At 66.9% G+C, this 54833-nt stretch carries 57 protein-coding genes (2 of these 57 running past the window's edge); 25 read left to right on the top strand and 32 right to left on the bottom strand.

Translation table 11 applies throughout. From position 1 onward, the window contains the following. The 5 genes from DJ018_RS00500 to purC all read right to left on the bottom strand — a co-directional run. Nucleotides 1-1909, bottom strand: the 5' portion of a protein-coding gene (locus DJ018_RS00500) for a CocE/NonD family hydrolase (protein WP_111512850.1). Its footprint begins 20 nt before the window's first position; 1909 of the gene's 1929 nt are visible here — the first part of the coding sequence; its start codon is at nt 1907-1909; the stop codon falls past the left edge of the window. 62 nt (nt 1910-1971) lie between these two features. Beyond that, a complete protein-coding gene (gene purQ, locus DJ018_RS00495; RefSeq protein ID WP_111512849.1) occupies nt 1972-2634 on the bottom strand; it encodes a phosphoribosylformylglycinamidine synthase subunit PurQ in 663 nt (220 codons plus the stop codon). 70 nt (nt 2635-2704) lie between these two features. Continuing rightward, a complete protein-coding gene (locus DJ018_RS00490) occupies nt 2705-3070 on the bottom strand; it encodes a hypothetical protein (RefSeq protein ID WP_111512848.1) in 366 nt (121 codons plus the stop codon). Beyond that, nucleotides 3067-3306: a phosphoribosylformylglycinamidine synthase subunit PurS gene (gene purS / locus DJ018_RS00485; protein WP_111512847.1), complete on the bottom strand. Its 240-nt coding sequence runs from the start codon at nt 3304-3306 to the stop codon at nt 3067-3069. The genes DJ018_RS00490 and purS overlap by 4 nt, the downstream gene beginning before the upstream one ends. After that, on the bottom strand, nt 3306-4061 hold the full coding sequence (gene purC / locus DJ018_RS00480) for a phosphoribosylaminoimidazolesuccinocarboxamide synthase (RefSeq protein ID WP_111512846.1): 756 nt from the start codon (nt 4059-4061) through the stop codon (nt 3306-3308). The genes purS and purC overlap by 1 nt, the downstream gene beginning before the upstream one ends. A gap of 229 nt (nt 4062-4290) precedes the next feature. Between purC and DJ018_RS00475 the strand changes: the two genes are divergently transcribed. Next, nucleotides 4291-4614 carry a DUF1476 domain-containing protein gene (locus DJ018_RS00475; RefSeq protein ID WP_111512845.1) on the top strand — a complete coding sequence of 108 codons (324 nt, stop codon included), beginning with the start codon at nt 4291-4293 and terminating at the stop codon, nt 4612-4614. 221 nt (nt 4615-4835) lie between these two features. After that, nucleotides 4836-5240, top strand: a complete 405-nt coding sequence (locus DJ018_RS00470; RefSeq protein WP_165842758.1) for a helix-turn-helix domain-containing protein — start codon at nt 4836-4838, stop codon at nt 5238-5240. On the opposite strand, the gene purB is transcribed toward DJ018_RS00470, so the two are convergent. The 3 genes from purB to DJ018_RS00455 form a co-directional block, all read right to left on the bottom strand. Next, the gene (gene purB / locus DJ018_RS00465; protein WP_111512843.1) at nt 5237-6541 is read right to left on the bottom strand and encodes an adenylosuccinate lyase; all 1305 of its coding nucleotides are present in this window, start codon (nt 6539-6541) and stop codon (nt 5237-5239) included. The genes DJ018_RS00470 and purB overlap by 4 nt on opposite strands. Before the next feature lie 122 nt (nt 6542-6663). Continuing rightward, a complete protein-coding gene (locus DJ018_RS00460) occupies nt 6664-7338 on the bottom strand; it encodes a DUF899 domain-containing protein (RefSeq protein WP_240609420.1) in 675 nt (224 codons plus the stop codon). Nucleotides 7339-7541: 203 nt separating this feature from the next. After that, nucleotides 7542-9065 carry a spinster family MFS transporter gene (locus DJ018_RS00455; RefSeq protein WP_111512842.1) on the bottom strand — a complete coding sequence of 508 codons (1524 nt, stop codon included), beginning with the start codon at nt 9063-9065 and terminating at the stop codon, nt 7542-7544. A gap of 208 nt (nt 9066-9273) precedes the next feature. On the opposite strand from DJ018_RS00455, the gene DJ018_RS00450 reads away from it, so the two are divergent. Continuing rightward, nucleotides 9274-10590: a hemolysin family protein gene (locus tag DJ018_RS00450; RefSeq protein ID WP_205853687.1), complete on the top strand. Its 1317-nt coding sequence runs from the start codon at nt 9274-9276 to the stop codon at nt 10588-10590. 46 nt (nt 10591-10636) lie between these two features. On the opposite strand, the gene DJ018_RS00445 is transcribed toward DJ018_RS00450, so the two are convergent. Further along, a complete protein-coding gene (locus DJ018_RS00445) occupies nt 10637-11110 on the bottom strand; it encodes an SRPBCC family protein (RefSeq protein WP_111512841.1) in 474 nt (157 codons plus the stop codon). 34 nt (nt 11111-11144) lie between these two features. Further along, entirely contained in the window at nt 11145-12023 is an 879-nt protein-coding gene (locus DJ018_RS00440) for an SDR family oxidoreductase (RefSeq protein WP_111512840.1), read from the bottom strand. 104 nt (nt 12024-12127) lie between these two features. Between DJ018_RS00440 and DJ018_RS00435 the strand changes: the two genes are divergently transcribed. Continuing rightward, nucleotides 12128-13021 (top strand): LysR family transcriptional regulator, encoded by an 894-nt coding sequence (locus tag DJ018_RS00435; protein WP_111512839.1) that lies wholly within the window; start codon nt 12128-12130, stop codon nt 13019-13021. 27 nt (nt 13022-13048) lie between these two features. On the opposite strand, the gene DJ018_RS00430 is transcribed toward DJ018_RS00435, so the two are convergent. Then, complete coding sequence (locus tag DJ018_RS00430; protein WP_205853686.1) at nt 13049-13543, bottom strand: GNAT family N-acetyltransferase; 495 nt, start codon at nt 13541-13543, stop codon at nt 13049-13051. A gap of 140 nt (nt 13544-13683) precedes the next feature. Continuing rightward, nucleotides 13684-13920, bottom strand: a complete 237-nt coding sequence (locus DJ018_RS00425) for a hypothetical protein (protein WP_133254187.1) — start codon at nt 13918-13920, stop codon at nt 13684-13686. A 567-nt stretch (nt 13921-14487) separates the two neighbouring features. Here DJ018_RS00425 and DJ018_RS00420 point away from each other — a divergent pair. Continuing rightward, nucleotides 14488-16881 (top strand): hybrid sensor histidine kinase/response regulator, encoded by a 2394-nt coding sequence (locus DJ018_RS00420; RefSeq protein WP_111512837.1) that lies wholly within the window; start codon nt 14488-14490, stop codon nt 16879-16881. Between the two features lie 11 nt (nt 16882-16892). Here DJ018_RS00420 and DJ018_RS00415 read toward each other — a convergent pair whose 3' ends face one another. From DJ018_RS00415 to DJ018_RS00400, 4 genes are all read right to left on the bottom strand, one after another. Continuing rightward, on the bottom strand, nt 16893-18893 hold the full coding sequence (locus DJ018_RS00415) for a hybrid sensor histidine kinase/response regulator (protein ID WP_111512836.1): 2001 nt from the start codon (nt 18891-18893) through the stop codon (nt 16893-16895). 95 nt (nt 18894-18988) lie between these two features. Continuing rightward, nucleotides 18989-19456, bottom strand: coding sequence for a DUF4126 domain-containing protein (locus tag DJ018_RS00410; protein WP_111512835.1), 468 nt, complete (start codon nt 19454-19456; stop codon nt 18989-18991). Between the two features lie 78 nt (nt 19457-19534). Continuing rightward, nucleotides 19535-19888 carry a DUF1428 domain-containing protein gene (locus tag DJ018_RS00405; protein WP_111512834.1) on the bottom strand — a complete coding sequence of 118 codons (354 nt, stop codon included), beginning with the start codon at nt 19886-19888 and terminating at the stop codon, nt 19535-19537. Nucleotides 19889-20009: 121 nt separating this feature from the next. After that, entirely contained in the window at nt 20010-20891 is an 882-nt protein-coding gene (locus tag DJ018_RS00400; protein ID WP_111512833.1) for an alpha/beta fold hydrolase, read from the bottom strand. A 220-nt stretch (nt 20892-21111) separates the two neighbouring features. On the opposite strand from DJ018_RS00400, the gene DJ018_RS00395 reads away from it, so the two are divergent. The 8 genes from DJ018_RS00395 to DJ018_RS00365 all read left to right on the top strand — a co-directional run bounded on the left by DJ018_RS00395 (nt 21112) and on the right by DJ018_RS00365 (nt 23995). Continuing rightward, entirely contained in the window at nt 21112-21735 is a 624-nt protein-coding gene (locus tag DJ018_RS00395) for a glutathione S-transferase family protein (RefSeq protein ID WP_111512832.1), read from the top strand. Between the two features lie 300 nt (nt 21736-22035). Beyond that, complete coding sequence (locus tag DJ018_RS00390) at nt 22036-22245, top strand: cold-shock protein (RefSeq protein ID WP_111512831.1); 210 nt, start codon at nt 22036-22038, stop codon at nt 22243-22245. 51 nt (nt 22246-22296) lie between these two features. After that, nucleotides 22297-22479 carry a hypothetical protein gene (locus DJ018_RS00385; protein WP_111512830.1) on the top strand — a complete coding sequence of 61 codons (183 nt, stop codon included), beginning with the start codon at nt 22297-22299 and terminating at the stop codon, nt 22477-22479. Between the two features lie 66 nt (nt 22480-22545). Then, nucleotides 22546-22722, top strand: coding sequence for a hypothetical protein (locus tag DJ018_RS19045; protein WP_165842757.1), 177 nt, complete (start codon nt 22546-22548; stop codon nt 22720-22722). Nucleotides 22723-22761: 39 nt separating this feature from the next. Then, complete coding sequence (locus DJ018_RS00380) at nt 22762-22956, top strand: hypothetical protein (RefSeq protein ID WP_111512829.1); 195 nt, start codon at nt 22762-22764, stop codon at nt 22954-22956. Next, on the top strand, nt 22953-23309 hold the full coding sequence (locus DJ018_RS00375; protein ID WP_111512828.1) for a DUF6481 family protein: 357 nt from the start codon (nt 22953-22955) through the stop codon (nt 23307-23309). The genes DJ018_RS00380 and DJ018_RS00375 overlap by 4 nt, the downstream gene beginning before the upstream one ends. A 30-nt stretch (nt 23310-23339) precedes the next feature. After that, on the top strand, nt 23340-23612 hold the full coding sequence (infA, locus tag DJ018_RS00370; protein ID WP_111512827.1) for a translation initiation factor IF-1: 273 nt from the start codon (nt 23340-23342) through the stop codon (nt 23610-23612). Between the two features lie 92 nt (nt 23613-23704). Further along, the gene (locus DJ018_RS00365) at nt 23705-23995 is read left to right on the top strand and encodes a hypothetical protein (protein ID WP_111512826.1); all 291 of its coding nucleotides are present in this window, start codon (nt 23705-23707) and stop codon (nt 23993-23995) included. 81 nt (nt 23996-24076) lie between these two features. Here DJ018_RS00365 and DJ018_RS00360 read toward each other — a convergent pair whose 3' ends face one another. After that, nucleotides 24077-24637, bottom strand: a complete 561-nt coding sequence (locus tag DJ018_RS00360; protein ID WP_111512825.1) for a YciE/YciF ferroxidase family protein — start codon at nt 24635-24637, stop codon at nt 24077-24079. A gap of 87 nt (nt 24638-24724) precedes the next feature. After that, the gene (locus DJ018_RS00355) at nt 24725-26812 is read right to left on the bottom strand and encodes a PAS domain-containing protein (RefSeq protein ID WP_111512824.1); all 2088 of its coding nucleotides are present in this window, start codon (nt 26810-26812) and stop codon (nt 24725-24727) included. Between the two features lie 422 nt (nt 26813-27234). On the opposite strand from DJ018_RS00355, the gene DJ018_RS00350 reads away from it, so the two are divergent. Then, complete coding sequence (locus DJ018_RS00350) at nt 27235-27648, top strand: response regulator (RefSeq protein ID WP_133254186.1); 414 nt, start codon at nt 27235-27237, stop codon at nt 27646-27648. Here the strand turns inward: DJ018_RS00350 and DJ018_RS00345 are convergent. Further along, nucleotides 27645-28355, bottom strand: a complete 711-nt coding sequence (locus DJ018_RS00345; protein WP_165842756.1) for a Crp/Fnr family transcriptional regulator — start codon at nt 28353-28355, stop codon at nt 27645-27647. The genes DJ018_RS00350 and DJ018_RS00345 overlap by 4 nt on opposite strands. 428 nt (nt 28356-28783) lie before the next feature. Between DJ018_RS00345 and DJ018_RS00340 the strand changes: the two genes are divergently transcribed. Next, nucleotides 28784-29509 (top strand): Crp/Fnr family transcriptional regulator, encoded by a 726-nt coding sequence (locus DJ018_RS00340; protein WP_240609418.1) that lies wholly within the window; start codon nt 28784-28786, stop codon nt 29507-29509. Between the two features lie 31 nt (nt 29510-29540). Here DJ018_RS00340 and DJ018_RS00335 read toward each other — a convergent pair whose 3' ends face one another. Continuing rightward, nucleotides 29541-29750: a DUF2188 domain-containing protein gene (locus DJ018_RS00335; protein ID WP_111512821.1), complete on the bottom strand. Its 210-nt coding sequence runs from the start codon at nt 29748-29750 to the stop codon at nt 29541-29543. Nucleotides 29751-30019: 269 nt separating this feature from the next. Between DJ018_RS00335 and DJ018_RS00330 the strand changes: the two genes are divergently transcribed. Next, nucleotides 30020-30229 (top strand): cold-shock protein, encoded by a 210-nt coding sequence (locus DJ018_RS00330; RefSeq protein ID WP_111512820.1) that lies wholly within the window; start codon nt 30020-30022, stop codon nt 30227-30229. 71 nt (nt 30230-30300) lie between these two features. Here the strand turns inward: DJ018_RS00330 and DJ018_RS00325 are convergent, their stop codons facing one another. The 4 genes from DJ018_RS00325 to DJ018_RS00315 all read right to left on the bottom strand — a co-directional run bounded on the left by DJ018_RS00325 (nt 30301) and on the right by DJ018_RS00315 (nt 32739). Continuing rightward, nucleotides 30301-30729 carry a VOC family protein gene (locus DJ018_RS00325; protein ID WP_111512819.1) on the bottom strand — a complete coding sequence of 143 codons (429 nt, stop codon included), beginning with the start codon at nt 30727-30729 and terminating at the stop codon, nt 30301-30303. Between the two features lie 95 nt (nt 30730-30824). Continuing rightward, entirely contained in the window at nt 30825-31001 is a 177-nt protein-coding gene (locus tag DJ018_RS19040; protein WP_165842755.1) for a hypothetical protein, read from the bottom strand. A 62-nt stretch (nt 31002-31063) separates the two neighbouring features. Beyond that, complete coding sequence (locus tag DJ018_RS00320) at nt 31064-32320, bottom strand: RNA polymerase sigma factor (protein WP_111512818.1); 1257 nt, start codon at nt 32318-32320, stop codon at nt 31064-31066. Between the two features lie 2 nt (nt 32321-32322). Next, entirely contained in the window at nt 32323-32739 is a 417-nt protein-coding gene (locus DJ018_RS00315; RefSeq protein ID WP_111512817.1) for a YciI family protein, read from the bottom strand. Between the two features lie 95 nt (nt 32740-32834). On the opposite strand from DJ018_RS00315, the gene DJ018_RS00310 reads away from it, so the two are divergent. Continuing rightward, nucleotides 32835-33245 carry an NUDIX hydrolase gene (locus DJ018_RS00310; protein WP_111512816.1) on the top strand — a complete coding sequence of 137 codons (411 nt, stop codon included), beginning with the start codon at nt 32835-32837 and terminating at the stop codon, nt 33243-33245. Nucleotides 33246-33255: 10 nt separating this feature from the next. Here the strand turns inward: DJ018_RS00310 and DJ018_RS00305 are convergent, their stop codons facing one another. Beyond that, nucleotides 33256-35265: an HWE histidine kinase domain-containing protein gene (locus DJ018_RS00305; protein ID WP_133254185.1), complete on the bottom strand. Its 2010-nt coding sequence runs from the start codon at nt 35263-35265 to the stop codon at nt 33256-33258. Between the two features lie 213 nt (nt 35266-35478). Between DJ018_RS00305 and DJ018_RS00300 the strand changes: the two genes are divergently transcribed. Beyond that, the gene (locus DJ018_RS00300; protein WP_111512814.1) at nt 35479-36924 is read left to right on the top strand and encodes an MFS transporter; all 1446 of its coding nucleotides are present in this window, start codon (nt 35479-35481) and stop codon (nt 36922-36924) included. 10 nt (nt 36925-36934) lie between these two features. Here DJ018_RS00300 and DJ018_RS00295 read toward each other — a convergent pair whose 3' ends face one another. Genes DJ018_RS00295 through DJ018_RS00285 form a run of 3 tightly spaced genes read right to left on the bottom strand, consistent with a single transcriptional unit; the run spans nt 36935 to nt 41066 of the window. Then, nucleotides 36935-38215: a cytochrome c gene (locus DJ018_RS00295; protein WP_111512813.1), complete on the bottom strand. Its 1281-nt coding sequence runs from the start codon at nt 38213-38215 to the stop codon at nt 36935-36937. Further along, nucleotides 38212-40617 carry a xanthine dehydrogenase family protein molybdopterin-binding subunit gene (locus tag DJ018_RS00290; protein WP_165842754.1) on the bottom strand — a complete coding sequence of 802 codons (2406 nt, stop codon included), beginning with the start codon at nt 40615-40617 and terminating at the stop codon, nt 38212-38214. Before DJ018_RS00290 ends, DJ018_RS00295 begins: the two co-directional genes overlap by 4 nt. Further along, on the bottom strand, nt 40614-41066 hold the full coding sequence (locus tag DJ018_RS00285) for a (2Fe-2S)-binding protein (protein ID WP_205853685.1): 453 nt from the start codon (nt 41064-41066) through the stop codon (nt 40614-40616). The genes DJ018_RS00290 and DJ018_RS00285 overlap by 4 nt, the downstream gene beginning before the upstream one ends. 147 nt (nt 41067-41213) lie before the next feature. Between DJ018_RS00285 and DJ018_RS00280 the strand changes: the two genes are divergently transcribed. Beyond that, nucleotides 41214-43025 (top strand): PAS domain-containing sensor histidine kinase, encoded by a 1812-nt coding sequence (locus DJ018_RS00280; RefSeq protein WP_111512811.1) that lies wholly within the window; start codon nt 41214-41216, stop codon nt 43023-43025. Nucleotides 43026-43035: 10 nt separating this feature from the next. Here DJ018_RS00280 and DJ018_RS00275 read toward each other — a convergent pair whose 3' ends face one another. Together DJ018_RS00275 and DJ018_RS00270 are read right to left on the bottom strand one after the other, a co-directional pair. Beyond that, nucleotides 43036-43737 carry a response regulator gene (locus DJ018_RS00275; RefSeq protein WP_111512810.1) on the bottom strand — a complete coding sequence of 234 codons (702 nt, stop codon included), beginning with the start codon at nt 43735-43737 and terminating at the stop codon, nt 43036-43038. Beyond that, nucleotides 43728-45083, bottom strand: coding sequence for a sensor histidine kinase (locus DJ018_RS00270; protein WP_133254184.1), 1356 nt, complete (start codon nt 45081-45083; stop codon nt 43728-43730). The genes DJ018_RS00275 and DJ018_RS00270 overlap by 10 nt, the downstream gene beginning before the upstream one ends. 236 nt (nt 45084-45319) lie before the next feature. Between DJ018_RS00270 and DJ018_RS00265 the strand changes: the two genes are divergently transcribed. The 4 genes from DJ018_RS00265 to DJ018_RS00250 all read left to right on the top strand — a co-directional run bounded on the left by DJ018_RS00265 (nt 45320) and on the right by DJ018_RS00250 (nt 49103). Then, a complete protein-coding gene (locus DJ018_RS00265) occupies nt 45320-46390 on the top strand; it encodes a 2OG-Fe(II) oxygenase (protein WP_111512808.1) in 1071 nt (356 codons plus the stop codon). Nucleotides 46391-46461: 71 nt separating this feature from the next. After that, nucleotides 46462-47934, top strand: coding sequence for a flavin-containing monooxygenase (locus DJ018_RS00260; RefSeq protein WP_111512807.1), 1473 nt, complete (start codon nt 46462-46464; stop codon nt 47932-47934). A 61-nt stretch (nt 47935-47995) separates the two neighbouring features. Further along, on the top strand, nt 47996-48472 hold the full coding sequence (locus DJ018_RS00255; protein WP_111512806.1) for a hypothetical protein: 477 nt from the start codon (nt 47996-47998) through the stop codon (nt 48470-48472). Between the two features lie 10 nt (nt 48473-48482). Next, a complete protein-coding gene (locus DJ018_RS00250; RefSeq protein WP_240609417.1) occupies nt 48483-49103 on the top strand; it encodes a peptidylprolyl isomerase in 621 nt (206 codons plus the stop codon). Here the strand turns inward: DJ018_RS00250 and DJ018_RS00245 are convergent. Together DJ018_RS00245 and DJ018_RS00240 are read right to left on the bottom strand one after the other, a co-directional pair. Continuing rightward, nucleotides 49100-49687 (bottom strand): alpha-ketoglutarate-dependent dioxygenase AlkB, encoded by a 588-nt coding sequence (locus DJ018_RS00245; protein WP_111512805.1) that lies wholly within the window; start codon nt 49685-49687, stop codon nt 49100-49102. The two genes, DJ018_RS00250 and DJ018_RS00245, sit on opposite strands and share 4 nt — an antisense overlap. Nucleotides 49688-49815: 128 nt before the next feature. Then, complete coding sequence (locus tag DJ018_RS00240) at nt 49816-52287, bottom strand: TonB-dependent receptor plug domain-containing protein (protein ID WP_165842753.1); 2472 nt, start codon at nt 52285-52287, stop codon at nt 49816-49818. A 939-nt stretch (nt 52288-53226) separates the two neighbouring features. Here DJ018_RS00240 and DJ018_RS00235 point away from each other — a divergent pair. Then, nucleotides 53227-53721, top strand: a complete 495-nt coding sequence (locus DJ018_RS00235) for a RidA family protein (RefSeq protein ID WP_111512804.1) — start codon at nt 53227-53229, stop codon at nt 53719-53721. Nucleotides 53722-53817: 96 nt separating this feature from the next. Then, on the top strand, nt 53818-54833 hold the 5' portion of the coding sequence (locus tag DJ018_RS00230) for a mechanosensitive ion channel family protein (RefSeq protein ID WP_111512803.1). It continues 118 nt past the right edge of the window; 1016 of the gene's 1134 nt are visible here — the first part of the coding sequence; the start codon lies at nt 53818-53820; its stop codon lies beyond the right edge, outside the window.

Below are 54833 nucleotides of genomic sequence, written 5' to 3'. Positions count from 1 at the left end.
GCAGTTCGATGGCCGTCGCCTGCGCGCCGGAGTGATAGATGCGCTGGGTGGCCTTGCGATAATCGCCCGCTTTCGCGTCGAAGATGTTCGGCACGAATGTCTGCGGGTTTCGGTCGTAGAGCGGGAACCAGGTGGACTGCACCTGCACCATAATGCGGTGCCCTGGGCGGAACACATGGTTCGTGGTGGGCAGCTCGAACCGGTAGTTCTGCACCTTGCCGGCCGGGATCGGCTTGGGCTGGGCGAAGCTTTCACGGTAGCGACCGCGGAAGATCGTCATCGCGACCGGCAGCTCGTACCCGCCCATGCTCACGTCCGACGGGACTTCGTCCGGGTAGACGTCGATCAGCTTCACCACCCAATCGGAGTCCGTGCCGGTGGTCGAGGCGAACAGGTTCACGAAGGGCGCGCCGGAAACCTGCATCGCCTCGGTGAGGGGCGGCGATACATAGGTCAGAACGTCGGGCCTGCCATCCACGTGCCGCTGATCGGTCGTGAGCCAGTAGCGCCACTGGTCTGGATCCGTGCGGCTGACGGGCCGGGCGACGTAGGGCACGGGATTGGCCGGGTCGGAAACGTACTCGTCGAACGCCGGGCCACCCTTTGGCGCGGTGAAGGAAAGTCCCTTGTCCGCCTGGAGGTACAGCGGCCTCATCATGCCTTCGCAGCCGCTGGCGCAGCCGGTCGGCCACTTCTGCAACCTCTGCCACTGATCAGAACCGGTCTGGTAGATGTAGACCGGCGGCGTTTGGGTGGGCGCACCGTTGGTTTTCAATCGCTGATCCAGGAACGGCTTCAGGATCTGGCGGCGGAAATCCGTCGCGGTGTCGCCGGGCAGCTTGTAGGCGCCTAGCGCACGCTGCTCATAGTTCACCCCGGAGTGACGCCAGGCGCCCAGCACCAGGAAGTTCTTGTCGTTGGCGGCGTCCTTGGTCTCAGTCGCCGCGTAGGCATGAACCGCGCCGTAGATGTCTTCCTGGTCGAACAGCGAGCCCACCCACATGGTCGGCACCTTCAGCGGGTGTTTGGCCAAAGTCTTGTCGAGGGCCTGCTCCTGCCAGAACTCATCATAGGCCGGGTGCTCATGCAGCTTGCGCCAGAAGCCGATCTGGTCGAGCCCCGCCGCCCGGGCGAAATCTCCTGCGGAGCCAGCCCTGCGGAAGTTCTCGTAGTCATCGTAGCCCTCGCGCGGAATGCCGTCGCCCGACCCGCGCACGCTCATCTGCGAGGTGAAGTAGTCGAAGTTCCGCATCCGAAAGGCGCCGTGCTGGAACCAGTCGTCGCCCATCCAGCCGTCGATCATCGGGCTCTGCGGCACGGCCGCCTTGAGCGCCGGGTGGGGATTGATCAGGGCGTTCACGACCGTGAACCCGTCGTAGGACGAGCCAATCATGCCGACGCGGCCGTTGCTTCCGGGCACGTTCTTCACCAGCCATTCGATCGTGTCGTAGGCGTCGGTGGAGTGATCGACGGTGGTCTTGTTCAGCGGCCCGACCAACGGACGCGTGGCGACATAGTCGCCTTCGGAGCCGTACTTGCCGCGGATGTCCTGGTAGACCCGGATGTACCCGTCGCGGAAAAACTCCTCGTCCATCTGCCCGAGGATCGATTCACCGCGGGCGGAGACATTCCGCTCCGCACGCCGCTTGGCGTTGTAGGGCGTGCGGGTCAGCAAGATGGGCGCATCCTTGGCGCCCTTGGGCATGACGACGACGGTGTAGAGCTTCACGCCATCGCGCATCGGCACCATGACGGTGCGCTTGACGTAGTCGTTCGCCGCCGTCGGAGCCTGCCAGTTCGCGGGAATCTCCGGCGCCATGGGATCGGTCTGGCTTGTCGCCGGCGAGGCGGCGAGCCACAGAGCCGCGACGGCGCAGGCCGTGCGCAGGGCGAAAGATTGGACCGTCATGACGCTCCCCCAGAGCCGTTACAATGTAACGACCTTAGCCGGCGGAGCGCCTCGGGCAAGCCTCAGGCGCTGGCGAGCGCGCTCTGGAACAGGATGGCGCCGTCGGCGGAGCCAAGTTCGGCTTCAAATGCCCGATCCGGATGCGGCATGAGGCCCAGCACGTTGCCCTGGCCGTTGACGATGCCGGCGATGCCGCGGGTCGAGCCGTTCGGATTGTCCAGGTAGCGGAAGACCACCTGACCTTCGCCTTCCAGCCGGTCCAGCGTCTCTTCGTCGGCGAAGAAGTTGCCTTCCCCGTTGCCCACGGTCATCGCAACTTGGCGGCGGCCCTGGTAGCCGGCGGTGAAGCGCGTCTGGGCGTTCACGACCTCCAGATCCACCGGCTTGCAGACGTACTTCAGCCGCTCGTTGCGGAGCAGGGCGCCTGGCAGCAGCCCGGCCTCGCACAGGATCTGGAAGCCATTACAGATGCCCACCGTGGCGACGCCCCGCTCAGCGGCGGCCTTCACCTCGGTCATGATGGGCGACAGCGAAGCCATGGCCCCGCAACGCAGGTAGTCGCCATAGGAGAAGCCGCCCGGCAGGACGATCAGATCCACGCCGTCCGGCAGCTGGGTGTCGCCGTGCCAGACCATATCCACGTGCGCGCCGGTGGAGCGCTCGACAGCGACCTTGCAGTCGCGATCGCAGTTGGAGCCGGGGAAAACGACGACGGCGGCTTTCATGAGGCTTTCCGTTGGGAGCAGGGGCTTGAGGTGGTTGGCGACGACGTGACGATCAAGTCAGGACAGCGGTTCACTTGGTCGCACGACTAAGGCCGGTGAGGTAGGCCAGCAGCTCGGCGTAAGCAGTCTTGTCGCGGTAGGCGCAGCCGGTGTTCACCGTGCGGCGCTCGGGCCCGACTTGCTGCATCAAGATCGCCGGGTGGGCGGGAGCGCCCGGCTCGGTGATCATGTACGAGGCCTTGCCTTGGGCCGCCGAATAGAAGCGGTAGGGCTCGGCGCCGTCCAACGGCTTGGGGTCGATGCCCGGTTGGGCGGTGATGGCGGACCTCAGCGCGTCAAACGACTGATTGCAGTCCAGCTGGACCGGCGGTGGAGGCGGCTCTGGGGCGCAGGCGACAAGCGTCGCGGGAAGGGCGAAGAGGGCCAGGGCCCTCACGCCACCTCCACGCGGTAGCTTTCAATCACCGTGTTGGCGAGCAGCTTCTCGCACATCGCCTTCACCTCCGCCTCGGCGGCGGCAGGCTCGGTGGCGGCCAGGTCGAACTCGATGGTGCGCCCGACGCGGACATGCTCGACGCCGCTCCAGCCCAGACCATGCAGCGCCTGCTCGACTGCCTTGCCCTGGACGTCCAGGACGCCCGGCTTGAGGAACACGTGAACTTTCGCGCGCACTAGTGCAGGCCCCCTTGGATGACGGTCGGCATCTCTTTCATGATCCCGAGGCGGCGGGCCACCTCGGTGTAGCTCTCGATCACATTGCCCAAATCACGACGGAAGCGGTCCTTGTCCAGCTTCTCGTTCGTTTGAGCGTCCCAGAGCCGGCAGCTGTCGGGGCTGATCTCGTCCGCCAGGATGATGCGGGCGAACTCGTTCTCCCACACGCGGCCGAACTCGATCTTGAAGTCCACCAGGGTGATGCCGACGGCGCCGAACATGCCGGTCAGGAAGTCGTTCACCCGCAGGGTGAGCGCCATCATGTCGTCGATCTCCTGGGTCGAAGCCCAGTTGAAGGCGGTGATGTGCTCTTCGGCGACCATGGGGTCGTGGAGCTTGTCGTCCTTCAGGTAGAACTCAATGATCGAGCGGGGCAGGGCCTGGCCTTCCGGCAAGCCGAAGCGCGTCGACAGCGAACCGGCGGCGACGTTGCGGCAGACCACCTCCAGCGGGATGATCTCCACTTCGCGGATCAGCTGCTCGCGCAGGTTCAGCCGCTTGATGAAGTGGTTCTGGACGCCGATCGAGTTCAACCGCGTCATGATGTACTCACTGATGCGGTTGTTGATCACGCCCTTGCCCTCGATCACCGCCTTTTTGGTGGCGTCGAATGCAGTCGTGTCGTCCTTGAAGTACTGGATGAGCGTTCCTGGCTCAGGACCCTCGTACAGGATCTTGGCCTTGCCCTCGTAGATCTTCTTGCGGCGGGTCATCGTCGCGCCTTCTCCGTAGCGAGGGCTTACCGGTCGTGAAAACGAAAAAACGCGCGCGGCTGATCCCTCGCGCGCGGGTCCGACTCGGCGTCTCGCTCAATTTCAGGCGGGCGGAAATTAGCGGATGGCAGGCGCGCGCGCAAACGTCGTGGCGCGGTCCGGCTTTCGATTGCGGGGGCCGCGCCAGCGATATATGTCACGCCGGTTCTTGACGCCGACCGGAGACCACATGAGCACCTTTGACGATCGTGAACGGGGTTTCGAGAGAAAGTTCGCGCTCGATCAGGAACAGGAGTTCACGGCTTCGGTGCGCCGTAACCGCGCGCTCGGCCAATGGGCTGCAGGCCTGATGGGCCTCCAAGGCGGGCACGTGGACGAATACGCCCAGGCTGTCGTCAAGTCGGACTTCGAGCTGCCCGGCGATGAAGACGTGCTGCGTAAGGTCTTCGAGGACCTCAAGGGCTCGGGCGTGACCATCACCGAAGGCGAAGTGCGCATGAAGATGGCCGAGTTGCTGGCCCAAGCGCGCGAAGGCGTTCGCAAGGGCGACTGATCACACAGCGATAGTTCTTCAGCGAAAGCTTGCTCGCCTAAGGATAGCGGGCAGCTCGTCTCGCTGCGACCCTAGGTCACTTGCTGAAGCTTGTGACTCAGCGGACCGTCATGACTTCCACGTTGCTGTGAATTGCAATGTCAGTCATCGGGTATGTACGCGAGAGGGGTCCGGCGAGGGGCAGATCAGTCGCCCTGCTCCAGGCGCGTGGCTGCACATCCGTGAATTTCGAGAACGACTTCAGCGAGCAGACGGAAGGCGCCGTGCTGCGAGCAGTCCTCCGCTTTCTGCGGCCGCAGGACCGTCTCGTCGTCAATTCCTTGCGCGAGCTTGGCGCATCGCCGGCGCACGTGCTCGAAGTGCTGGAGAGTGCGTCGCTCAAGCGAGCCGTGATCGAGGTTCTGGGCGCTGGGATCAGCACCGAGCACGATGGTGGCGCAGCGCTCAAGGCAGCGCTTGCCTTGGTTGATCGGCTCGGTTCCGACGAGCCCGCAGCCGGCCGGGCATCGGCCGAGGACATCCAGCGGCTCAAGGCCGCTGGTCGCAGTCAGAAAGAGATCGCGGCCCTTCTTGGCGTCTCGCGGGTGACCGTCTGGCGCAAGCTGAAGGGTGCGCCTGCTTCTTAAGTCTGCTCGCCGAAGACGCGGGCGAAGATCACGTCCACGTTCTTGAAGTGGTAGCCGAGGTCGAACAGCTCCTCGAGCTCAGCGTCCGAGAGGGTGACCTCCTCGTCGGCGTTGAGGAAGTCCAGGAAATTGCCTTCGCCGCGCCACACGCGCATCGCGTTGCGCTGGACTGCGGCGTAGCTCGCCTCGCGCGACAGGCCCTTCTGGGTCAGCGCCAGCAGCACCCGCTGGGAGTGAACCAGGCCGCCGAGACGGTCGAGGTTCTTCTGCATGTTCTCGGGATAGATCAGCAGCCGGTCGACCACGTTCGCCAGGCGGCGCAGGGCGAAGTCGAGGTGGATCGTGGTGTCGGGCGCGATGCCGCGCTCCACGGACGAGTGGCTGATGTCGCGCTCGTGCCAGAGCGCGACGTTTTCGAGCGCCGGCGTGACGGCCGAGCGGACCAGGCGGGCAAGGCCTGTCAGGTTCTCGGTGAGGATCGGGTTGCGCTTGTGCGGCATGGCCGACGAGCCCTTCTGACCCTGTTCGAAGAACTCCTCGGCTTCCAGGACCTCGGTGCGCTGCAGGTGGCGGATCTCCACCGCGAGACGCTCGATCGAGGACGCGACCACCGCCAGAGCGGCGAAATAGGCGGCGTGACGGTCGCGCGGGATCACCTGGGTCGACACCGGCTCGACCGCCAGACCCATCTTCTCGGCGACGTACGCTTCCACCTGAGGGGCCACGTTGGCGAAGGTGCCGACGGCGCCGGAGATCGCGCACGTGGCGATCTCGAATTTGGCCATCGCCAGCCGCTCCTTGGCGCGCTGGAATTCGGCATAGTGGCCGGCGAGCTTGAGACCAAAGGTGGTCGGCTCGGCGTGGATGCCGTGGCTGCGGCCGACAGTCGGCGTCAGCTTGTGCTCAAAGGCGCGCTTCTTCAGCGCGGCGAGCACCAGGTCGACATCCTCGATCAGCAGGTCGGTGGCGCGCGAAAGCTGCACGGCCAGGGTGGTGTCGTTGACGTCCGAGGAGGTCATGCCCTGGTGGAGGAAACGGGCCTCGGGGCCCACGATCTCGGTGACGTGGGTCAGAAAGGCGATGACGTCGTGCTTCACCACGCGCTCGATGTCGTCGATCCGCTCCGGGTCCCACACCGCGTCACGGCCCTTCTCCCAGATCACCCGCGCCGCTTCCTTGGGGATCACGCCGAGTTCGGCCATCGCGTCGGCGGCGTGGGCCTCGATCTCGAACATGATCTTGAAACGGGTCTGGGCGTCCCAGACGGCGGCGGCTTCTTTGCGGGTGTAGCGCGGGATCATGGCGGCGGGTGTGACCGCGCCACCCCGCCGCCGTCAAGTTCTCGCGTGCTAAAACTGCTCGGCGGAGGCGCAGCAGGCGTGACCTGAGGGGGCGCCGTACTCATCGTGGAGCCTGACCCAGCTCATGGTCCCGTGCTCGTTTCGCCCCTTAGGGCAAGATCGAGCCAGTTCATCGCTCCGAGCAGCGACTCCGCCCCGCGGGCGTAGGTGGAATAGGTGTGGAACACCTGTCCGGTTTCGTCGCGGGCGAAGATGCTGACGCCGTGTGCGTCGCCGGCCCATCCAGGGCTCGTGCCGTAGTTGTAGAGCGCCTCGCCGGCCGCGGCCTGTTCTGCCGTGTAGTAGACCCCGAAATCGGCGTTGAAGCTCCCGCCCTCGGAAGACACCCAGGGGAACCGCCACCCCATTCGCCATCTCACCTCGAGGATATCATCGAGCGGAGCGCGGCTTACCGCCACGAAGGCGAGGTCCGCGTTTTCGAAGTGCTGCCGCGCGCCATCGACGTGATCGGCCAGAAAGGCGCAGCCGTGACAGGGCGCTGCGTCTCCCGGCGCGAGCATGAAGTGATAGATGGCCAGCTGGCTCTTGCCCGCGAACAGGGCTCCCAGCCGCTTGGGTCCGTCGATCGTCTGGAAGACATACGGCGTCTCGACTCGCACCCACGGAAGAGCCCGGCGCTGGGCGGCGACGGCGTCCCGCATGCGAGTGAGTTCACGCTCTCGCGCCAGGAGATCGAGACGGGCGGTCAGCCATTCGTCTCGGGAGACGCTCTTGGGCTGAGGAAGGACGGCGTTCAAAGGCGATCCTCCCGCTTGCGCCGCGAACGACGCACAAAGCCGGGGAGAACCAGGCCGGCCAAGCCTCCGGCCGAAGCTGCGCCGAACGCAACTGCGGCGGCGGCGGACATGCACGCGGGACACATGGAGGAGCTCCTCTGATGCAGCGTGCTCAGAGGACGAAAGAGGTGGGGCGGCCCCGACAGCCGCCCCACAATTTTGCGCTACAGGGTTTCGCCGCGGGCGGCCCGGGCGCTCGTCAGCTCGCGGACAATGCCGAAGCTGGCCAGGGCGTAGTGCAGAGCGGCCCACAGATAGATGCAGACGGTGACCAGGATGCCATGGCGAGTCGCGCTGCCCACTGCCGTCTTGCAGAGGGCGGCCGCCTCCGCGCTTGCGCCAGCGGGAGCCAGGCCGCCCGGGCACGCGGCCTTGAAGCTGGCGAGGTCGGCGCTGAACAGGCCCCCAAGCGCGGCGAAGGCGCCTTGGCCTGGGTGGGACCAGTGGAAAGCCGCCATGTGGTCGATCACCCAGCCGGTGAAGGGCGGGCCCCCGCCCAGGCCGATCAAGTTGAGGAAGAAGAACAGGATCGCGGTCGCCGTCGCCCGGCGACGCACGTCGACCATGTTCTGGATCACGCCAAAGGTCGGCGCCAGATAGCTGTAGTGCAGCACGCCCGGCACGAGCAGCCATAGGGCGGTGGCCTGCCAGCTCTGCTGATTGAAGGCGATCAGGTAAAGCGGCGCCGACAGTCCCAGGCCGATGGCGGGGGTGAGCGCGTACCAGCGCACCGAGCGGCGCGCCAGCCGGTCGGACAGGAACCCGCCTCCGAGGGTGCCGAGCCCCGCAGCAACGCCGCTGATCAGCCCGACGACAAGGCCCACCTGGGCGAGGCCGATGCCGAAGTTGCGGATGAAGTGCGGCGGCGTGAAGTGCCCGGAGCCATAGGAGGCGAAGGACGCCAGCGTCACGCCTAGAACCACGTGAAGGACGGCGGGTTTGCCAAACAGGATCTTGGTGACCGCCCAGATCTCGGAGAACTCGCCGGCCAGGCCCTTGCTGGCGGGCGCGCTTGGCGCCTCCGCCGCGGGCGCAGCAGTGCGAGGAGCGTCGGAATGGCCGCGCGGCGGCTCCTTCATCAGGAGCTTGATCAGAATAGCAATCAGGATGCCGGGCAAGCCGACGATCATGAAGGCCACGCGCCAGGAGAAGTTCTGGGCCAGCCAGCCCCCGACGACAGCGCCGAACATGGTGCCGAGCGGAATGCCAAACGAATAGACCGCAAGGGCCGAGGCCCGCTTCTTAGGCTCGAAGTAGTCGCTGATCAGCGAGTGGGCGGGCGGCGAGCAACCGGCCTCACCGACACCAACGCCGAAACGGTAGAGTGCGAGTTGCACAAAGGACGTCGCCGTTCCGCAAAGGGCCGTGAAGCCCGACCAGATGACGATCGAGGCCGCGATGATGTTCACGCGCGAATAGCGCTCCGCCAGCCGCGCAATGGGGATGCCTAGCAGTGTATAGAGCAGGGCGAAGTAGAGGCCGCCAAGGAGGCCAAGCTGCGTGTCGTCGATCTTCAGGTCAACTTTGATCGCCTGGCCGATCGTGGCGATGATCGTCCGATCGATGAAGTTGAAGGTGTAGGCCGCCAGCAGCAGCCCCAGCACCATCCGCTTGTAACCGTCGGTGTAGCGCGCTGCCGGGAGATCGCCCGTCCTTGCGCCGCCTGCGTCAGAACCCTGGATCGCCATCCGCGCTTCCTCCCGATTCGACCTTTATCGCCCGGCGACGCTGTCGAACGGACGTTTGAATTGAGGTGAGGTTAGGCCGGACCTGTCCGCAGGGGAAGGGCCTCGAGATCTGGTCTCGTTGCCCGTTCTCATTGGGGGTCGCCATGACGGCGGCGGAGCCTTAATCTGAGGCGGGCTCTACCTGTGGCCCGTGATCGTTCCCGGAAACATGATCCTCCTCGCCTCGGCCGTCGTCCTCCTGCTGGTGGTTCTGAACGGCCTGTTCGCCATGTCCGAGCTGGCCGTGGTGTCCTCGCGGAAAGCCAAGCTGCAAACCCAAGCCGAGCGTGGCGACAAGGGTGCGGCCGCCGCCCTCCGGCTTTCGGAAGATCCCACACGCTTTTTGTCGGCGGTGCAGGTCGGCATCACCCTGATCGGCATCCTGGCCGGCGCCTACGGTCAGGCGACGATCGCGGGCGAGCTGGACGTCCTGCTCAAGACCCAGTTCCCCGCTATCGCTGCGTACTCCGACAACATCTCCACGGCGGTGGTCGTGGTGTTGCTCACCTATTTTTCGCTGATCCTAGGCGAGCTTGTTCCCAAGCGCTTGGCGTTGATCCACCCCGAGGCGATCGCCTCGACGGTGGCGCTTCCGCTTTCGGTCATGGCCCGCCTGATGGGGCCCTTCGTGACCCTGCTCACCCTCTCGACGGCCGGGGTGCTGCGCGCGCTGCGGATCCGCGACAGCGACGGCAGCACGGTCACGCAGGAGGAAGTGGAGACTGTGCTGGCCGAAGGCACCGGCGCTGGCGTGATCGAGCCGCAGGAGCGGGCGATGATGCACGAGGTGATGCGCCTGGGCGATCGGCCCGTGCGGGTGGCCATGACGCCCCGCAAGGACGTCTTCTGGGTCTCGCTGGACGATCCCGAGGACGTGGTCCGCAACGAGGTCATGGCCTGTCCCTATTCGCGGTTCGTGCTGGCGAAGGGCGAGGACTTCGACAGCCCGCTCGGCGTCGTGCACAAGCGCGACGTGGCCGACGCGCTGCTGGCGGGCCTGCCGCTGGACCTCACGGCCATGGCCAAGGACCCTCTCTACATCCCGGAGACCACGTCGCTGCTGATGGCGCTGGAGCAGTTCAAGTCGTCCCAGCTGCACATGGCTTTCGTGATCGACGAGTTCGGCGGGCTCGAAGGGGTGATCACCCCGACCGATCTGCTGGAGATGATCGCCGGCGACCTGCCGGAGAGCCACGATGCGCCGTCCGCGGCCATACTTCTGCGTGACGACGGCTCCTTCCTGGTGGACGGCCGGGTCGATGCGGTCGAGCTGGGCGACCGGCTCGGCGAGACCTTCGAGGTGGGCTCGTTCCACACGGCCGCAGGTCTGGTGCTGAACCACATGGGCCGCTTCCCCAAGGAAGGGGAGAAGCTGCGCATCGGCCGCTACGAGATCGAGATCATCGACATGGACGAGCGCAAGATCGACAAGCTGCTCTTCCGGCGGATCGACGAGCCGGAAGCGCCAGGCGCCGCCCGGAGCTGATCGCCCGGGCGACGCGGCAGGTTGCAACCGGACCTTTCGAGAGCGATCAGAGCCGACCCTGCGCGACCAGTTCGCGAGTGCGCTTGAGCGTCGAATGCAGGGCCGCCCTGTAGCCGTTCTCGCTGTCGAACTGGGTCTGCTCGGCCTGTTCCTCGGCGCTGCCCGGCGCTTTGCCGCGCAGGCCGAGGTAGCAGTAGAAGCGAAGCTGAAGCGCGCCGCTCTCGTCGTCGAACAGCTCGTTGATGATCGCCCCTTCTCGCGGGCCGGAAGCCTGGAAGAACGTCACCTTGCTCTGCGGCTCGAGGGTGATGATCTCGCTGAGGTCCGCGCCGGCGATGGTGGCTTCCCGCACGAAGTGGGTGGCGCTTTCCTCCACGACTTCACAGCGGGTGCAGACGCCCGGCGGCAGGAAGAGGCGGGCGTCACGCGCCTTCAGCTCCAGGCCGGCCCACACCTGGTCGCGGCTCAGAGGCGGCTCGCCCTCCGGGTTCACCGGGACGGTGGCGGTCGAAAAGATCACGGTGTTGCTCCTTGTTTGAGGGCGGGTGGGGCGCTCACGCCGTCTTGGCGTCAGCGGCGAGCTGGACTGCGAAGTCCCGGTAGGTGTGCAGCGGACGCCCCAGGAGCGTGGTCAGGCGGTCCACGTCGCCCACCTCAGGAACCATGCCGTCGCTCACCCAGCGCTCGGCCATCAGTCGCATCTCGTAGGCCATCCACTTGGGCATGAAGTTCGCCGAGTTTTGCTCGAAACCGCTCGGATCATCGCCGCCGTAAGTGACCGTCCGCCCGAGCACCTCTGTCCAGATAGTGGCCAGATCCGAACCGGTGAGCGTGTCGGGACCCACCAGGTTGATGGTCTCGACCGGCAGCTTGCCAGGCGCTTGGTCGCGACGGATCAGCTCGATCGCCGCGACTTCGGCGATGTCGCGCGCGTCCACCATGGCCACGCCCTTGCCGCCAATCGGCATGGGGTAGAGCCCGTAGTTCAGGATGACGTCTTTGATCATCAGCTCATTGTCGATGAAGTAGGCGGGGCGCAGGATGGTGGCGCTGAAGTCCATCTGCTGCAGCATCCGCTCGGCGCCTGATTTGACGGCGAAGTGCGGCACGTTCACGAACCGCTCGGCGTGGATCACAGACAGGTAGACGACCCGGTCGACGCCCATTTCGCGGGCGATGTTCAGGGTGACCAGCGCCTGGGTGAATTCATCACCCGAGACAGCGTTGAGCAGGAACAAGCTGCTGACGCCGGTGAAGGCGGTGCGCAGGGCCTCGATGTCGAGCAGGTCGCCCTTGAATACTTCGACGGTGGCTGGAAATTCGGCCTTGGCAGGATCACGGACGAGGACGCGGACCTGGGCGCCGCGTGCGACGAGTTGCTGGACGACGTGGCGGCCAACGCGGCCGGTGGCGCCGGTGACGAGGATGGTCATGGAATTCACTCCGGTGAAGGTCAGAAGACATCCGGAGAAATGGCTGATCCACAGGCGTGCCAGAAGACGGCATAAATGGACAGACCGTCTCGCTGGTGGAACAGATGGACCTGCTCGCTCTTGCAGATTTCAACCTCGTGGCTCGTTACGGTGGGTTCGGACGAGCTGCGCGCGCGGCCGGGCGACCGAAAGCGACGCTTTCGCGGCGCGTCGCCGAGCTGGAGGCGAGTCTTGATCTTCGTCTGTTCGAGCGCGGCGGCCGGGATCTGAAGTTGACGGAGGAGGGGCGGGCGCTGTTCGAGCGCACGGGAGCTCTGCTGATCGAACTCGAAGAGGCGGCGGCCGCAATCGCCTCCGGGGGAGAGCGGCCGCGGGGGCGATTACGGATCAGCGCGCCGCTGCTGTTCTCCCAGACCGCCATGGGGAAGCTCGCAGCCGACTTCGCCTTGAAATTCCCCGCTGTGCGCCTGGAGGTCACGACGGACGATCGGCCCGTGGATCCTGTGGAGGAGGGTTACGACCTGGTGATCCGGGTGAATCCCAGTCGCGACGAGACCCTGGTGGGGCGGGTCTTCCTCCGGGACCGTCTAGTGGTGGTGGCGAGCCCGTCTGTAGCCCGGCCGTCCAACGGCCAAGTCGTTCCTGCGGTGGTGCGAACGGCGGCCGAGCAGGCGCCCGCTTGGGCCGTAAGGAGTCCGCAGGGGCCCGCATCGATCGCTGTCGAGCCTGTCCTGCAGTTTTCGTCGTTGATCATGGTGCGAGACGCGGTCCTCGCGGGCGTCGGCGCTGCGCGGCTCCCCGTGTCGCTGGTCAGCCGTGACCTCGGCAGCGGCCGCCTCGTCCATTGGGGCGATGTCGAGGGGGCTGAGATCGCGCTGTGGGCGCTCTATCCTTCCAAGCGGCTGCTCAGTGCGCGGGTGTCCGCTTTCCTGGACCATCTCAAGGAAGCCTTCCCGCAGGGCGACCCCAGCGAGCTGGCGCGCTATCTGGAAAGCTGAGCTGCCGCTCCGGCAGATGTTTGTCGGTCAGGCATCGGCGCGGCTTTCGTCAGCTGGAAGCGCAATGCGCCGGGTCATCCAGCGCGCCTGCGGCCCGTAGCCTGCGACCTTTGCCGCGAGGTGAGGCGGCGCGATGGAATCTGCGAACCCCAGTCGTCGCCAGTAAGGCGCGGCGCCCTCCACGGCGATCAGTTCGGCGACGGCCAGCCCGTCGCGAGCTGCAAGGTCGAAAGCGCGCGAGATAAGGATGCGACCGAGGCCGAGCCCTCGCTCAGGCGTCGAGATGGCAAGGTCATGGATGAACAGGATCTCGCTCGGCGCCTCCCGCGCGAGCACCGTGCCGACCGGAGGCGGAGCCTCGCTCGGCCATCCATGGGCGAGCAGATAGCCGACCAGGGCGCCGTCCCGTGTCGCCGCCAGGCAGTAGGGCGCGGCCACGTCAAGCCGGCTGGCGAACGCCGGCTCGTCTTCGAGCAGGAACGTTGGGTAGATCGCAGCTTGAATCTCGAGAGCGGCCGGCAAGTCGGCAGCTTGCAACGGCCTGACGCGAACGTTTGCGCAATCTTGGGTCATGGAGTCCGGCTCGGTCGGCCAGCCGCCCTTCTGGCTGACCCAAACATCCACGGCTTATCGTGAGCCAGTCAGCTTCGGCAACGTGATGGTCAGGTCAGATTGAGCGCCAGGTCGGCGCTGCGAGACGGCCCCTTGTAGGTGACGCTGAGGTCAGCGCGAATGGCGCGCTCCATCAGCGCTGTCACCTCTTTCGCTTTGACGGAGCTCGGCAGCTTGATCGTCGCTGTGGCCTTACCGGCTGCGCCCGAGCCGAAGCTTCGGACTGTACGATGCCGGCTGGCATGGTCCGCGACGAAGGCGCTTACGGCCGGGGCGGCGCCACTCACTGTCAGCTCCGCCTGCGTGCTCGAAGTCGTGACGGAGCAGCCGCCAAGGAGCGCGGTGGCGGCAGCGGCTGCGTACACGCGACTTTTCAAGCGACGCCTCCAAGTTCCACCACCTCCACTCCCACGGGTGACAATCAGAGTCCACAACTCGCGGCGGTCGAGCTTCCGCGTCGAGCGCGACGTGCGGCCACCGTCGCCTGGTTCGACAGGCGAGAGCACACACTTGCAGAGAGGCTGCAGTTCCAATCACGCGAGCAGATCCGAAGAGGGTGAAAGCATCCGGACGAGCATCTGGCGAAGCTCCATGTCGGCTTGGCCGCATCTCGCGTGTCCACTCGAGGATGAAACCCTTAGTGGCGGAGACGATCATCTATGTTCCGATCCGGTATGCCGGGGTTTACCTCGTTTATTATTTCACCTGAAATGCGGAATGATCTGAACGACGCCTGATGCTGGCGCTCGTTTTTCTGCATTGCCGCTTGCTCGATCTGCGAAATGCGCCAAATAGCAAGCTAACAGTTGCGCGTGGCGCTCGCTTATCGGCGAACGCCCAACCTCAAGAGCTCGATGCAGACCGAAGAAGAAGGCTTCCTGGCGTCTCTCACTGAGGATGCGCGCTATCGCATGCTCATCGACGCAATCACCGACTACGCAATCTACATGCTGGATCGGCAGGGTCGGGTCTCGAGCTGGAACCCCGGCGCTGCGCGCTTCAAGGGTTACGACGCCGGCGAGATCATCGGGGAGCACTTCTCAAGGTTCTACACCGAGGAGGAACGCGCGGCAGGCGTGCCGGCGCTCGCTCTGGAGCTCGCTGAAAAGGAGGGGCGATTTGAGCGCGAAGGCTGGCGCCTGCGCAAGGATGGCAGCCGGTTCTGGGCTCACGTCGTCATCGATCCGATCCGATCGCCTACGGGCGAGCTCGTCGGTTTCGCCAAGATAACTCGCGACCTGACGGAGCGTCGCCAGTCCGAGGAGGCCCTGCGGCGAACGCAAGAGCAGTTCCGCCTGCTCGTGCAGGGGGTCAACGACTACGCGATCTACATGCTGGATCGCGAAGGCAAGGTGGCGAGCTGGAACGCCGGCGCTCAGCGCATCAAGGGCTACACGCCCGACGAGATCATCGGCCATCACTTCAGCCGCTTCTACACCGAGCGCGAGCGCGAGATCGGCACGCCGACTCGGGGCTTGGCGACGGCGCTGCGTGAGGGCCACTGGGAAGCCGAAGGGCTGCGCGTGCGCAAGGACGGCAGCACCTTCTGGGCTCATGTGGTGATCGACGCCATCCGCGACGACGCGGGGGAGGTGATCGGTTTCGCCAAGGTGACTCGCGACATAACCGAGCGAAAAGAGGCGGAGCGTCAGCTTCAGGAAGCGCAGGCGGCTCTGGTGCGCTCCCAGAAGATGGATGCGCTGGGCCAGCTGACCGGGGGCGTGGCGCACGACTTCAACAATCTGCTCCAGGTCATCGCCGGCAACCTTCAGCTGCTGTCGCGCGACATTGCGGGCAATCCTCGGGCCGAGACACGGGTGCAGAACGCCCTCGCCGGTGTGGCGCGCGGCGCCAAGCTTGCGCAGCAACTGCTGGCGTTCGGTCGGCGGCAGCCGCTGGAGCCGAAGGTCGTCAGCATCGGCCGCTTCATCAAGGGCATGGACGACATGCTTCGCCGCACCCTCGGCTCCGAGATCGAGGTGGAGACGGTCATCTCCGGCGGCCTTTGGAACACGATGGTGGACCCGGGCCAGATCGAGAACGCGCTGCTGAACCTCGCCATCAACGCCCGTGACGCGATGAACGGGCATGGCAAGCTCACCATCGAGGCGGGCAACGCCCTGCTGGACGACGTCTATGCGCGGCAGCATGACGACGTGAAGCCCGGCCAATACGTCCTGCTGGCGGTCACCGACACCGGCCACGGCATGCCAGCTGAGATCCTGGACAAGGTCTTCGACCCGTTCTTCAGCACGAAGCCCGAAGGGAAGGGGACCGGACTGGGCCTGTCCATGGTCTACGGCCTGGTCAAGCAGTCCGGCGGCCACATCAAGATCTACAGCGAGGTCGGTCAGGGGACGACCGTGAAGATCTACCTGCCGCGCGTGATGGAGGCGGAGGACGTCGTCACGGCCGAAGCCGACGGACCGGTCCGGGGCGGCGACGAGACTGTCCTCGTCGTGGAGGACGACGAAGACGTTCGGGAGGCCGCCGTGGCGCTCCTTACCGAGCTCGGCTACCGCGTGTTCAAGGCCAGGGACGCCGCGAGCGCCATGGGCGTCGTTGAAAGCGGCCTGCCCATCGATCTACTGTTCACCGATGTGGTCATGCCGGGTCCCCTGCGCAGCCCGGAGCTTGCGCGAAGAGCCAAGGAACGGCTGCCGCAGCTCGCAGTGCTTTTCACCTCCGGCTACACCGAAAACGCTATCGTACATGGCGGGCGGTTGGACCCGGGCGTCGAGCTCCTTGGAAAGCCGTACAGCCGCGAACAGCTCGCCCGGAAGGTGCGCCACGTGCTCGGCAACGCTGCCCAACAGCGCGTGGCTGAACAGCAACGGGCCGAGAAGGGCACGCCGCGCTGGCCACACCCGCCTTCTCCGGCCGGTCAAACCATCTTGGTGGTGGAGGACGATGACCTGATCCGCTCCAGCACGGCGGACATGCTGACTCAGGCTGGCCACGTGGTGGTGGAAGCAGCCGACGCTCCGTCGGCGCTCAAGGCGCTGGACGCTTGCCGGGCGGACATCCTGCTCACGGACGTTGGGCTGCCGAACGTGTCCGGCGTCGCCCTGGCGCGCGAAGCACGGGCGCGCATGCCCGCCCTGCAGATCATCCTGGCGACAGGCGACGATGCCGCCGCACCCGACGCGAAAGAGCTCGGCGGCGTGCTGCTTCTCAAGCCTTACAGCGCCGACGACCTGCTGCAGGCTGTGGTGGGCCTGGTGGGAGCGCCGGCGCCTGCTCGCTGATCGGCGCCGGCTTAGCGCTCCGCCTCCGTCGGTGGACTGCTCACGCGGCCGATCGCGCGCCTCAACACCCGGGTAAGATCGTCGATCGAGTAGGGCTTTTGCAGGAGTTCGAAGCCATGGCGGCCTTCCTGCGCCAGCACGTGGCTGTACCCGCTGGTCAGGATGACCGGCAGGCCGGGTTCGCGGCGAGCGATCTCGCGTCCCAGGTCAACGCCGTTCATCCCCGGCATGACGACATCTGAGAACACCGCGGCGTAGCGGCCCTTGTTCTCCTCCAGCAGCCGAAGCGCAGCGGCGGCGTTTGCGGCCCAGGTCGTTTCAAAGCCGAGTTCCGCCAGCAGCTGGCTGGAAAAGGCGCCGACCTGCTCGTTGTCTTCGACCACCAGGACGTGCCCGCGTCCCAAGCCCCCGTCGGACTCGTGGCCCTCCTCTTGAGCGGCCTCCTGGGCCGCGGCGACGCGAGGTAGGTACATGCGGAAAGTGGCGCCGGCGCCGGGCTGGCTTTCAGCCGAGATCTCGCCCCCTGATTGCTTGGCGAAGCCGTAGACCTGGGACAAACCCAGGCCTGTGCCTTTCCCCACCTCCTTGGTGGTGAAGAAGGGCTCGAAGATCTGCGCAAGCTGTTCCGGCGGGATCCCGACGCCGGTGTCAGTGACCGTGATCTCCACGAAATCCCCGTGCGCCGCACGGTGGCCGCGAACCCGCGGGACGGAAGTGGCGGGAGCGACAGCGATGGTCAGCTCGCCCGCGCCGTCCATCGCGTCCCGGGCGTTCACCGCCATGTTGACGATGGCCGTGTCGAACTGGGTGGGGTCGGCTTCAACATAGCAGACTTCGCAGTCCGTCTTGGTGGTGAGCACGATGCGCGAGCCGACCACCGTGGCGAGCATGTCTCGGATCGCATCCACTCGGTGGCCGACGCTGAACACCACGGGGCGCAGGGCTTGGCGGCGTGAGAACGCGAGGAGTTGGCTGGTCAGCTTCGCAGCGCGTTCGGCCGTCTCGGCGATCGCCTCGACGTAGCGCGCGCGCCGTTCTGGCGGGATGTCGGGGCGGCGCAACATCTCGGCCGAGCCGCGGATCACCGTCAGAAGGTTGTTGAAGTCGTGTGCGACGCCCCCGGTGAGCTGACCAATGGCTTCGAGCTTTTGGCTCTGGCGCAAGGCCGCTTCGGTCTGCATGCGGCCGGACACTTCGTCCATCACACGCCGTTCGAGCGTCTCGTTAAGGCGACGCAGCTCCGCCTCAGCTTCCTTGCGCTCGGTGATGTCGAGTACGAATTCGACGACTTCATCCTGGCTGACCCGGCGAGGCGCGAAGAGCCCCCACCAACGGCGGCCGTTCTTGCCGAAGTACTGCTTCTCGTACGGGATCGCTTCGCCCACCGTGTTGACCTGTTCGACCGCGCGCTCGCTGTCGGACCAGAACTCCGGCGGGGTGAGCTCCTGCCACGTCTTGCCTAGGGCTTCCTCCCGGGAAAAGCCGCTCATGTTGAGGAAGGCGTCGTTGACCTGTGTCAGGCCGAAATTAGCGCCCCAGTAGATGATCCCGACCGTTTTGATGGCCAGAGCGCCTTGCAGGCGCTGCTCGGCCAGGTGGCGCTCGGTGATGTCGTTGCCGTCGACGAAGACGCCGGCTACGGCGCCGTTCGCGTCTGTGATCGGCTGCAGCACAACATCCAAGATCCGCTCGCCGGCGGGCAGCTCAGGCGTCTGCGGCACGGGCATCCGGGCGGCGGGGAAGTGACTGGCTTCACCCGATCGATAGGCGCGGTCGAGCGCCTGAACCGCCAGCTGGGCGAGCTCGGGCGGAAGCGCCTCACTGGCCGTCAGACCGACCAGGTCCTTGCGCCCCAGCAGCCGCTGGAAGGCGCGATTGGCGAGCACGATGCGGTGGCTGGGCTCACGCAACAGCGCCATAAAGGAAGGCGCCTGCTCAAACATCTCAGCGAGACGCTGACGTTCATCATCCGGACGCGCCGCCGGCGGCGCAGAAGAGGTGACATCGTTCATTCTGCGGAAACAACGCGCCCAGACCGGGTTGGCGCCAGCGAGCAGGCCGAGTTCAGCTCAGCGGCGCAGCTTGGGGCCTCCGCGACGCCTGATCGTCAGGCGCGGGCGGGCATACGAGGCGAGCTGCCGACCACCAGGGTTGCGGCAGCCAACGTGAGGGCGTCTTCCACAACGCCCGTTGAAGTCTGGCCGTAGCGACGCAGGCACGCCATGCGCGCCTTCCACGTCACGTATGAGGAGGCCACCGAGGCCGCCGCGGCCAGCGCCATGGCCGCTCCACGCTCTCGCCGTGGCGACAGGGCGGCTGCGGCGAACGACGCCGTGATGACGCGCGCTGCGATGCCGAGCGGCACGATCCGGTCGGGCGCCTTCTCCCACTTGTCGCCAACGACCTCGCCCACCGCCATGGCCGCCATGCCGACTGACGCCAGTGGCGTATCGAGGATCGCCGGCGCGCCGTTGTCGGCGGGCAGCCGACCGCGCCGCAGGGCGGCGATCGTCACCGCCAGCGGGGTCATGGACCGGGCTCCCGAGACAAGGCCGATGAGCAGGGCGCGCAGCATGAGCGGTTTTCCTGACGTTGGAAGGTCAGGTGCTAGAACGCGTCAGATGCGCGGGGTTCCCGGTCTGGCTGGTACGGCCTACTCGTCGAGCAAGGTGGCGAACCCGCCGAAGATCATCCGGCTGCCATCGAAGGGCATGCTGTCCATCATGTTTCGCATGCGCGGGTCGCTCATCATTCTTTCGTTCGCCGCGTCGCGGACCTCCTTGCTGGGGTACTCGATCCAGCTGAGCACGACGACCTCGCCCTCCTGTGCTTTCACCGCGCCGCGGAAATCGGTGACCTTTCCGTCGGGGATGTCATCACCCCAGCACTCCACGAAGCGGGTCGCGCCGAACTCTCGGAACAGGGGCGCGGCCGCGGCCGCGTGGCGGCGGTACTCCTCCTTGTTGGCGGCGGGAACAGCTGTGACGAAACCTTCCACATAGCCCATGGCGAACTCCTTTGCTGCGAGGTGGCGCACAACGAGGACGGATGAAGCGGGCCGTGGCCGACACCCGGCGACACTGGGCGGACGCCATTCGACGTCCGCCCCTTCGCCCCTGCGACGAAGCCTAGACCGGCTCGGACAGGCGCTGGCGATCGCCTGCGGGAAGCTCGGTCTCCGTCAGCGGCTCGCCGCGAAGGAAGGCCAGGATGTCAGCGTTGATCACGTCGGCGTGCGTGGTGGCCATACCGTGGGGCAGGCCGGGGTAAACCTTGAGCGTGCCTTGGAGCAGCAGATCTATGGTCTTCAGCGCCGAGGCGGCGATCGGCACGATCTGATCGTCGTCGCCGTGCAGCACCAGAACAGGGATGTCGATGGTCTTCAGATCCGCTGTGAAGTCGGTCTCCGAGAAGGCCTTGATGCAGTCGTAGTGGGCTTTGACGCCGCCCATCATTCCCTGCAGCCACCACTTGTCCTTCAAACCCTGGCTGACATGGCTGTCCGGCCGGTTGGCTCCGTAGAAGGGTTCGGGCACCTGGCGGAACATCTCCGAACGGTCGGCGAGCAGGCTGGCGCGAAAACCATCGAATGTTTCCAACGGCGTGCCTTCGGGGTTGGCGTCGGTCCGCAGCATCAGCGGCGGAACGGCGCCGATCAGCACCGCCTTGGCTGCGCGCGAGGTTCCATGACGCGCCAGATAGCGGGTGACCTCTCCGCCGCCTGTGGAGTGGCCGATGTGGACGGCGTCCCGCAGATCCAACGCCTGCACCAGCGCGGCGAGATCGTCGGCATAGGTGTCCATCTCGTTCCCCTCCCAGGTTTGGGAGGAGCGACCGTGACCCCGCCGGTCATGTGCGATCACCCGGTAGCCCCGGGCGCCGAAGAACATCATCTGGGCGTCCCAGTCGTCGGCGGTGAGCGGCCAGCCGTGGCTGAAGACGATCGGTTGGCCCGAGCCCCAGTCCTTGAAGAAGATCTGCGCGCCGTCCTTGGTGGTGATCGTGCCCATGGATCGCTCCTTTTGTGCTGGGCGGGGGGAAGCCTCGTGCGATCGCCGGATCGGCAGGACCCGGCGCCAGATGGAACAGATCAGGCGCAACCCTACGCCGAAGACGATGTCGGGAAAGCGACAAGCCGGCTGGGTCGCGAGGTTGTGAGCGGGGCTGGACGCAGGCGCCTCGCGCAGGTCATTAGGCGGTCCGGATCACACTGTTTTGGAGGCGCTCGCCATGGAACTCGTCATCGGCACCAAGAAGTGGTCGACCTGGTCGCTGCGGCCCTGGCTGGCGCTCAAGAAAACCGGCGCGCCTTTCACCGAGCGTCTGATCCAGCTCCGGCAAGGCAGCGGAACAGAGCAGGCGATTTCGCCCCACTCTCCGTCCGGCCTCGTGCCGGCCCTGCATGACGGCGACCTGGTGGTCTGGGACAGCCTTGCGATCTGCGAATATCTGGCTGAGAAGTTTCCCGAGGCCGGTCTCTGGCCTGCCGACCCTGCCGCCCGGGCCCAGGCGCGCAGCGCGGCGGCGGAAATGCACTCCGGATTTTCGTCTCTGCGCGGCGAGTGCCCCATGGACCTTGCGGCCGAACCGCGCGTCGTCGATCTCTCCGACGCCACCCACAAGGATATCCGCCGGATCGTGGCGCTCTGGAACCAGATGCTGACGCGTTGGGGCGGACCGTACCTTGCGGGCGCCGAGTACGGCATCGTCGATGCCTTCTTCACACCCGTGGCCACGCGCTTCCGCACCTATGGAGTGGTGCTGTCGAGCTTCGGCGACACGGGGCCGGCGGGCGCCTATGCCGAGCGTCTGTTGGAGCGTCCGGAATTCTTGGCCTGGCAGGCGGATATCTGAAGACGAGGCTCCGCGCCGGTTCTGACCGGCGCGTCAACCTGCTGCGGCCTTGCAAGTCAAACGCGGCGGCACGGCCGTCATACACTGCCGTGGAGGCGAGACATCCTTGAATAATTCAGATCAAGGTTGAAATTCCGCTCTGTCGCACCCATAATAGAGCCTATCAAATCTCGCTTTGGCTCGATCCTAGCAGAGCTGACGCCAAGACCACTTGGACGTCAGCGCTTCGCGACCCGCTCCGAAAATTTGATCTCCACGCTCGTTCCGGGCGCGAGAACTTTTGTCCGGAAGGGACGACCAATGCAAAACGGCACAGTGAAGTGGTTCAACGGCCAAAAAGGCTTCGGCTTTATCCAGCCTAATGATGGCGGCGCCGATGTGTTCGTGCACATCTCGGCGGTGGAGCGGGCCGGCATGACCGACCTGCGCGAAGGCCAGAAGATCGGCTTTGAGCTGGAACGCGACGCCCGCAGCGGCAAGGTCGCGGCGGCGCAACTGCAGGCCAGCTGATCTCAATGGGCGCAGGGTCGATCTGCGTCCGCATGGCTTCGGAGGCCGCTGATGGCCGGCCACTACGACATTCGCCGCGATCGCACCGGCTGGACGGTCTTCGACCGCTGGACCGGGATGACCGTGATCCTCGATTGGGCCGAGAAGTCCGGGATGAGCCATCCCGAAGCCAAAGTGCTAGCCGCCGCGTTGAACAGACGCGGGTCGGCCGGCGACCGGAGCATCCTGCAATGACCCGGGCCGATGCTTACCTAGAGACGACAACTTGCTTCGGCCGCCGCGGCGGCCATGGACGAACGAATGGAATTGCTCACTAACCCGCAGCAGCTGCTGCGGGACCTGCTCGCCCGGAACCCTCACGCGTCCCTGCATGAGATCCGAACATCCCATCCGGCCTTCGGCGGGATGTCACTTGACCACCTCTCCCTGCGTCTGAACCGGCTGATCGACAGCGCGGCGGACGGCGGGGCGAAGTGAACGCCCGACTGTAGCGGGTACGCCTTGAAGGAGGCCGCCATGACGACCCAGAAGTCCGAGATCCGGGCCCTGCAATACCGCACTCTGGCCCAGCAAGCCTCGGCGTTGGCGGACACCTGCGTCCTCGACCGCGCCCGCGAGCAGCACGCCCTGTCCGCCGCACGGTGGACCGAGCTTGCCGATGAGGAAGACCGTCGCACGGTGCGCACGCCTGTTCTGGAGAATGCTCAATGAGGCAGGTTCCCAACACTGCGTTCGGCGACCGGCTGCAGGCTGCGGCGGAAGCGCGCAAGGCGGCGCTGGCCAAGTTCCAGCCCAAACCCTCGGTGAGCAACCCCGAATTCGTCGGTCGCTCCGCCCTGCGGGCTGCCGAACTGGAAGAGGTTCGCAAGGCGCGGACCGAGGCGAAAGCCGCCAAGAAACAGGCTGCGGCGGACGCCGAAGTCGCGGCCGTTCAGGCGCGCGAAGCCGCGGAAGCGGCTAGTCTCGACGCAAAGCGCGGAGAGAGAAAAGAGCGGAAGGCCTTGACCAAAGCCGAAGCCAAGGCGAAGCGGGATGCTCGCTATGCGGCCCGCAAGGCGCGCTGAGACGCCAAACACATCAAACTGGAGAGCCATATGGCGAAAGAAGAACTCGTAGAATTCGACGGCCAGATCATCGAGCTGCTGCCGGAAGGCCGCTTCCGCGTGAAGCTTGAGAACGACCACGAGATCCTGGCGTACACCGCCGGACGGATGAAGAAGAACCGGATCCGCTCCATGGTCGGCGATCGCGTCACCGTCGAGATGACGCCCTACGACATGGATCGCGGTCGGATCACCTACCGGCACAAGCCGGAAGGCGCGCGTACCGGTCCGGCTCCGAACCGTCCGCAATTCCGTCGGCGCTAAGGTCCAGGGTCGAGCAAGCGCGTTCGCGTCAGCCAAGCGGAGCCTGACGACGCGAGCGGCGTTCTCCTGCGCGCAGCCGAAGGAGAGACCTCTTGATCAAGACCCTGCCCCTCGTGGCCGTTCTGGCCATTTCCAGCGCCGCCGTCGCAGCCTGCGTTCGTGAGGACGCGCCCAAGGACAGCGCGGTGGCCGAAGCCATGCCCGACACATCCGCGCCGCGCGCGGGCGACCGCGCCATGACCGCGCCGGACGCCGGCGCGACCGGCACCGTGCCGGCTGACGGCTCGACCCCGCCGGTGGCTCCGACCCCGCAGGTCGGCACTGCTGGCGGCACCAACACGCCCAACGCCGGGGTCCCGGCGCAGGGCGGCGCCACCCAGTAAGCCATCCGGCTCACTGCGAAATGAAACGGCCTCCCGGAGCGATCCGGGAGGCCGAGTTCGTCTGGGTGGGCGTGAAGGCGCCTAGTGGGCGCGCGCCTCCTGGCCGCCCTTGCCCCTGCGGCCGCCTTGTTCGGCGCCATCTTCCTGGCCTTCGAGCATGGCCGGGTTGAGCTCTTCCTCGGCGAGCCGGGTCAGCTCCTCGTCGAGCTGTTTGCCCTCTTCCAGCACTCGCTCCATCGTCTCGATCACACGGTCTTCGCCAAGCAGCCGGCCCATGGAACGGGCGGTGCCCCAGGCGGCGATGCAGTAGTGCTCGAGCTTCTGCACGCCGGCCAGGAGAACCGGATCGAGCAGCTTCTCGTCCTCGATTTCTTCCATGTGCTCATTGAGATCCTCGATGAGCCCTTCTGCAGCGACGTTCTTCGGTCGAGCCTTGGTTACCTCCATCTCCTCGAAGGCCTGGTCGAGAGCTTCGATCAGCTGAGCGCCTTGGTCCTTGCGCCGGCCAAGAGCCTCCTTCAGGCGCTCGGATTGGACTTTGCGGACCATCTTAGGGATCGCGCGCGAGAGCTGCCGCTCGGCGCTGTAGATCTCTTTCAGTTCGGTCGTGAGGATGTCCTTGGGGGTGCGCGGCGCCGCCATGGGCTGCCTCCTGTGGCTGGTTGGAACGAGCTAACGGCCCCCAAACCGGCCACGGGGACCGCTGTTCCTAAGGCTCAGCCCGGATTCTCAAGCGTCCGTTTCTGGAGCTCGCGGCAGCTGGGCGTCCAGCGGAAATTCGAAACGCGCGTGAGCCCCGCCGGGAACAAAGCGCAGCTCGGACCGGGCGTTCAGCTCGTAAGGCAAGGCCTCTTCGATGAGCCGCCGCCCAAAGCCACGGTGCGCAGGCATCGGGTCGAGCACCGGCACTCCGCTTTCTCGCCAGTCCAGGACCAGCACCGGACCGCTGTCCCGTGGTTCCAGGCTCCAGCTGACCTGAACGCGTCCGGCTGCGGCGGCCAACGCGCCGAACTTCAAGGCGTTGGTGACGAGCTCGTGGAAGACCAGGGCCACCGTCTCGGCGACTTGGCCGGATAGCTTCACCGACGGTCCTGAGATCTGTGCGTCGTCGGCGCCGGCCGCCGCCAGGAACTCGTCCCGGATCAGGGACTCCAGGTCCAGCGAAACATCTGGATTGCGGGTCAGCGCGGCATCGGCCCTGGCGTAGGCGTCCAGGCGACCGCCGAAATGCATCAGGAAGTCGTCCACGCTTGCTGCGCTTTCGGCCGTGCGCGCGGCGATGGAGCGGATCACCGCCAGCTGGTTGCGGGTGCGACGCTGCAGTTCCGCCAGCAGGATCTTCTGGGTTTGATCCGAGCCGCGCTGGTCGGTGACGTCGCGCATCACGCCCACCATACGTAAGGGCGTTCCGCTTTCGTCGTAGAAGAACCGCGCGCGCGTTGAGAGCCAGCGCACAACGCCGTCAGGGTGCTCGGTGCGGAACTCGCGCACGAAGTCATGATGGCCCGCCATCGCCGAGTTCAGGGCCGCCTCCGTGTCGGCGCGGTCATCGCCGTGCAGTCGCTGGACCCAAGCCTCATAGCTCGGCTCCACGCCGTAGAGGTCATAGCCGAGCATGCGGAAGTGCTCGTCCGACCAGGTGACCTGATCGGCTTCCATGTTCCAGTCCCAGGCGGCCAGACCGCCGATGTCGAGCGCCAGCCGCAGGCTTTCGGCGCTTGCAGCCAGATCCTCGAGGGCGGCTCGGTGATCGTGGATATCCGTGGCGGCGCCGAACCAGCGCAGAGCGCCTGTCCGTTCATCACGCAAAGGCTCGGCGCGCACCAGGAACCAGCGGAACTGGCCGTCATGACGGCGGATGCGGTGTTCGTGCTCGATAGGCTCGCCGGTCTTCTCCGCGCGCCGGCCGGCCCGAGCGGACGCTTCGCGGTCCTCCGGGTGGATGGCGTTAAGCCAGCCATCGCCCAGCGCCTCGGCTTCCGTCTGGCCGGTGTAGTCGAGCCAGCGGCGGTTGATCCAGTCGATGCCCTGGGCGGTGTGGCTCCACAGCAGATCGGGGGCGAGGTTTGCGAGCGTCTGGAACCGTGCCTCGCTGCCGCGCAGCTGCTCCTCCGCCGCCTTGGAGCCGGAAAGGTCGATCACCGCAGCCAGGGCGCCCACGATGTGGCCGTCCGCGTCGCGTCTTGGGCTCACGGCGCTGCGCACCCAAACCTTGGAGCCATCGGGACGCAGCACCCGCTTGTCGATGGTGAAGGGCTCGCCACGCCGCAGCAGCCGCTGCATGAGCATCCAGTTCTGCTCGCGATCCTCTTCCGCGGCGAGGGTCATGACATCCAGCCCGGCCAGAGCGTTCTCGGACCGGTCGAGGATCTGGGCTAGGCGGGCGTTGGCGAAGGTCACGGCGCCCTGAAGGTCGATCATGCCGATGCCGACCTCGAGCTGGTCGGCGAGACTGCGGAACTGAGCTTCCGCCTCACGACGATCGCGTTCCGCCCGGATCTCGGCGGTGGTCTCCACCGCGCAGATGAGCACGCCGGCGACGACGCCCGCCTCGTCCCGCACGGGGGTGTACACCGCGTCGAACCAGGCCGACTGCACCTGTCCGTCGCGCGTGATCTGAGCGGCGACATCTTCCGCCACCAGGGTCTCACCGTTGATCGCCTGGTGCAGGCGCGGCGCGAGGCGCGCGGTGAGTTCGGGAAAATCCGCCAGCAGGCGCCGGCCAAGAATGGCGCCCCAGGGGCCGAGAAGGTCGACGTGCCGCTCACTATGAGCCGCCACGACGAACTGTGGGCCCCAGACCAGGATGGTCGGCATGCCCGCGCTTAGGGTGATGTCGGCTGCTGTTCGCAGGCTCCAGGGCCAGGCATCGAGGGAACCTAGCGGCGTCGCCGACCAGTCAAACGCCCGTATGCGGTCGCGCAGGACGCCGCCGCCTAAGGGCCAGGTCTGCCGTACGCCTTCTGTCACAAGCACCACTCAGCCGGGCCACGATGCAGCTCGAGACGGCCGGCAGACACACCGCAACCCACTCGGACGCAAGCCTATACAATCCGCACGCGAAAGCCGCCGGTTGCAACCGCCTTCTAGTAGGCGGCGGCGCAGCCCGGCCGCTGACATTATCTCTAAGCCTCAGAATGCCTCTATGGCTCCCATCGAATTCCTGAATTGGATTCAGGCGCCCGTTTTGGGCATGTTCCGTCGCGGTCGCACGGCGCGGTCGCAGTTCGGACACGCGTATGTCAGTCGAGTTGGAAGAGGGGGCCGAGCCCGGCCCGGAGTTGCTGGGTCGGCTTCAAGGCTGGTGCGTCCTGGTCGCCGAGGACTCGTTCCTGATCGCCAACGATCTTGCGCGTCGGCTCACCGAAGCGGGCGCGCAGGTCCTCGGTCCCTTCGCGGATCTCGCCTCCGCCCATCGTGCGCTCGACGCGCACACGCCTCCCAAGCTTGCAGCCATCCTGGATGTCCAGCTGCGCGACGGGCTGATCTACGGATTAGCCGATCGCCTGGCGGAGTTGGGCGCGCCGATGGTGTTCGCCACGGGCTACGATAAAGCGGACCTTCGAGCGCCGTACGACGCCTATCCATTCGGCTTGAAGTCGATGGAAGCCGGCGGTCTGCTGTACCTGCTGGCCGAGGCGCTGGAGCCCTAGTTCGCTTCCGACAGGTGCAGGTAGGCCGGGTCGAACTCGCCGGCTGCCTGCAGGCCGGCCCAGTCCATCACCACCAGCTCGCCGCCGCTGAATGACAGTAGGCCCTGGCCGCGCAGCTGCTGAAGCACGCGGTTGGTGTGCACAGCCGAGAGCCCCAGAGCGTCGGACAGATGCTGCTGGGTGACGGGGAAGGCCGCACGGGCGCCGTCCGACAGGCCGGCGGCCCGCAGGCGGATCAGGACCTCGCAGAACAGGTGCGCGACGCGAGCGTAGGCGTCCCGACGCCCGATGCCCAACATCCATTCCCGGAACACCGCCCCTTCCACCAGGTTCATGCGCCAGAAGGCTAGGGCGAGGCGGGGGTGAGCCTCAAACATCGCGACAAGCTTGGGGTGAGGGATCACCGCAGCTTCACAGGGCGTCAGCGCGCAGACGCTGTGATCCATGGTCATGAACAGGCCTTGGACGTCCAGCAACTCGCCGGGGACGTGGAAGCTCATGATCTGGCGGCGGCCGTCCGCCAGGGTCTTGTGTCGGAACGCCTGTCCCGAAAGCAGGAGGCGCGCTTCTTTGGGGCGGTCGCCCTCGAGCACAAGGTCCGCACCGGCGGGAAAGCGGCGAGGCTGGTTCGCAAGCTCCTGGAGCGCTTGTCGCTCCGCGGGCTCCAGCGGCATATAGCGTTCCAGCAGGGCAATCAGGGGTGACAACATTCGCGTCCCTGAAACCACGCGTCGCCACCGGGGCGGAATAAACTGGGTTAAGCTGCCGCTTGACAGTGCATCGCGCCGTTCGGGCGCGAGGCGCCGCGTCCTTGCATGGCAGGACCGCCTTCCAGGCTGACGATGCGTTTTTGCAGAGTTCGTCAGTCGGTGCGGAACGCATCGCGCTAACTTGGGTTAAATGCGGGCGGCGGCGACACACGCCCCCCGACTGAAGCTCCCGAGAGGGAGCACCGCCGCAAAAACCGAAGCCCCCGGTCCCCGTCAGGATCGGGGGTTTCCCATTGGCGCCTAGCCGAAAACACACAAGGGGCGACTCGCAAGCGTCTGAACGGTATGACCCTTAGCGCCCTGCGCGCCTGAGGCTGCGTTCACTGCTTCTGGGCGAGCTCTGCAGCTGGGCTGGGGAGGCTTGCGTGTCCGAAATCGATCTTCTGGTCCGCAAGCTCGCCGCGCGCGACGTCGTCCCTGAAGATGAGCAGCAAGCGCTTCGTGCCGCAGCCACCGAGACGGTGCCTTACGCCGCCGGCGAGGAAGTCGTCCGCGAGGGAGAGCGTCAGACGGTGTCGCGGCTGCTCGTCAGTGGACTCATCGCGCGTGTGAAGCTGCTGGACGATGGACGGCGCCAGATCACCGAGCTGCATATCCCGGGCGACTTCGTTGACCTGCACAGCTTCCTGCTCAAGCGCCTGGATCATGATGTGATCGCCGTCACGCCGGCGCGGCTGGTCAGCTACCCCCATGAAGGCCTGCGGAAGATCACTGAGCAATGGCCGCATCTGACCCGCCTGCTGTGGCTGAGCACGACGCTTGATGGGGCAGGGCACCGCGAGTGGATCGTCTCGGCCGGGCGGCGTACGGCGGCCGAACACGTCGGCCACCTGTTCTGCGAGTTCCTGCTTCGCTACGAGGTGGTCGGGCTAGGGGATCGTCGGCGCTGTCCGTTGCCGCTCACCCAGCAGCAGCTGGCGGACGCTTGCGGTCTGACGCCGGTGCATGTGAATCGCGTGCTCCAGGAGCTGCGGCACGAAGGACTGCTGGAGTGGCGGGCGGGGGAACTCACGGTTCCGGATTTCGACCGTCTTGCGCAGGTGAGCCGGTTTGATCCGGCGTTCTTGAACCTGATCCGGGAGCCGCGCTGAGCGACAGCTCCCGAGGTTCAGGCGATCGGCCTTAAGCCGCGCCGAAGAAGCCGTGTTCGCCGGTGATGCGAACGATGCAGGCTTGACCCGCGTCTTGGGCGGCCCGGGCGCGCTTGTTGGCTGCAGCCTTGGCTTCGTCCTTGTTGCGAGTGCTGTCGAGGTATTCGCCCGCATGTTCCACAGCCCAGCCGCCGTTGTGCGGGCGGACGGTGAAGGTCAATCGGGCCGGTTCGTTGCGCAATGGAAAGCTCCAAAAGTGGAAATATTCCTGTGACTTCTAGAAGGAATTCCGCACGATGTCGCCCTCGGGCGCGAAATAAATCTGGGTCAAGCTTGCTTCAAATGAAAAAAACCCTAGATTTGCCGGATCAATTATCGCACTGGCTCGCCTGACTCTCCCCGGCCGCTTCTTGAAAGAAGCTCGCGGATACGACCTCGACCCTCTCCGAAAATTTGATGCGGACGTCGATGGACGACGTCTGGATACCTAGACCCGGAAAGGGAACACCCATGACCACTGGTGTGGTGAAATGGTTCAACGGAACCAAGGGCTTTGGCTTCATTCAGCCTGACGACGGCGGCCAGGACGTGTTCGTGCACATCTCGGCCGTGGAGCGCGCCGGCCTCGGCGGCCTGCACGAAGGCCAGAAGCTGAGCTTCGAACTGCAGAAGGATCCGCGCAGCGGCAAGACGGCTGCGGCGAACCTGCAGACCGCGTAAGCGGTCAGTTTCAGTTACGGGAAAGGCCGGCGCCCAGCGCCGGCCTTTTTTGTTGCGCCGGGCGGCGAGCCTCAGCGCCTGACTTGATTGAAGCCCCAGACGTAACCGAACGGGTCGCGCACTTGGGCGTAACGGTCGCCGTAGAACATGTCCGCCGGCTCCATCATGGCTTGGCAGCCCGCGTCCACCGCCCGCTTGAAGTCCGCGTCGCAGTCGCCGCTCATCACGCAGAGGCTGAAGCCCTGGGGCGCTTCCCAGGGGCAGCCGTGCTCCGGATAGGGATCGGACATCATGATCGAGGAGCCGTTGACGTAGAGGTGCACATGCATGGTGCGCCCTTGTTCGTCCGGCGGGTAGATGTCGGCGGTGGTCGCTCCGAACGCCCGCCCATAGAACTCGGCCGCCTTGATGGCGCCGTCCACCATCAGATAGGGCGCGACGCCCCCCTTCACCTCCACGGCGGCTGCGGCGGGCCGTTCGGTCTCAAGCGCTTCACCCATGGCGTTTCTCCTTTGCCGAGCGCCGCACAAGGCGGCGACAGCCGAAGGACGTGCAAGGCAGACGCTTGCCGACACCACAGCGTAAGAATCTGCGCTCAGTCCTTGGACCTGTCGGCGGCGGGGCGGCGACGCAGAAGCTCACTACGTTCCTCGGCAAGGCGCTCCCAGGTCACGGCCATCTCCAGCAGCTGGGCGCGTTGTTCGCCTTCCATGCTGGCGGCCAGGTGACGGCACTCCTCGGCGTGCTTGCGGTACTCTGAGGCTTTCTTCACGCCTCTGGTTTGGCGCGCTGCAGGCCGAAGCTCAAGGACCTCGGCGCGCACGAATGCGGCATCTAGGCTGCGCCGCGCCGACCCTCATCCATCAAGCGGTCCAGGTGGCGACGGATGTGCGCCGCTTCGGCGGGTGTGTTGGCCAGTGCGATCGCGCGGTCGAACGCAGCCCGAGCCTCGAGTTCACGGCCGAGCTTGAGCAGGAAGGCGCCCTTACAGCCGAAGAAGTGGAAGTAGCCGGCAAGGCGTTCCTCCAAAGGAGAGATCAGGTCGAGCGCCGCTGCCGGGCCGGCGACCTTTTCCACCGCCACAGCCCGGTTCAGCGTCACCACCGGCGAGGGCTGCAGGCGCTCAAGCGCCTGGTAAAGGAGCTCGATACCTTTCCAGTCGGTCTCGGCGACAGCGGGCGCCCTGGCGTGCAGCGCCGCGATGGCTGCCTGGATCTGATAGGTCCCGGGCCGCCGATGCCGCATGGCTTTGTCGATCAAGGCCAAGCCTTCGGCGATCAGCTTGCCGTTCCAGAGTCGGCGGTCTTGGTCGTCCAGCAGGACGATCTCGCCGTCCGGATCGAAGCGAGCCGCGGCGCGGGACTGCTGCAGCAGCATAAGGGCGAGCAGGCCCATCACCTCCGGCTCGGTCTGGAAGAGGCGCAGCAGCAGGCGCCCCAGGCGGATAGCTTCTTCCGACAGCTGGGCACGCGCCGGGTCCGAGGCGGCGGAATAGCCTTCGTTGAACACCAGATAGACCATAGCCATGACAGCGCCGAGGCGTTCGGACCGCTCTATCGGGCCGGGGGCTTCGAACGGCACGTCGGCCTTGGCGATCCGACCTTTGGCGCGGGTGATCCGCTGTTCCATGGCCGCTTCCGACACCAGGAAGGCGCGGGCGATCTGTCGGACTGACAGGCCCGAAACGATCCGCAACGCCAGGGCGATCTGCTGGGTCGGCGGCAGTTGCGGATGGCAGCAGATGAACAGCAGGCGCAGGACGTCGTCACGGTAGTGCGACCCGTCCAGCCGCTCGGCGAGCGGCGCTTCCACGTCGTCCAGGTCTGAGAGGGTTTCCTCTGGTGGCAGCGCCGTGTCGCGCGAGCGCTTGCGCACGCCGTCGAGCGCGGCGTTGCGGCCCACCAGCACCAGCCAGGCCACCGCGTCGCGAGGCGGCCCGTTCTGTGGCCAGCTCTTCAGGGCGCGAAGGCAGGCGTCCTGAAACGCCTCCTCGGCGGTATCCAGGTCGCGGAAGTAGCGAAGCAGCGCCGCCACCGCCTGCGGCCGCGCGGCGCTGATCGCCGCATCGATCCAGGCGAGGTCGGCGCTCATGATCACACGCTCTCCGGCGCGGCGATGCGCGCTTGGGGCGTCTGGGCGGGCGTACCCGTCCGGACATCCGGCAGGTACAGGTGCACGGGCCGGACCTCATAGGTGCTGGACGGATTGGCTTCGGACAGCTGGCGGGCGATGCCCAGCGCTTCTTCCAGGTCGCCGGCGTCGACCACATAGAAGCCCAGCAGGTGCTCCTTGGTCTCGGCGAACGGGCCGTCGATCACCATCGGCTCGGCCCCGCTGCGCAGCGTCGTGGCGGCGGTGGTCGGGAGGAGCCGAGCCGAGGGGCCCAGCTTGCCTTCGGACTGGAGCTTCTGATGGACCACGCCCAGGCGGCCCATGACGGCGTCGTCCTCTTCCTGGGTCCAGTTCCAGACCACGTTCTCGTCATTGTAGCAGAGGATGGCGTAGAGCATCGGGGCGTCTCCTGTCGCTAGGACGCCCGACTATGCCGCGTCCCGACAGGGGCGGTGAGGAAAAGATGCGGCGAGGACTTCGGAGGGGGGTGTTCATGACCAGGCAGAGCGAGCCGCGGGTGGGAACCGGGGCGGCGATCCTGCAGGATGGACAGATCCTCTTGCTGCAACGCGTTCGGCCGCCGGAGGCGGGGTGCTGGGGCCTTCCCGGCGGCAAGGTCGACCTGTTTGAGACGGTGGCGCAGGCGGTGATCCGCGAAGTCCGCGAGGAACTGGGGATCGGCATCGATGCGCGCGACCTGCTCTGCGTGGTCGATCAGATCGATCGCGCCGGCGGGGAGCACTGGATCGCTCCGGTCTACCTGGTGCGTGAGTTTGACGGACAGCCAGCGATTCAGGAGCCGGAAAAGCACAGCGGCCTCGCCTGGTTCGCGCTGGACGACCTGCCGACGCCCCTGACCGAGTCTACGCGGCAAGCCATAGCCGCGCTCCAGGCGCGACGCTGACGGCTGGCTCTTAGACTGGCTGAGCAGCGCGGACCTGAGCTGCGGCTCCATCAGGGGGCGCAAGCGGAAGGGCGAGTTCGCAGACCAGGCCCTCTTCGCGCCAGTGGATCTCGGTGCGTCCGCCGACAGAGCCGCTGACCGCCCGTTCAAGAACGGTGGCTCCGAACCCTCGACGCGTCGGCTTTCGGACCGGCGGCCCGCCAGCCTCGGACCAGACAAGGCGCAGCACGCCGCCTTCCACGGTCCAGCGCACGGAAACGCGACCTTCCGGAACGCTGAGCGCGCCGTGTTTGGCCGCATTGGTCGAAAGCTCGTGCAGCGCCATCGCGACACCCTGGGCCGCAGCAGGCGCCAGCGGCAGCGAGGCTCCGTGCAGGCTTATCCGTTCGCCGTCCCCCAGGGTGAAGGGGCGAACCTCCTCTTCGACCAGGCGGCGCAAGTCTGCGCCCGTCCACCGGGAATCGGCCAGCAACTGGTGAGCGCGGGCGAGAGCCTCGATGCGGCCCAGGATGATCTCGCGGAGCGCTTCGGCGCTGGGGGCGTGGCTCAGGGTGACCGCGCCCTGAACCACCGCCATGAGGTTGTTCGCCCGGTGGTCGACCTCGCGCATCAGGAGCTCCAAACGCTCCTCTGTCTCACGCCGCTCCGTCAGGTCTATCACCACCCCGATGGCGCGGATCAGGGTTCCGTCGGGGGCGAAGATCGGGCGGCCTTTGGCGTAGATCCAGCGGATGGAGCCGTCGTCCCGGATCACCCGATAGTCGTTGGCGGACGGCTCACGCCGCTGCTTGGCGGCGGCGAGACGGGCTTGGTAGCCCGGCAAGTCCTCTGGGTGGATCACGCCCAGCACCTGGGCGAGCCGCAACGGGCCCGGGATGTGCGCTAGGCCGTGCATCTCCTTGTAGCTGTCCGAGACGTGGCCCTCGTCCCGAGTGATGTCCCATTCCCAGGCGCCGATGCCGCCGACTTCCTGGGCGAGCCGGAAGCGCTCTTGGACCGCGTCCCGCTCTGCGAGCGCCGATCCCAGCGCCTCGCCCACGTCATCGATCTCCTTGAAGCCGCTTGGCGCGTAATCGGGGGCGGCCCCATCGCGAATGCGGTGCATGGCGGCGTTCAGATGGTCGATTGCGCGTGTGACACGTCCGCTGGCGGCGACGCCGACGGCCGCGCCCAGCAGAAGGAAGAGCGAAGCGCCCGCGAGAGCCAAAACGAGAGCCCGCTGACGCGGCGCGACCAGGTCGGCCTTAGGCACGCCCACCACAAACGTCCAGCCGCTGAGGGGCGAACGAGTGAAGGCGGCGACCGTCGGCTCGCCAGAGAGCGACACCCCTGTGATGACGCCCTCTGGACGGCGCCGCATCTCGCGCCAGACGGGCGCAGGTGCGGGCGCGCCGAGGAACTCGTCGAGCTGCTGATTGCGCCAGATCACGACGCCGTTGCGGTCGATCACGGAGCCGAGGCGACGGTCGGCGAGGACCCGGCCGGCCAGCAGGCCGTCCAGCTGCCGCGGGCGGAACACCACTGACAGGTAATAGGCCGCGCGCCCGTTCCGCATGACGGGCACGTCCACGCACAAGATCATCGGCTCGATGAAGCCGCGCGTCAGATCGCAGATGCGAGGCTCGCCCCGATCAAGCTTCTGCCAGATCTGGGGGGACGGGCCGGTGGGCAAGGCTGCGCCCGGCGGCAGGCGCGTGTTGACCAACTGCCGCCCCTCGCGGTCTCCGACCACGATCCATGCGTCCGGGCCTGGCGCCACCCGTCGCGCCTGGCGATCGAACTCAGCCCAGTCCTCATTCGCCAGAGCAAGCGAGGTCCCAAGCCCTTCCAGCAGCGCCTGGTAGCTTTGCAGCTTGCCTTCCATGGCGAGTGACAGGGCGCGGCCGGTCTCCTGCAGCTGACGCTCGTTCTGCGCGCGGCGGAAGGCGTCCACCTGATGCACGATCAGGATGGTGGCGGCTCCGAGGAGCGCCACCAGCAGCACCGCCATGGCCACAAGGTAGGCGCGTAGGGACCTCACGCGTGGAGCTCTTGGAAGGACGGGACTCGGGCGCGACGTACAGACACCCGCAAGCTCTACCAGCCGGCTCTGCAGCTTGGGAGGACTTTGCGGAGCGGGGCGCAGTCACGTAGCGCGGTTCCGCGGATGAGCCAAAGGGGCTATGAGGCGGCCTGTCGGATCAGGGCCGCCTCGCGCGTCCTTGGGCGACAATGACGAGAACGGGGGCGGCGGATGACGGACGTGGAACGGTCGAACAAGGCCAAGTGGCTGGCCTTCATGACCTTGTGCCTGGGCGATCTGATGATCGTGCTGGACTCCACGGTTGTGAACGTCGCCCTGCCGTCCATCCGCGAACATCTGGGCTTCAGCGAAGCCGGGCTTGTCTGGGTGGTGAACGCCTATCTGCTGACGTTCGGCGGCTTCCTGCTTCTGGGCGGGCGCCTGGCCGATCTCTACGGCCAGCGGAAGCTGTTCCTGATCGGGGTGATCGCCTTCACGGTCGCCTCGGCGGCCTGCGGGCTGGCCCCGAGCCCCGTGGTGCTGATCGTCGCGCGAGCTCTGCAGGGGATCGCAGGCGCGGTCGTCTCCGCGGTGGCGCTGTCCCTGATCATGCAGCTGTTTCCTGAAGGGCCGCAGCGGGTCCGCGCCATGGGCTACTTCGGCTTCGTGATGTCCGGTGGCGGCAGCCTGGGCGTGCTGCTGGGCGGGCTGATCACCAACCTCCTGGACTGGCGCTGGATCTTCCTGATCAACCTGCCGGTGGGCGTTCTGGTGGTGGTGCTGGCCTCACGCCTGCTGCCGGCCGGCGTGCGGGTGCAGGGCGAGCGCCGCCTGGACATCGCGGGCGCGATGACGGTGACCGGCTCGCTGATGCTGGCGGTGTGGGGGATCGTTGGGGCCGAACAGGTCGGGTGGACCTCTGCCCAGACGCTGGTGAGTCTCGCCGTGGCCCTGGCCCTGCTGGCCGCTTTCCTGCTGATCGAGAGCCGGGTGAAGGCGCCGCTGATGCCTTTGCGCATTCTGGCGCTTCGCAATGTGGCGGCCGCCAATGTGGTGGGGGTCCTGTGGGCGGCCGGGATGTTCGCCTGGTTCTTCCTGTCGGCGCTCTATCTGCAGCTTATCCTCGGCTATAGCCCGCTGCAGGTGGGCTTGGCGTTCCTGCCGGCCAACCTGATCATGGGCGCGTTCTCCTACAGCCTGTCGGCCAAGACGGTGAACCGGTTCGGCATCCGGGGTCCGATGGCGACGGGGCTGGGGATCGCCGCGGTGGGGCTTGGCTTGCTGAGCTTCGCGCCGGTGAACGGTGTGTTCCTGATCCATGTGTTGCCCGCCATGCTCCTCCTTGGCGTGGGAGCCGGCATGGCGTTCAACCCCGTGCTGCTGGCGGCCATGAGCGATGTCGCGCCCGAGGAAGCCGGGCTGGCTTCGGGTCTGGTCAACACCGCCTTCATGATGGGCGGGGCGCTCGGGCTGGCGGTCCTGGCCAGCGTCGCGGCTGGAACCACTCACGATCTGACCGCGGCCGGCGCGGACGCCAAGACGGCGTTGAACGGCGGCTATCGTCTGGCCTTCCTGATCGGCGCGCTCTGCGCCGGCTCGGCGGGCCTGATCGGTTTCCTGTGGCTCAAGCCCAAGGCTGCGCCGGAAGGCGCCGGCGCCCCGGTGGCCGTTCACTGAGGGTAGGGCGCTACTGCCGACGCGCGGTGGCCACGTCCTTGGCGCTGACCTGGCCCTCGTCGCCGCCGAAGTGGGCGACCACATAGTTGGCCACGGCGGCGATCTCTCGGTCCGAGTAGGCCTGGGCGAACGCCGGCATGAAGGCATGGCCTTGGGGCGTGCTCAGGTTGCCGCCCCGCAGGATGGTCTGGACGACGTTCAGCCCCTTCGGATCGGCCACCGACCGTCGACCCCGCAGTGCGGCCAGCGGGGACTGCTGTCCCTGGCCGTTCCAGGCGTGGCAGCTGGCGCAGGCGCCCTCGAAGATCTGCCGGCCCAAGCTGTCGGCCTCGCCGGGCGCTGGCGCCGCGACGCTGGCGCGAGTGAGGGTGGCTGGAGCGACCGGGCGAGGGCCTTTGGCGGCCGGATCGGTGGTCTTCAGGTAGACGGCCATGGCGCGCAGATCGGCGTCCGTGAGCTTGGAGAGGCTGTAGTCCACAGCCTCCTTCATAGGACCCGAGGCCACGCCGCGGCCCGGTGCATAGCCGTAGCGGAAGTAGGACACGAGGTCGGCCTCGGACCAGGCGCCTACGCCATGCGCCCGGTCGGAGGTGATGTTCCAGGCCGTCCAGCCCTGCATGGTCTCGCCTGACAACGCCTTGCCGGAGTAGCCGTACAGCAGGTTGCGAGGCGTATGGCACTCGCCACAGTGACCAAGGCTGGTCACCAGATAGCGGCCGCGGTTCCACTCCGCCGTTTGCTGGGGGTCCGGGCGCAGCGGTTCCGAACTGCGGTGGAAAAGGATGTTCCAGAACTTCATCAGCGGACGCTGATTGAAGGGGAAGGACAGGCCGTTCTCCCGCACCTCGTTGCGCACGGGCTGCAACCTGAAGAGATAGGCCTTCACCGCCAGCATGTCCGCGTCCGGCATCTTGGAATACGCCGTGTAGGGGAACGCGGGGTAGAGCTGCTCACCGTTGCGGCCGACCCCATGGCGCATGGCCCGGATGAACTCGCCGTCGCTCCACGCTCCGATGCCGGTGGCGCGGTCGGGGGTGATGTTGGGGGCGTAGATCGTCCCGAACGGCAGGACAAACGGCCGCCCGCCGGCGTAGGGGGCGCCGTTCTCCGTCGTGTGGCAGGCGACGCAGTCAGCGGCGGTCGCCAGGTAGGCGCCGCGGGCGATCAGTTGCGGGCTCGGTGCAGTCGCGGCCACAGCGCGCGCAGCAGGCGCCGGCCAAAAAAAGATGGCCAGGAACACCGCCAGGCCCAGCACCGCCAGACCTGCAAGGATGGCGAGCGCGCGCTTCATGGCTCGCCGATCCCGTCGAGCGGAAGCTCGCCACGATCATTCGCAGCGTTGGCGTCCGCGCGCTCGTCCCGCACCTCTTCGGCAGGTGTCAGGAGCCTCGCGCCCAGGGCCGCCGCGATCGGCGGCGCGAGCGTGCGCTTGCGGGCGTTCTTCCTGAGCAGCTCCCGTCGGACCGGCAGCTCGCGCAGGCGCACGCCCGTGGCGGCGAAGATCGCGTTGCAAAGCGCTGGAGCCGCCGCGGTGGTGCCGGCCTCCCCGATGCCGCCTGGAGGATTGTTGGTCTGGATGTGGATCACCTCGACCGGCGGCGTCTCGTTGATCCTCAGCATCCGATAATCGTGGAAGTTGGATTGCTGAACGCGGCCGCGCTCGAAGGTGATCTCGTTGAACAGGGCGGCCGTCAGGCCGAACAGGATGCCGCCTTCCACCTGCTGCTTCAGGACCGAAGGGTTGACGGTGATCCCGCTGTCCACCGCCACGGTGATGCGGCGCAGGCGGACGTCGCCCTCGTCAGCCACCTGAACCTCGACGACCGCGGCCAGGAAGCTGCCGAACGACTTCTGGACGATCACGCCGCGTCCGGCGCCTGCTGGGAGGGGCGTGCCCCAACCGGCCGCCTGGGCTGCGCGGTTCAGCACCGCCAGGCCCCGCGGCTGGTTGCGCAGCAGCTTGCGGCGGTACTCTACCGGATCCTGCCCGGCGGCGTGGGCGAGCTCGTCCACGAAGCTCTCGACCACATAGATCGCGTGGGTCGGCCCGACCCCGCGCCACCAGGAGACGCGCAGCCCCTCGGGCGGTTGCCACTGAACATAGTCCAGCAGCATGTTCTGGAACTTGCCGTAGACCGGATCCTCGGCTTCCTCGACTGCGTCCGGATCGACGCCGTTGGGGCGCATGCCGGCTGGCCCCACAAAGCGGATTGTCACCGACGCGGCGGTGACCCGGTGTCGCCAGGCGACCGGCAGGCCGTCCGCCCCCAGGCCTGCGCTGATTTTGTCGAGGTAGAGCGGCCGGTAGTTATCGTGTTGGGTGTCCTGCTCGCGGGTCCAAACCATCTTGACCGGGTAGGGACAGAACCGGGCGATCTGCACCGCTTGCTCGACGTAGTCCGTCTCCAGCTTGCGGCCGAAGGCGCCGCCGATCAGGTAGTTGTGGATGGTCACGCGCTCTGGCGGCACACCCAGGATCTTGGCCGCCGCGCCTTGGGCCGAGGTCGGCACCTGTGTTCCGCACCAGATCTCCGCGCCTCCGCCGGTGACGTGGACCACGGCCGCCTGCGGCTCCATGGGCGCGTGGCAGAGGAACGGCTGGCGATAGACGGCTTCCACCCGTTTCTCGGCGCCCTGGAACGCTCGGTCGAAGTCGCCGGACTGGTGGGCCACCGCACCCCGGGCGGCGTTGGACGCCTGCTCCATGGAGGCCCATAGCCCCTCGGTGCTCATGTTGGCGTTAGGGCCGGCGTTCCACTGCACCTTCAGCAGGTCCAGCCCCTGCTTGGCCGCCCAGAAATGCTCGCCCACCACGGCGACCGCGTCGGGCAACCGGATCACCTGCAGCACGCCGGGCACGGCCAGGGCGGCGCGATCGTCAACCGCCCTCAGGGTCCCGCCCCGCCAGGGGCAGGACTGGACGGTGGCGAACTTCATGCCTGGGCGGATGACGTCGATGCCGTAAACGGCGGTCCCGTTGACCTTGGCCGGCGTGTCCACCCGCCGGATCATCTTGCCGATGATCTTGAACTGGCTCGGATCCTTCAGCGCCACCTGCTCAGGCTTCGGAAGGCGTGACGCGTCGTCGACCACTTCGCCATAGGTGGTCTGTCGGCCGGAAGGCGTGTGGCGGACCATTGCTCGTTCGGCGACGCACTCGGCGACGGGTACGCCCCAGCGGTTCGCGGCGGCGGTGATCAGCAAGGTCCGCGCTGCGGCGCCCGCCTTGCGCAGGGGCTCCCAGGCGCCGCGGATGGAGGTCGAGCCGCCGGTGCCCTGGAACTGAAGCAAGGGCTGCTTGTAGAGCGCCTCGTTGGGCGGCGCCGGGGCGATCAGCACCTGATCGAGGCCCACCTCAAGCTCCTCGGCGATCAGGCTGGACTCGCCCATGTAGATCCCCTGGCCCATCTCCACGTTGGGAATGATCAGGATGACCTGGTTGTCGCGCGTGATGCGGATAAAGGCGTCCGGCGCAAACCCGCGAAAGCCCTCGCCGGCAGCCGCGGAGACGTCGTCGGTGCTGAGCGGCTGGGGACCAGCGGGGTTCACCCGCGAGGGATCGGCGGTTTGGGCGCGCGCCTTGACGCTCGCCACCGCCAGCCCGAGCACCAGCCCGCCGCCAAGGATCAACCGCCGCCGGTCGGTGACCAGCTCGATCTCACGGGTCGGCAGCTGCGGCGCCTGCAGGGTCATGACCGGGCGGCTCGCTTGATGGCGTCTCGGATGCGCGGGTAGGTGGCGCAACGGCATATGTTGCCGCTCATGGCGAGGTCGATGTCCTCGTCCGTCGGCGCGGGATTGCGGGCCAGCAGGGCCGCCGCGCTCATCACCTGGCCGGACTGGCAGTAACCGCACTGGACGACGTCGAGGTCCAGCCAGGCCTTCTGCGCCGCCGCGCCCGTGGGCGTGTTCCCCACCGCCTCGATGGTGACGATCGCGCCGCCTGCCGCCGAGGCGGGCAGTACGCAGGAACGTACAGGACGGCCATCGATGTGGATGGTGCAGGCGCCGCACTGGGCGATGCCGCAGCCATACTTCGTGCCGGTCAGACCCAGCACATCACGCAGCACCCACAGCAGAGGCATGTCGGGCGGCACATCCACCACCCGCACCTCTCCGTTGACGTTGAGGTTCTTGCGCACGAAGCGCCTCCTGGTCAGAACCGCAGAACCTCCCCCGATGGGCTTTGGTTGCGGACCCGGGTTCGCCGATCCAAGGGTTGCATCGGGGGCCAGGCTGCGCGTCTGAGCGCTTTACCTTGGCGGCGGCTCGCCTTCAGTATCGGCCTGATGAGTGCGGCGGACGCTTTCCTCGACGTGTTGACGGCCGGCGGCGAGACCGGCGCGATGATCCGCGACCGCGACTGGTCTGCGACGCCCCTGGGACCGATCAGCACCTGGCCTCAGAGTCTCAGGACGGCTCTGGGCCTGCTGCTGCGCTCGCCCGTGCCGATTGTGATGCTGTGGGGCGAACAGGGCGTGATGCTCTATAACGACGCCTATTCGGTGTTCGCCGGCGGACGGCACCCGACTCTGCTGGGCTCCAACGTGCGCGAGGGCTGGCCCGAGGTCGCGGACTTCAACGACAACGTCATGCGCGTGGGCCTGGCCGGCGACACCCTGGCTTATCGGGATCAGGAGCTGACGCTCTATCGCCACGGCTATGCCGAGCAGGTCTGGATGAACCTCGACTACTCGCCCGTTTATGACGAGGCGGGCCGGCCGGCCGGCGTGATTGCGATCGTGGTCGAAACCACAGCCCAGGTGCGGGCTGTTCAGGAGCTGAAGGCCGAGCGCGACCGCTCGCGCGGCGTGCTGGAGCGCATGGGCGACGCCTTCATGCTGGTGGATCGCGACTTCCGGGTCATTGAGATGAACGCCGAGGCGGTCCGCATCGACGGTCGTGGCCGGGACGCTATCGTCGGGCGCACTCTGTGGGAGGCCTGGCCGCACCTGGAGCCGCAGACCGAGGCCAACTATCGCAAGGTCATGGCCGAACGCACGCCGCTGGAGTTCGACGATCACTATGTGTTCGAGAACCGTGGCGAAGGCTGGTTCGCCATGCGGGTGTTCCCGGTTTCTGAAGGCGTGGCGCTGTTCTACCGCGAGGTGACCGAGGAGCGGCGGGCGGCCCAGCGCCTGCAGCTGTCCGAAGAGTCCCTGCGCCTGACGACAGAGGCGGCGGAGATCGGGATCTGGGATCTCGACGTGCAGAAGGACCTGCTGAGCTGGTCCGATCGCACCCGCGCGATGTTCGGCATCTCGCCCGGCGTGCCGGTCTCAATGCTGGACTTCTACGACCTCATCCATCCGGACGACCTTGCGGCGACCCACGCTGCTTTCGGCGCCGCCTTGGATCCGGCGCGGCGGGCGACCTACGACGTCGAGTACCGCACCATCGGCAAGGAGGATGGACGTGTCCGCTGGGTGGCGGCCAAGGGGCGTGGCCTGTTCGACGCCGAAGGACGCTGTGTGCGGGCGCTCGGCACCGCCATCGACGTCACCGCCCGCAAGGCGGCCGAGGAACGCATGCATCTGCTGATGCGCGAGGTCGACCATCGCGCCAACAACCTTCTGGCCGTGGTCCAAGGCACGGTCTCGCTGAGCCAGGCGGGAGACGCCCAGCGGCTCAAAGAAGTGATCGCGGGGCGGGTGCAGGCGCTCGCCCGCGCCCATCAGCTGCTTTCGGACACCCGTTGGGCTGGCGCCAGCCTGCGCCGCCTGGTGGAAGAGGAGATCATGGCCTTCCGCCTGGGTGACGACGGGCGCGTCAGCCTGTTCGGCGACGACGTCTCCCTGGCGCCTGCGGCGGCGCAGTCGATCGCCATGGCGCTTCACGAACTGACCACCAACGCCGCCAAGTACGGCGCGCTCAGCGCGCCGGACGGACGCGTGGAGATCGCCTGGCGCGTGGAAGGCTCCCAACTGCGGCTCCAATGGAGCGAGCGAGGCGGCCCGCCGGTGATCACGCCGACGCGAAAGGGGCTCGGCTCGACCATTCTCGCCCGTGCGGTGGCGGGCGCAGTCGGCGGCGAGACCCGGTTGGATTGGCGCTCCGAGGGGCTGGTGTGCGAGATCGAGCTGCCGCTCGAGGCGGCGTGAGCGGACGTCCCTAGCGCTCGTCGTCGACGCGCAGGCGGTAGCCGACGCCGGGCTCGGTAAGCAGGATGCGGGGCCTGGACGGCTCGGCTTCGATCTTCTGGCGCAGCTGCGCCACCAGCACGCGCACGAACTGGGCGTCGACCTGCGCTTCCGGCCCCCAGACGGCGGTGATCACCTGGCGATGGGTGACGACCCGGCCCGTGTGACGGGCCAGGGTGCGCAGGAGGTCGTACTCGCGCGGCGTGAGCTTCACCTCCTCGTCCTCGATGGTCACCTTGCGCATGGCGAAGTCGATGGACAGCTCGCCGAAACTGGCCACGGCCTGGGCGGCGAAACGCCGGTCCCGGCCACGCAAGCTGGCTCGCAGGCGCGCTAACAGCTCGCCCACGCCCACCGGCTTGTTGACGAAGTCATCCGCGCCGAGGTCCAGGGCCGCGATCTTCTCGCTTTCCAGGTCCCGCGCCGACAGCACGATGATCGGCGCTTCCGACCATTCGCGGATGCGCCGGATGACGTCCTTGCCGTCCATATCGGGGAGGCCCAGGTCGAGGATCACCGCTTCGCAGGGGTCGGCCGCCATCCGGGTCAGCGCCTCGCCGGCGTTTTCGGCGGTTTCCACGGCGTACCCGCCCGCCGCCAGGGCCGGCGTGAGGGCCCGCAGGATCTGAGGCTCATCGTCCACCAACAACAGGCGGGTTGGGGTCAGGGACATGCTTCGAGCCTCATGGTGACGGACAATCCCGCCGTGTCGTCCTGGCGGTTCCGAGCTTCGATCTGCCCGCCCATGGCTTCCATCAGGCCTCGAGCGATGGAAAGCCCAAGCCCCGTTCCTGGCTTACGTGCCGTGCCGGGCGAGCGGAAGAACTTCACGAAGATGCGTTCGATATCCTCGGGCGGCACACCCGGCCCCTCGTCCTTCACATTGACGCAAAGCTGCCCGCCCCGCTCGGTGGCCGCAGCAATCAGCACGGGCGAGCCGGCAGGGGTGTAGCGCAGGGCGTTCTCCAGCACGTTGCCGAGTGCCTGCTCGAACAGCACCGGGTCTCCAAGAGCTTCCGGCAGGTCGGGCGGGGTGGAAACCAACACTGGATGACGTCCGGCCGTCGTTCGGCGCTCCACGGTCCGCGCGATCACTTCAGGCAGGTTGAAAGCCGCGCGCTGAACCGCCAGGCCGCCAGCCTCCAGGCGGGTCATGTTCAGCAAGTTGGCCACAAAGGTGTCGAGCCGCTGCGCTTCCTCCTGGATCGTGGCGGCGAGGTCCTGGCGGACGTCGGGCGCGAACTGCTCGCCGAACTGGTGCAGGCTGCTGGCCGAGGCGAGGATGGCCGCCAGCGGGGTGCGCAGGTCATGCGAGATGGAGGACAGAAGCGCGTTGCGCAGATCCTCGGTGCGCGCCCGGGTCTCGGCTTCGGTCTTGCCGGCGGCGAGGCGGGCGCGAGCGACGGCGGCGGCCCCCGTGTCCACCAGCACTTCCGCCAGCGCCGCCTCGTCGCTCGACAGCCCACGGGCCGGAGACCACGCCGCACAACCGAGCTCGCTTTCGCCGGCGGCCAGCGGGCGGACGCGCCAGCCCGGCTTCTCGACCCCGGGCTCGTCGCTCACAAAGGCGGGGCCGTGAACCAGCGAGGACAGGCGCTGAGCCAGCCGTTCGCGGATGAAGGTCTCGTCAGACGCGTCGGAGAACTCACGAGTGGCGTCCAGAAGCGCTTCGGTGGCTTCGGCCCGGCTGCGCGAGCGGGCGGCCTCGTCCCGCATGCGCCCAGCCAGCAGGCCCGTCAGGCCCGCGACCACCGAGAAGACGAACAGGGTGTTGAAGTCCTCCGGCGAGCCGAAGGAGAGCTCGTAGCGGGGATCAACGAGGAAAAGATAGGTGCCGAACGAGACCGCTCCGGCCACGTACGCCGGCCCTGAACCGAGCAGGAAGGCCGACAGCAGAACCGGCAGCAGGAAGATCATCGACAGCCGGCTGCTGCCGGTCATCCGATAGAAGATGTCGGCCACCAGGGTCGCAGTGACCACGAAGCCGACCGCCGCCGGATAGCGCCACGCGCTCGTCACGCGAAACTTCAACGCCAACTCTCTCCTCAAGCCGGCGGGACGCGCCGGGACCGCCGTTGTTCTGGGGGGAACCCTGGGCACGGTCCCGGCGCACGCCTGCTGGAACTGCGGCAGGCCCCTTCAAGTCGGCCTTCGCCGCCCGCGGGTCAATTATACCGGCTTTATAGGTCGGGCGGCGAAAAGCTTATAAGCTTCTTATGCTTGCTGGAATTTGGGCCGCCGCGCGATCTGGCGTCATGGACCTTCAGCTCGGCACGCCGGCTCCCCTGTTCTCGGCGCCCTCCCACACCAATCCCGAGTTCGCGCTGGGCGCGATCGGCGGGCGCTATGTGCTGCTGGGCTTCCTGCCGCAGGATGCCGAGGGCCGGGCGGCGATGCTCGGCGCCGTGGAAGGGACCTGCGACCTGTTCCACGAGAGCCGGGTGATGGTGTTCCTGGTGGAGCGTGACGCCGAGCGCTACCACGCCGCTGTCGAGAAGGCGGCTGTGCGCTGGTTCCACGACGCCGAAGGGGAGATCGCCAAGCTGTACGGCGCAGCTGACGCGGAAGGTGCGCTGACCGGCCCTCGCTGGGTTCTGCTCGACCCCACCCTGCGGCTCATCGCCTGGCGGCCTGCGGACGCGACCGCCCTGATGTTCTCCACTCTGCGCCGGCTCGGCCTTCCGGAGAACCACGCAGGCGTTCCGCTCCATGCGCCGGTGCTGATCGTGCCCCGCGTGCTGGAGCCGCAGCTGTGCCGGCGGCTTATCGATCTCTACCAGGCCCATGGCGGCGAACAGTCCGGCACCATGCGCACCATCAATGGGCGCACCGTGGGCGTGCTGAGCAACATGAAGGATCGGCGCGATGCGCCCATCGAGGATCCCGCGCTTCAGGACGCCTTGCGCGCCCGCATCACCCGCCGCCTGCTGCCGGAGATCGCCAAGGCCTTCTGCTACAAGGCCACTCGCATCGAGCGCTACATCGTGGCCTGCTACGACGCCAGCTCCGGCGGCTTCTTCCGGCCGCATCGGGACAACACCACTGCGGGCACGGCGCACCGGCAGTTCGCGGTCTCGATCAACCTCAATTCCGAAGAGTTCGAGGGCGGCGACCTGCGCTTTCCGGAATATGGCACGCGCACCTACCGGCCGCCGACCGGCGGGGCGGTGGTCTTCTCCTGTTCCCTGCTGCACGAGGCCACGCCCGTCACCAAGGGCGTGCGGTATGCGACCTTGCCGTTCCTCTATGACGAAGCGGGCGCGGCGATCCGGGAGGCCAACCTGCACCTGCTCGACCCCAGCCCGGCGATGCAGCTCGCCAGCTAAGGCGCCGCGCCTGCGGGGTTGCCGCGTCCCGGCGACCTGCGTCACATGCCCCGCAGACGCGGGGGAGCCGGTTGGCTGACTACGAACATTTCGATGTGGTGATCGTTGGCGCGGGGCTATCCGGAGTGGGCGCGGCCGCGCACCTGCGCCGACGCTGCCCCGACCGCTCTTTCGTGATCCTGGAAGGACGCGAGCGGATCGGCGGGACCTGGGACCTGTTCCGCTATCCCGGCGTGCGGTCCGACAGCGACATGCATACCCTGGGCTATGCCTTTCGTCCCTGGACCGACGCCAAAGCCATCGCCGATGGGCCCACAATCCTGAGCTACATCCAGGGCGCCGCGCGGGACGAGGGCGTCACTGCGCACATCCGCCTCCGTCATCGGGTGACCACCGCTTCCTGGTCGAGCGAGACCGCGCTCTGGACCGTGACCGCCGAGCATGATGGTGCGCCGGCACGGTTCACCTGCCGCTTCCTTTATCTATGTGGCGGCTACTATCGCTACTCAGCAGGTTACGAGCCGCCATTCCGAGCGCGTGAGCGCTTCCAAGGTACGTTTGTTCATCCGCAGCACTGGCCCGAAGGCCTCGACTACGCCGGGAAGCGGGTGGTGGTGATCGGCTCCGGCGCCACGGCGGTGACCCTCGTGCCTGAAATGGCCAAGACGGCCGCGCACGTCACAATGCTGCAGCGCTCGCCGACCTACGTGTTTTCCCGCCCAGCGGAGGATCGCCTGGCCAACTGGCTGCGCGCCCGTCTGCCGGCGCGTTTGGCTTACGGACTGGTCCGCTGGCGCAACGTGCTCGGCAACGCTTTCACCTACCGCTTGTCCCGCGCCCGGCCGTCGCTGGTGAAGCGACGATTGGTCGAGCTTGCCCGTCAACAGCTGGGCCCGGAGCTGGACGTCCGCCACTTCACGCCCAGCTACGACCCATGGGATCAGCGCATCTGCCTCGTACCCGACGGCGACCTGTTCAAGGCGCTGCGCAGCGGGCAGGCGTCGGTGGTCACCGACACAATCGAGACCTTCACCGAGACCGGCGTCCGTCTGTCGTCCGGCGCTGAGTTGACGGCCGACATCATCGTCTCGGCGACGGGACTGGAGCTGCTGCCTCTGAATGGCATTGCGGTGATCGTGGATGAGCAGGCGGTTGATCCCGGGCAGGTGCTGGCCTACCGCGCCTGCATGTACGAAGGGGTGCCGAACCTTGCCTCCGCCTTCGGCTACACCAACGCATCTTGGACCTTGAAGGCGGACCTGACGTCCGAGTTCGTTTGCCGGCTGCTGAACCACATGCGGTGGACGCGGCGTCGCCAATGCACCCCCCTGAACGACGACCCGGCCATGCCGCGACTGCCGTTCCTCGACTTCACGTCAGGCTATGTGCGCCGCGCCATGGACCGGTTCCCGAAGCAGGGCGCCCGCGCGCCGTGGCGCGTGCGGCAGAACTACCTGCTCGACCTGCTCAGCTTCCGTACCGGACGGTTGGAGGACGGGGCGCTTCGCTTCAGCAATCCCGAGCCTGACGCCAGCAAGACCTGAAGTCTTGCCAAGCTGGCCGGCCCCGCTCTTACTCGGCGGCGACAACTCGGGGGAGCCGACCATGACCGACTACGAAGCCCGCGGCATGGGGCCCAAACCCAAGCTGGCCCTGATCGTCAGCGCCGTGGCTGGCGTTCTGGCGATCCTGGTGGTCGGCGGCCTGACCTTCATGAGCTGGCAGAAGTCCCGCAACGAGGCGATCGCCACGGCCAGCGAGTGGACCATAACCGGCGCGCCATGCCCGGAGATCACCCAGGCTCAGTTCGATGCGATCCCGCACAAGGCGAGGCTCACCGACTTTTGGGATATGAAGCTTGAAAGGGCGAACGGCCACGTGGATTGCCAGGTGGTGAAGACCAACGGCGGAAAGGGTCTGGGCAGCTTCAGCGTCTGCCAGCTGACCAGCCCCCAAATCGTCAGGGTCGAGGCCAAGAAGGGCGACAAGTTCTTCAACCCCGGCTTCGGTCAGGCGGTGACCGTGACCTCGGAAGGCGGGACGCCGCACTGCGTGCTGGCCGGCAAGTTCAAGGTCAACTGAGGTGCGGATTGTGCGCGACGCGACGCTTAGGACGCTTGTGGGCGCCTTCGCGGCCCTCCTGATGGGCGGAGCGGCGGCGGCTCAGACACCGCTGCCCCGCGTGGCGATCGAAACAGACGCCGGCCAGATCGTGGTGGAAGTGGACGTGGAGCGCGCGCCCGTCACCGCCGCCAACTTCCTCGCCTATGTGGACAAGGGGCTGTTCCGTGGCGGGTCCTTCTATCGCGTCGTCCATTCCAAGAACGACAACAACGCCTATCCCATCACCGTAGTGCAGGGTGGTCTCGGCCCGGAAGACCGGCCCTCGCCCCTGCCCCCGATCCGGCATGAGCCGACCAGTGAAACAGGTCTTCGCCACGACGACGGCGCGATCTCCATGGCGAGGGATGGGCCCGGCACCGCCTCGTCGGAGTTCTTCATCGTCATGGGCGACCAGCCGGCCCTGGACTTCGAAGGATCGCGCAATCCCGACCGGCAGGGCTTCGCCGCCTTCGGCCATGTCGTGAAGGGCATGGAGGTCGTGCGCCGCATCAACCGTGCTCGCACCGCCAAGGGCGGGCAAGAGGCCTACACCCGCGGCCAGCGCCTGGAGAAGCCGGTCACAATCCGCGAAGTGCGCCGGCTGCCCTAGCCTCGCAGGCTGCGGAATGTGATGGAGTAGCGCAGCTGCTCCACCGGCGGAATCGAGTGCTCCCATTCGGCTCGCGCGGGCCCCCGCAGAAGGTAGGCCGAGCCCGGCTCGGCCTTGAGGCTGGCCCGCTCGAACCCGCCCCCCGTTCGCCGCCGCAGGCGGAAGATGCAGGGCGCGCCGACCGACAGCCCCACAACATCTTCAAACTGCGGTCGGTCGCGGTGCCAGCCGATGCCCGCACCCGGCGCATATTTGTTGATCAGGACGTGGGGCAGGGCCTCGGGGGCCAGGCCCGCGAACGCGGCGGCGCGATCGCGGAACGGCAACAGCCAGGCCGGCATGGGCTGCGCCTCGGCCAGCCGGCCGCGGCTGAAGTCATAGGCGTGGCCGAAGTAGATTACGTGGCGGTTGGCCTTCCAGCCTTGGAAGTCGAATGGCTCGAAGGGCAGGGCCTCGAAGCGGGCCAGCAGGTCTCGCTCCTCGACCAGCGACAGCACCGCGGGCTGATAACGGAAGCCTTCAGGCAGGCCGGTCAGGGGAAGGTCGGCAGGCGCGTCGTCGAACAGGCCGGGCTGGGCGGGCATCTGCTCAAGATAGTGCGCGGGTCGTGAAAACAAGTTCGCCCGACGCGCCGCCGACAAGGGAAGGCGGGGCGCGCCGGGCGTCCGACGGAGGATCCCGCAGCCGACGAGAGCGGCTGCGGGACGCCCGATCAGAACCTGTAGTTCAGCTTGGCGTAGTAGTAGCCGCCGTTGATGCCGAACGGGGAGAAGGTGGGGTACTGAGTGACATAGGCGTTGGAGTTGTTGCGCAGGTAGTCGTCGCGCAGCAGCCCGTTGATGCGGTTCGGATAGGTGTTGAACAGGTTGTTCGCCCCCACCGAAACCCGGACGCCCTCCACCATTTCGTAGGAGACCTCCAGGTCGGTGATCACCGCCGTCTTGATGCGGGTCTGGTAGTAGACCGCGCCCGTGCGGCTGCCGATGCCCTTGGAGGGACCGTAGAGCGACTCCTTCAAGTTGATGCTGAGCGGACCCCAGTTCCACACGCCGCCGCCCACGATGCGGAACTTCGGCGAGGACTTTTCCAGGGTGTAGAGCGCACCCGGATCGAACAGCGAGGCCCCGGTCAGCTGGGCCGGCGGAGCGGCGATCTTGGTGACCTCCGTCTCGTTCCAGTTGGCCGTGAAGGTCCACTGCACCGAGCCCTTGTCGAACATGCCTGTGGTGGCGGTGACCACCAGGTCCGCGCCGCGGGTGCGGGTGTCCAGGCCGTTGGTGAAGATGTTGATGCCGGTCTGGGTGACGGTGGGGTCCAGCGAGTTGCCGTTGGCGATGATCGCGGCAGTCACCGCCGGGATGTTGAACGCGCCGCCGGAGCCGTAGAGCGAGCCGGAGCCGACAATGCGGTCCTCGATCTCGATCTGGTAGGCGTCCAAGGTGGCGGTGACGCCCCAGCCAGGGTGCGCCACGAAGCCCACGCTGAAGTTGGTCGACTTCTCAGGCTGCAGGCCGTTCACGCCCACCAGCCGGGCGGCCGCCGAGTTGGGCGGCAGCTGCACGAAGGCGGAGGTCGGCGAGACGTTGGTCGCTGAATAGTAGGACTCCGCCAGGGTCGGGGCGCGGAAGCCCGTGCTGACGGTGCCGCGGATGGCGAGCATATCGCTGAAGTCGTAGCGGCCGGTCGCCTTGTAGACGGTGGTGTCGCCGAAGTCGCTGAAGTCCTCGTGGCGCACAGCGAAGTCGAGCTTGAGGGGCTCGATGGGCGAGAAGGCCACGTCGGCGTAGACCGCCCAGTTGCGCCGCTCATGCTTGCCCGCGTCGGTCAGCTGGAAGCCCGGATAGGACTGCGAGCCTTCCTTGTAGCGCGAGCCCACGTCGCCGGGCCGGATCTCGTAGCTGTCCTCCCGGTACTCGGCGCCCAGCGCCAGGGTGAGCGGCGTCGCCATACCCACTTCGTAGTCGTGGGTGAGGTCCAGGGTGGTGGTCCACTGGGTGCCCACGAAGTCGCCGGCGTGGAAGTCGCGCGGGGAGGAGCCCGGCGTGGTCGCGGTGGAGGTGTCGATATAGAGCGAGCGGTTGATGCTGTTCAGCGTGTGGACGCTGATGTCGTCCTTGCCCCAGGTGCTGGACAGGTCCCAGTTCCAGCCGGCGGTCACGCCCTTCAACCCGCCGGTGATGGCGTAATCGTCTTCCCAGATGCCTTCCTTGGGGCTGAAGCCTTGCGGATAGGGATTGGTCCCGTCGCGTCCGATCACCAGGTTCGGCACCCGGTAGTTCTCGAACGCAGCGCCGTATTTGCTGCCGTAGGTGCCGAACGTGTAGATCTCGAGGGTGTCGCTGAACCGGTAGCCCGCGTTAAATGCGCCGATGTTCAGTCGGTACTCGGCGTCGCCCGCGATCCGATTCAGGTACGGGTAGTGCTCGGCGTTCACCAGGTCTGGGTAGCGCGACAGGCGCGAACTGGACGCGGTGTTGTAGGGCGTGTTGATCACTCGCGGATCGACGTCGCCCCGGAAGCTCGAGCTGTGCCAGCGGCTCTCGAAAGTCAGGTCGAGGTAGGCGTTCTCCATCGGCTTGAGGCCAATGTTCGCGGTGAAGTCGCCGGTCTTGCCGCCGCCGTCGATGTACTCGCCGCCCGAGACGATGATGTTTCCGCCTTCGGTGTTGTCCTTGAGGATCAGGTTGATGACCCCGGCAATGGCGTCGGTGCCGTACTGGGCCGCGGCGCCGTCCTGCAGCACTTCCACGTGGTCGATGGCGTTCAGCGGGATGAAGTTCAGGTCGGCCGTGGCGCCGCCTTGAAACGGCCCGCCCAGAACCGCGAGGTTGGCCGTGCCGTGGCGACGCTTGCCATTGACCAGCACCAGGGCGTGGTTAGGCGACAGGCCCCGCAGCTTGGCCGAAAGCGTCAGGTTGGCGGTGTCGCCGCCGAACGCCTGGGCGTTGAAGGATGGCACGTTCTGGGCGATCGCCTGGATCAGGTCGGACTGGCCCACCCGTTGGAGGGCGGTCGCATCGAGCACCTGCACGGGCGCTGGGCTGTCCACCGCCCGGAGGCCGGTGGTGCGGGTGCCGGTCACGATCACGGCTTCCATTTCGGTGTCCTGCGCCAGCGCGGAGCCGGCGGAGAACATGGCGAGCATCGACGCGCCGGCCAGCAGGCCCAGATAGGTCTTCTTCATTGTTGATTGCCCCCTCGAAGCAACGGCGTCCTTTGCCGGACGCATTCAGCCACCGGCCTGCGCCCCATCCGGGCGCAGGAAGTTGAAAGTGCCGCTCGCCCAAGCTCCGCGGCCATGCAGCCGCGTCTCCAGGCTCAGTTGAGCGGAGTTGATGGAATTGGATGTCCGGTATTCAGACCCACCAGAGCGACCTGCATTGGTCATCCTGATCGACTTTAGACTGTAATATACGCACATCCGAAACGACTCTCGGCTAAGTTGAGAGAGCCACTTCCAGGCGCATCCATCCCGATCCGACGCTTTTTCTATGTACTAGCGACGAAGCTCCCGCCGATTCCTCGGCCGTCACTTCGACGACAGCAACAGGCTCGTCATGAAAGGTGGGTGCTGTCAAACCCACCCCGGATCGACAGACGTCATTGCCTTGTTCGAGGCATTCGTATGAGCCGCATCTGCGCAAAACGATCTCGTTCCGCACATTTCGCGCTCAAAACACGTGCAGAAGATCGTGCGGCGGGCGCCTGTACAGCCCGTCAAGACTCGGATGGGTGTTGATCTGCCCGCTCACCTTGCAGGCCTGTGTCGCAACGCCGATCGGCCGATCATCACAGGTCTTCAGGCGTCGATCGGCTTTGTGCCGCCTGATCTATGAGCGCCTTGCGCCTGTATTCGCGGCGCGTACGCGTCCCAGGCATCTGCAATATGCCGCCTGATTGACCGAAATGGCGCCCGTTCTGCTCACCAGACGCGCAGCCGTTCGACTTGGCCCGGCTCGAGGTAGAGCCTGCTTGCTCCGACCGGCCGGCGCTCGCGCTCATGCGGCCGTCCTGAGCCGCGGCTTGCGTGGTCAAGGCCGGGAAGATGTCGTTCAATCCGCCTGACCCGAGCCGACCGGCCCGGCCGGCGGGGCGTAGCAAGAGAAGAGGGGCTTAGACCAACATGCGGAAACTGGTTCTCGGGGCGATGGTCGCCGGCCTGGCGTGCGCCACCGGCGCGCAAGCCCAGAACAAGCACATCGGCGAGCCCTCGGCCGCCATCTCCCAGGCGGTGCTCGTCCCGGCCGGCGCCGAGACCCTGTACGTCAGCGGCATCACGCCGCCGGCCCTGAACGCGGGCGCGCCGCAAGGCACGCCGACGCAGTTTGGCGACACCAAAACCCAGGTCACCGGCATCCTCAATCGCATCGAAGCGATCCTGAAGTCCCAGGGCTACGGCTTCGGCGACGTGGTCATGATGCGCGTGCTGCTGGTCGGCGATCCGGCCAAGGGCGGCCAGATGGACTTCGCCGGCATGATGGAAGCCTACCGCGCCAAGTTCGGCACGGCCGAGCAGCCCAACAAACCGGCGCGGATCACCTCGCAGGTCGCCGCCCTGGTGGCGCCCGGCATGCTGGCGGAGATCGAAGTCCAGGCCGCCAAGCCGCCGAAGAAGTAACAGGTGGCGGCGCGTGTCCGTCGCGCGCCGTGGTGAACCTTCCCGCCCGCCAGGGATTGCAGCGAGCGGGAAGGGGCGCCGCCGTGGTTTTGACGGATGAATCTGCACACCCTCGTCGCTGATCTTCAAAGGTCCTTCGCTTGGGCCCCGCCCTGGCTGTTCAGCCTTGTGCTGATGGCGCTGGCGGTGGTTCTCGCCGTCACACTCCACAGCTTGGTCGTGCGCCTGGTGCAGCGCGGCCTGAAGAAGAAGGAAGACGCCTTCTGGCGGCCGCTGCTGGTCCGGACACGAAAGCCGGGGCGGCTGGCCATGGTCGTGGTGGCGCTCGGCGTCGCAGCCGACCTCTCGCCCCTGACGCGCGAACAGACCTCGCTGGTCCAGCACATCCTGCTGGTGCTGTTCATTGGCCTGATCGGCTGGGCGATGCTGACCGCGACGGAGATCGCCGCCGCCCTTTACCTGCGCCGCTACCGGGTCGACGTCGAAGACAACCTGCTGGCGCGCAAGCACCTCACTCAGGTCCGCATCCTCCAGCAGGCGGTGCGGGTGCTCATCATCATCCTGACCACCGGCCTTGCGCTGATGACCATCCCGCAGGTGCGCCAGTGGGGCGTCAGCCTGCTGGCGGCCGGCGGGGCGGCCGGTCTGATCGTCGGTCTGGCGCTGCAGCCCCTGTTGACCAACCTGATCGCCGGCATCCAGATCGCCATGACCCAGCCGATCCGGATCGACGACGCGGTGATCGTCGAGAGCGAATGGGGCCGCATCGAGGAGATCAACGCCACCTATGTGGTTGTGAAGCTCTGGGATGAGCGGCGCATGGTGCTGCCGCTGACCTATTTCCTCCAGAACCCCTTCCAAAACTGGACGCGCAACAGCGCCGCCCTCACTGGCGCGGTGATGCTCTACGTGGACTACACCACGCCGCTGGAGCCGGTTCGCCAACGGCTGAAGGAGTTGGTCGAGAACTCGCCCCTTTGGGACCGCCGCACCGTGGTGCTGCAGGTCACCGACGCGCGCGAGCGGACCATGGAGTTGCGCATCCTGGTCAGCGCCGCCGACTCCGGGCGTCTGTTCGACCTGCGCTGCGAAGTGCGCGAAAAGCTGATCGC

Origin of the sequence: Phenylobacterium deserti (assembly GCF_003254705.1) — a bacterium.
Taxonomy (GTDB): domain Bacteria; phylum Pseudomonadota; class Alphaproteobacteria; order Caulobacterales; family Caulobacteraceae; genus Phenylobacterium; species Phenylobacterium deserti.
Note: the sequence above shows the minus strand (reverse complement) of the source record. Positions and strands in the feature narration are given on the sequence as shown.

What these genes read in the sequence shown, in the direction of transcription:
- purQ (WP_111512849.1), bottom strand. Translation starts at nt 2,634, where the DNA reads ATGAAAGCCGCCGTCGTCGTTTTCCCCGGCTCCAACTGCGATCGCGAC.
- purC (WP_111512846.1), bottom strand. Translation starts at nt 4,061, where the DNA reads ATGACCCGCCGCAAGAAGATCTACGAGGGCAAGGCCAAGATCCTGTAC.
- DJ018_RS00475 (WP_111512845.1), top strand. Translation starts at nt 4,291, where the DNA reads ATGAGCACCTTTGACGATCGTGAACGGGGTTTCGAGAGAAAGTTCGCG.
- purB (WP_111512843.1), bottom strand. Translation starts at nt 6,541, where the DNA reads ATGATCCCGCGCTACACCCGCAAAGAAGCCGCCGCCGTCTGGGACGCC.
- DJ018_RS00455 (WP_111512842.1), bottom strand. Translation starts at nt 9,065, where the DNA reads ATGGCGATCCAGGGTTCTGACGCAGGCGGCGCAAGGACGGGCGATCTC.
- DJ018_RS00450 (WP_205853687.1), top strand. Translation starts at nt 9,274, where the DNA reads ATGATCCTCCTCGCCTCGGCCGTCGTCCTCCTGCTGGTGGTTCTGAAC.
- DJ018_RS00440 (WP_111512840.1), bottom strand. Translation starts at nt 12,023, where the DNA reads ATGACCATCCTCGTCACCGGCGCCACCGGCCGCGTTGGCCGCCACGTC.
- DJ018_RS00435 (WP_111512839.1), top strand. Translation starts at nt 12,128, where the DNA reads ATGGACCTGCTCGCTCTTGCAGATTTCAACCTCGTGGCTCGTTACGGT.
- DJ018_RS00420 (WP_111512837.1), top strand. Translation starts at nt 14,488, where the DNA reads ATGCAGACCGAAGAAGAAGGCTTCCTGGCGTCTCTCACTGAGGATGCG.
- DJ018_RS00415 (WP_111512836.1), bottom strand. Translation starts at nt 18,893, where the DNA reads ATGAACGATGTCACCTCTTCTGCGCCGCCGGCGGCGCGTCCGGATGAT.
- DJ018_RS00410 (WP_111512835.1), bottom strand. Translation starts at nt 19,456, where the DNA reads ATGCTGCGCGCCCTGCTCATCGGCCTTGTCTCGGGAGCCCGGTCCATG.
- DJ018_RS00405 (WP_111512834.1), bottom strand. Translation starts at nt 19,888, where the DNA reads ATGGGCTATGTGGAAGGTTTCGTCACAGCTGTTCCCGCCGCCAACAAG.
- DJ018_RS00400 (WP_111512833.1), bottom strand. Translation starts at nt 20,891, where the DNA reads ATGGGCACGATCACCACCAAGGACGGCGCGCAGATCTTCTTCAAGGAC.
- DJ018_RS00395 (WP_111512832.1), top strand. Translation starts at nt 21,112, where the DNA reads ATGGAACTCGTCATCGGCACCAAGAAGTGGTCGACCTGGTCGCTGCGG.
- DJ018_RS00390 (WP_111512831.1), top strand. Translation starts at nt 22,036, where the DNA reads ATGCAAAACGGCACAGTGAAGTGGTTCAACGGCCAAAAAGGCTTCGGC.
- DJ018_RS00385 (WP_111512830.1), top strand. Translation starts at nt 22,297, where the DNA reads ATGGCCGGCCACTACGACATTCGCCGCGATCGCACCGGCTGGACGGTC.
- DJ018_RS19045 (WP_165842757.1), top strand. Translation starts at nt 22,546, where the DNA reads ATGGAATTGCTCACTAACCCGCAGCAGCTGCTGCGGGACCTGCTCGCC.
- DJ018_RS00380 (WP_111512829.1), top strand. Translation starts at nt 22,762, where the DNA reads ATGACGACCCAGAAGTCCGAGATCCGGGCCCTGCAATACCGCACTCTG.
- DJ018_RS00375 (WP_111512828.1), top strand. Translation starts at nt 22,953, where the DNA reads ATGAGGCAGGTTCCCAACACTGCGTTCGGCGACCGGCTGCAGGCTGCG.
- infA (WP_111512827.1), top strand. Translation starts at nt 23,340, where the DNA reads ATGGCGAAAGAAGAACTCGTAGAATTCGACGGCCAGATCATCGAGCTG.
- DJ018_RS00360 (WP_111512825.1), bottom strand. Translation starts at nt 24,637, where the DNA reads ATGGCGGCGCCGCGCACCCCCAAGGACATCCTCACGACCGAACTGAAA.
- DJ018_RS00355 (WP_111512824.1), bottom strand. Translation starts at nt 26,812, where the DNA reads ATGCCGACCATCCTGGTCTGGGGCCCACAGTTCGTCGTGGCGGCTCAT.
- DJ018_RS00350 (WP_133254186.1), top strand. Translation starts at nt 27,235, where the DNA reads ATGTCAGTCGAGTTGGAAGAGGGGGCCGAGCCCGGCCCGGAGTTGCTG.
- DJ018_RS00330 (WP_111512820.1), top strand. Translation starts at nt 30,020, where the DNA reads ATGACCACTGGTGTGGTGAAATGGTTCAACGGAACCAAGGGCTTTGGC.
- DJ018_RS00325 (WP_111512819.1), bottom strand. Translation starts at nt 30,729, where the DNA reads ATGGGTGAAGCGCTTGAGACCGAACGGCCCGCCGCAGCCGCCGTGGAG.
- DJ018_RS00320 (WP_111512818.1), bottom strand. Translation starts at nt 32,320, where the DNA reads ATGAGCGCCGACCTCGCCTGGATCGATGCGGCGATCAGCGCCGCGCGG.
- DJ018_RS00315 (WP_111512817.1), bottom strand. Translation starts at nt 32,739, where the DNA reads ATGCTCTACGCCATCCTCTGCTACAATGACGAGAACGTGGTCTGGAAC.
- DJ018_RS00310 (WP_111512816.1), top strand. Translation starts at nt 32,835, where the DNA reads ATGACCAGGCAGAGCGAGCCGCGGGTGGGAACCGGGGCGGCGATCCTG.
- DJ018_RS00300 (WP_111512814.1), top strand. Translation starts at nt 35,479, where the DNA reads ATGACGGACGTGGAACGGTCGAACAAGGCCAAGTGGCTGGCCTTCATG.
- DJ018_RS00295 (WP_111512813.1), bottom strand. Translation starts at nt 38,215, where the DNA reads ATGAAGCGCGCGCTCGCCATCCTTGCAGGTCTGGCGGTGCTGGGCCTG.
- DJ018_RS00290 (WP_165842754.1), bottom strand. Translation starts at nt 40,617, where the DNA reads ATGACCCTGCAGGCGCCGCAGCTGCCGACCCGTGAGATCGAGCTGGTC.
- DJ018_RS00280 (WP_111512811.1), top strand. Translation starts at nt 41,214, where the DNA reads ATGAGTGCGGCGGACGCTTTCCTCGACGTGTTGACGGCCGGCGGCGAG.
- DJ018_RS00275 (WP_111512810.1), bottom strand. Translation starts at nt 43,737, where the DNA reads ATGTCCCTGACCCCAACCCGCCTGTTGTTGGTGGACGATGAGCCTCAG.
- DJ018_RS00265 (WP_111512808.1), top strand. Translation starts at nt 45,320, where the DNA reads ATGGACCTTCAGCTCGGCACGCCGGCTCCCCTGTTCTCGGCGCCCTCC.
- DJ018_RS00255 (WP_111512806.1), top strand. Translation starts at nt 47,996, where the DNA reads ATGACCGACTACGAAGCCCGCGGCATGGGGCCCAAACCCAAGCTGGCC.
- DJ018_RS00245 (WP_111512805.1), bottom strand. Translation starts at nt 49,687, where the DNA reads ATGCCCGCCCAGCCCGGCCTGTTCGACGACGCGCCTGCCGACCTTCCC.
- DJ018_RS00240 (WP_165842753.1), bottom strand. Translation starts at nt 52,287, where the DNA reads ATGAAGAAGACCTATCTGGGCCTGCTGGCCGGCGCGTCGATGCTCGCC.
- DJ018_RS00235 (WP_111512804.1), top strand. Translation starts at nt 53,227, where the DNA reads ATGCGGAAACTGGTTCTCGGGGCGATGGTCGCCGGCCTGGCGTGCGCC.